52 protein-coding genes (2 of these 52 running past the window's edge) are annotated in these 55995 nt (G+C 74.0%); 27 read left to right on the top strand and 25 right to left on the bottom strand.

Annotated elements, in window-relative coordinates:
* Positions 1-2700, bottom strand: partial view of a S8 family serine peptidase gene (locus AC3RJ9_RS01065; RefSeq protein WP_440314672.1) — the 5' portion only. 285 nt of this gene lie to the left of the window's left edge; only the first 2700 of its 2985 coding nucleotides appear in the window; the start codon lies at positions 2698-2700; its stop codon lies beyond the left edge, outside the window.
* 268 nt (positions 2701-2968) lie between these two features.
* On the opposite strand from AC3RJ9_RS01065, the gene AC3RJ9_RS01060 reads away from it, so the two are divergent.
* The 3 genes from AC3RJ9_RS01060 (at position 2969) to AC3RJ9_RS01050 (ending at position 7209) form a co-directional block, all read left to right on the top strand.
* The gene (locus tag AC3RJ9_RS01060) at positions 2969-4048 is read left to right on the top strand and encodes a 3-methyladenine DNA glycosylase (protein WP_206495865.1); all 1080 of its coding nucleotides are present in this window, start codon (positions 2969-2971) and stop codon (positions 4046-4048) included.
* A gap of 94 nt (positions 4049-4142) precedes the next feature.
* Entirely contained in the window at positions 4143-6014 is a 1872-nt protein-coding gene (locus tag AC3RJ9_RS01055) for an alpha/beta fold hydrolase (protein WP_206495866.1), read from the top strand.
* 202 nt (positions 6015-6216) lie between these two features.
* Positions 6217-7209, top strand: a complete 993-nt coding sequence (locus AC3RJ9_RS01050; protein ID WP_159833660.1) for a GNAT family N-acetyltransferase — start codon at positions 6217-6219, stop codon at positions 7207-7209.
* 221 nt (positions 7210-7430) lie between these two features.
* Here AC3RJ9_RS01050 and AC3RJ9_RS01045 read toward each other — a convergent pair whose 3' ends face one another.
* The gene (locus AC3RJ9_RS01045; protein WP_020621445.1) at positions 7431-7793 is read right to left on the bottom strand and encodes a VOC family protein; all 363 of its coding nucleotides are present in this window, start codon (positions 7791-7793) and stop codon (positions 7431-7433) included.
* A 615-nt stretch (positions 7794-8408) separates the two neighbouring features.
* Here AC3RJ9_RS01045 and AC3RJ9_RS01040 point away from each other — a divergent pair.
* The 3 genes from AC3RJ9_RS01040 (at position 8409) to AC3RJ9_RS01030 (ending at position 9364) form a co-directional block, all read left to right on the top strand.
* On the top strand, positions 8409-8915 hold the full coding sequence (locus tag AC3RJ9_RS01040; RefSeq protein WP_233569922.1) for a hypothetical protein: 507 nt from the start codon (positions 8409-8411) through the stop codon (positions 8913-8915).
* A 3-nt stretch (positions 8916-8918) separates the two neighbouring features.
* On the top strand, positions 8919-9122 hold the full coding sequence (locus tag AC3RJ9_RS01035; RefSeq protein ID WP_002856639.1) for a helix-turn-helix transcriptional regulator: 204 nt from the start codon (positions 8919-8921) through the stop codon (positions 9120-9122).
* An 86-nt stretch (positions 9123-9208) separates the two neighbouring features.
* The gene (locus tag AC3RJ9_RS01030; RefSeq protein ID WP_002856637.1) at positions 9209-9364 is read left to right on the top strand and encodes a hypothetical protein; all 156 of its coding nucleotides are present in this window, start codon (positions 9209-9211) and stop codon (positions 9362-9364) included.
* A 40-nt stretch (positions 9365-9404) separates the two neighbouring features.
* Here the strand turns inward: AC3RJ9_RS01030 and AC3RJ9_RS01025 are convergent, their stop codons facing one another.
* Together AC3RJ9_RS01025 and AC3RJ9_RS01020 are read right to left on the bottom strand one after the other, a co-directional pair.
* Positions 9405-9851, bottom strand: a complete 447-nt coding sequence (locus AC3RJ9_RS01025) for a YchJ family protein (protein ID WP_002856636.1) — start codon at positions 9849-9851, stop codon at positions 9405-9407.
* A complete protein-coding gene (locus tag AC3RJ9_RS01020) occupies positions 9848-10012 on the bottom strand; it encodes a hypothetical protein (protein WP_155116188.1) in 165 nt (54 codons plus the stop codon). The genes AC3RJ9_RS01025 and AC3RJ9_RS01020 overlap by 4 nt, the downstream gene beginning before the upstream one ends.
* Positions 10013-10187: 175 nt before the next feature.
* Here AC3RJ9_RS01020 and purS point away from each other — a divergent pair, with 175 nt between their 5' ends.
* Genes purS through purL form a run of 3 tightly spaced genes read left to right on the top strand, consistent with a single transcriptional unit; the run spans position 10188 to position 13548 of the window.
* Entirely contained in the window at positions 10188-10454 is a 267-nt protein-coding gene (purS, locus tag AC3RJ9_RS01015) for a phosphoribosylformylglycinamidine synthase subunit PurS (protein WP_002856633.1), read from the top strand.
* Complete coding sequence (gene purQ / locus AC3RJ9_RS01010) at positions 10451-11245, top strand: phosphoribosylformylglycinamidine synthase subunit PurQ (protein WP_002856628.1); 795 nt, start codon at positions 10451-10453, stop codon at positions 11243-11245. Before purS ends, purQ begins: the two co-directional genes overlap by 4 nt.
* The gene (purL, locus tag AC3RJ9_RS01005; RefSeq protein WP_123244063.1) at positions 11242-13548 is read left to right on the top strand and encodes a phosphoribosylformylglycinamidine synthase subunit PurL; all 2307 of its coding nucleotides are present in this window, start codon (positions 11242-11244) and stop codon (positions 13546-13548) included. Before purQ ends, purL begins: the two co-directional genes overlap by 4 nt.
* Positions 13549-13639: 91 nt before the next feature.
* Here the strand turns inward: purL and AC3RJ9_RS01000 are convergent, their stop codons facing one another.
* The 5 genes from AC3RJ9_RS01000 to AC3RJ9_RS00980 form a co-directional block, all read right to left on the bottom strand.
* Complete coding sequence (locus tag AC3RJ9_RS01000) at positions 13640-14551, bottom strand: anti-sigma factor domain-containing protein (protein WP_123244062.1); 912 nt, start codon at positions 14549-14551, stop codon at positions 13640-13642.
* Entirely contained in the window at positions 14538-14936 is a 399-nt protein-coding gene (locus AC3RJ9_RS00995; protein WP_225348885.1) for an RNA polymerase sigma factor, read from the bottom strand. The genes AC3RJ9_RS01000 and AC3RJ9_RS00995 overlap by 14 nt, the downstream gene beginning before the upstream one ends.
* 24 nt (positions 14937-14960) lie before the next feature.
* Positions 14961-15086 carry a hypothetical protein gene (locus tag AC3RJ9_RS00990; protein WP_255419541.1) on the bottom strand — a complete coding sequence of 42 codons (126 nt, stop codon included), beginning with the start codon at positions 15084-15086 and terminating at the stop codon, positions 14961-14963.
* A gap of 76 nt (positions 15087-15162) precedes the next feature.
* Positions 15163-15597 carry a class F sortase gene (locus AC3RJ9_RS00985; protein ID WP_158604212.1) on the bottom strand — a complete coding sequence of 145 codons (435 nt, stop codon included), beginning with the start codon at positions 15595-15597 and terminating at the stop codon, positions 15163-15165.
* 307 nt (positions 15598-15904) lie between these two features.
* Entirely contained in the window at positions 15905-16723 is an 819-nt protein-coding gene (locus AC3RJ9_RS00980) for a DUF4397 domain-containing protein (RefSeq protein ID WP_049148008.1), read from the bottom strand.
* A gap of 191 nt (positions 16724-16914) precedes the next feature.
* Here AC3RJ9_RS00980 and AC3RJ9_RS00975 point away from each other — a divergent pair, with 191 nt between their 5' ends.
* Together AC3RJ9_RS00975 and AC3RJ9_RS00970 are read left to right on the top strand one after the other, a co-directional pair.
* Positions 16915-17391, top strand: a complete 477-nt coding sequence (locus AC3RJ9_RS00975) for a P-type ATPase actuator domain-containing protein (protein WP_233569921.1) — start codon at positions 16915-16917, stop codon at positions 17389-17391.
* A 106-nt stretch (positions 17392-17497) separates the two neighbouring features.
* Complete coding sequence (locus AC3RJ9_RS00970; protein WP_044658681.1) at positions 17498-17878, top strand: YtxH domain-containing protein; 381 nt, start codon at positions 17498-17500, stop codon at positions 17876-17878.
* Positions 17879-17941: 63 nt separating this feature from the next.
* Here AC3RJ9_RS00970 and AC3RJ9_RS00965 read toward each other — a convergent pair whose 3' ends face one another.
* The 3 genes from AC3RJ9_RS00965 to AC3RJ9_RS00955 are packed head-to-tail and all read right to left on the bottom strand — an operon-like array spanning position 17942 to position 20875.
* Positions 17942-18688, bottom strand: coding sequence for a hypothetical protein (locus tag AC3RJ9_RS00965; protein ID WP_060973610.1), 747 nt, complete (start codon positions 18686-18688; stop codon positions 17942-17944).
* Positions 18685-19395 (bottom strand): Tat (twin-arginine translocation) pathway signal sequence, encoded by a 711-nt coding sequence (locus AC3RJ9_RS00960; protein WP_225348884.1) that lies wholly within the window; start codon positions 19393-19395, stop codon positions 18685-18687. Before AC3RJ9_RS00960 ends, AC3RJ9_RS00965 begins: the two co-directional genes overlap by 4 nt.
* A gap of 58 nt (positions 19396-19453) precedes the next feature.
* Positions 19454-20875: an LLM class flavin-dependent oxidoreductase gene (locus AC3RJ9_RS00955; protein WP_020621436.1), complete on the bottom strand. Its 1422-nt coding sequence runs from the start codon at positions 20873-20875 to the stop codon at positions 19454-19456.
* A gap of 468 nt (positions 20876-21343) precedes the next feature.
* Here AC3RJ9_RS00955 and AC3RJ9_RS00950 point away from each other — a divergent pair, with 468 nt between their 5' ends.
* The 3 genes from AC3RJ9_RS00950 to AC3RJ9_RS00940 are packed head-to-tail and all read left to right on the top strand — an operon-like array spanning position 21344 to position 24071.
* Positions 21344-22192: an ABC transporter ATP-binding protein gene (locus tag AC3RJ9_RS00950; RefSeq protein WP_049147882.1), complete on the top strand. Its 849-nt coding sequence runs from the start codon at positions 21344-21346 to the stop codon at positions 22190-22192.
* A complete protein-coding gene (locus tag AC3RJ9_RS00945) occupies positions 22189-23208 on the top strand; it encodes an aliphatic sulfonate ABC transporter substrate-binding protein (protein WP_060973609.1) in 1020 nt (339 codons plus the stop codon). The genes AC3RJ9_RS00950 and AC3RJ9_RS00945 overlap by 4 nt, the downstream gene beginning before the upstream one ends.
* Positions 23205-24071 carry an ABC transporter permease gene (locus tag AC3RJ9_RS00940; protein ID WP_060973608.1) on the top strand — a complete coding sequence of 289 codons (867 nt, stop codon included), beginning with the start codon at positions 23205-23207 and terminating at the stop codon, positions 24069-24071. The genes AC3RJ9_RS00945 and AC3RJ9_RS00940 overlap by 4 nt, the downstream gene beginning before the upstream one ends.
* Positions 24072-24102: 31 nt before the next feature.
* On the opposite strand, the gene AC3RJ9_RS00935 is transcribed toward AC3RJ9_RS00940, so the two are convergent.
* The gene (locus AC3RJ9_RS00935; protein WP_060973607.1) at positions 24103-25359 is read right to left on the bottom strand and encodes an acyl-CoA dehydrogenase family protein; all 1257 of its coding nucleotides are present in this window, start codon (positions 25357-25359) and stop codon (positions 24103-24105) included.
* 211 nt (positions 25360-25570) lie between these two features.
* Between AC3RJ9_RS00935 and acs the strand changes: the two genes are divergently transcribed.
* Positions 25571-27775, top strand: a complete 2205-nt coding sequence (acs, locus tag AC3RJ9_RS00930; RefSeq protein ID WP_095353582.1) for an acetate--CoA ligase — start codon at positions 25571-25573, stop codon at positions 27773-27775.
* Here the strand turns inward: acs and AC3RJ9_RS00925 are convergent.
* Together AC3RJ9_RS00925 and AC3RJ9_RS00920 are read right to left on the bottom strand one after the other, a co-directional pair.
* Positions 27724-29013 carry a M20 metallopeptidase family protein gene (locus AC3RJ9_RS00925; protein WP_095353583.1) on the bottom strand — a complete coding sequence of 430 codons (1290 nt, stop codon included), beginning with the start codon at positions 29011-29013 and terminating at the stop codon, positions 27724-27726. The two genes, acs and AC3RJ9_RS00925, sit on opposite strands and share 52 nt — an antisense overlap.
* 197 nt (positions 29014-29210) lie before the next feature.
* On the bottom strand, positions 29211-30089 hold the full coding sequence (locus AC3RJ9_RS00920; RefSeq protein WP_119217587.1) for a siderophore-interacting protein: 879 nt from the start codon (positions 30087-30089) through the stop codon (positions 29211-29213).
* A gap of 202 nt (positions 30090-30291) precedes the next feature.
* On the opposite strand from AC3RJ9_RS00920, the gene AC3RJ9_RS00915 reads away from it, so the two are divergent.
* The 7 genes from AC3RJ9_RS00915 to hutG all read left to right on the top strand — a co-directional run bounded on the left by AC3RJ9_RS00915 (position 30292) and on the right by hutG (position 36913).
* On the top strand, positions 30292-31176 hold the full coding sequence (locus AC3RJ9_RS00915; RefSeq protein WP_119217588.1) for an EamA family transporter: 885 nt from the start codon (positions 30292-30294) through the stop codon (positions 31174-31176).
* Between the two features lie 9 nt (positions 31177-31185).
* A complete protein-coding gene (locus AC3RJ9_RS00910) occupies positions 31186-31992 on the top strand; it encodes a DUF1648 domain-containing protein (protein ID WP_119217589.1) in 807 nt (268 codons plus the stop codon).
* 8 nt (positions 31993-32000) lie between these two features.
* Positions 32001-32537 carry a metallophosphoesterase family protein gene (locus AC3RJ9_RS00905; RefSeq protein ID WP_095695243.1) on the top strand — a complete coding sequence of 179 codons (537 nt, stop codon included), beginning with the start codon at positions 32001-32003 and terminating at the stop codon, positions 32535-32537.
* Positions 32538-32746: 209 nt separating this feature from the next.
* Positions 32747-33679, top strand: a complete 933-nt coding sequence (locus AC3RJ9_RS00900) for a hypothetical protein (RefSeq protein ID WP_159833642.1) — start codon at positions 32747-32749, stop codon at positions 33677-33679.
* 223 nt (positions 33680-33902) lie between these two features.
* A complete protein-coding gene (locus AC3RJ9_RS00895; RefSeq protein ID WP_489727669.1) occupies positions 33903-35273 on the top strand; it encodes an O-acetylhomoserine aminocarboxypropyltransferase/cysteine synthase family protein in 1371 nt (456 codons plus the stop codon).
* Between the two features lie 3 nt (positions 35274-35276).
* Positions 35277-35792, top strand: coding sequence for a CoA-binding protein (locus AC3RJ9_RS00890; protein WP_041104443.1), 516 nt, complete (start codon positions 35277-35279; stop codon positions 35790-35792).
* A gap of 74 nt (positions 35793-35866) precedes the next feature.
* A complete protein-coding gene (hutG, locus tag AC3RJ9_RS00885; RefSeq protein WP_144861871.1) occupies positions 35867-36913 on the top strand; it encodes a formimidoylglutamase in 1047 nt (348 codons plus the stop codon).
* Between the two features lie 40 nt (positions 36914-36953).
* Here hutG and AC3RJ9_RS00880 read toward each other — a convergent pair whose 3' ends face one another.
* Positions 36954-37631: a GntR family transcriptional regulator gene (locus AC3RJ9_RS00880; protein ID WP_041104439.1), complete on the bottom strand. Its 678-nt coding sequence runs from the start codon at positions 37629-37631 to the stop codon at positions 36954-36956.
* A gap of 104 nt (positions 37632-37735) precedes the next feature.
* On the opposite strand from AC3RJ9_RS00880, the gene AC3RJ9_RS00875 reads away from it, so the two are divergent.
* Entirely contained in the window at positions 37736-38398 is a 663-nt protein-coding gene (locus tag AC3RJ9_RS00875; RefSeq protein ID WP_144861869.1) for a flavin reductase family protein, read from the top strand.
* Positions 38395-39705, top strand: a complete 1311-nt coding sequence (locus AC3RJ9_RS00870; protein WP_041104434.1) for an MFS transporter — start codon at positions 38395-38397, stop codon at positions 39703-39705. Before AC3RJ9_RS00875 ends, AC3RJ9_RS00870 begins: the two co-directional genes overlap by 4 nt.
* Positions 39706-39830: 125 nt before the next feature.
* Here AC3RJ9_RS00870 and hutH read toward each other — a convergent pair whose 3' ends face one another.
* The 4 genes from hutH to hutU form a co-directional block, all read right to left on the bottom strand.
* Positions 39831-41444: a histidine ammonia-lyase gene (hutH, locus tag AC3RJ9_RS00865; protein ID WP_041104432.1), complete on the bottom strand. Its 1614-nt coding sequence runs from the start codon at positions 41442-41444 to the stop codon at positions 39831-39833.
* A gap of 29 nt (positions 41445-41473) precedes the next feature.
* Positions 41474-42679 (bottom strand): imidazolonepropionase, encoded by a 1206-nt coding sequence (hutI, locus tag AC3RJ9_RS00860; RefSeq protein ID WP_036384398.1) that lies wholly within the window; start codon positions 42677-42679, stop codon positions 41474-41476.
* A 47-nt stretch (positions 42680-42726) separates the two neighbouring features.
* Positions 42727-44103, bottom strand: a complete 1377-nt coding sequence (locus AC3RJ9_RS00855) for a YjiH family protein (protein ID WP_119217593.1) — start codon at positions 44101-44103, stop codon at positions 42727-42729.
* Between the two features lie 117 nt (positions 44104-44220).
* Positions 44221-45918, bottom strand: a complete 1698-nt coding sequence (gene hutU / locus AC3RJ9_RS00850; protein ID WP_041104428.1) for a urocanate hydratase — start codon at positions 45916-45918, stop codon at positions 44221-44223.
* A gap of 150 nt (positions 45919-46068) precedes the next feature.
* Between hutU and AC3RJ9_RS00845 the strand changes: the two genes are divergently transcribed.
* Positions 46069-46782, top strand: coding sequence for an IclR family transcriptional regulator (locus AC3RJ9_RS00845; RefSeq protein ID WP_041104426.1), 714 nt, complete (start codon positions 46069-46071; stop codon positions 46780-46782).
* Between the two features lie 114 nt (positions 46783-46896).
* Here AC3RJ9_RS00845 and AC3RJ9_RS00840 read toward each other — a convergent pair whose 3' ends face one another.
* Entirely contained in the window at positions 46897-47436 is a 540-nt protein-coding gene (locus AC3RJ9_RS00840; RefSeq protein WP_036315779.1) for a hypothetical protein, read from the bottom strand.
* A gap of 137 nt (positions 47437-47573) precedes the next feature.
* The gene (locus AC3RJ9_RS00835; RefSeq protein WP_036315777.1) at positions 47574-48359 is read right to left on the bottom strand and encodes a carbon-nitrogen hydrolase family protein; all 786 of its coding nucleotides are present in this window, start codon (positions 48357-48359) and stop codon (positions 47574-47576) included.
* A 170-nt stretch (positions 48360-48529) separates the two neighbouring features.
* Between AC3RJ9_RS00835 and AC3RJ9_RS00830 the strand changes: the two genes are divergently transcribed.
* The gene (locus AC3RJ9_RS00830) at positions 48530-50749 is read left to right on the top strand and encodes a catalase (RefSeq protein WP_020624966.1); all 2220 of its coding nucleotides are present in this window, start codon (positions 48530-48532) and stop codon (positions 50747-50749) included.
* A gap of 126 nt (positions 50750-50875) precedes the next feature.
* Here the strand turns inward: AC3RJ9_RS00830 and AC3RJ9_RS00825 are convergent, their stop codons facing one another.
* Positions 50876-52165 (bottom strand): adenylosuccinate synthase, encoded by a 1290-nt coding sequence (locus AC3RJ9_RS00825; RefSeq protein ID WP_206495682.1) that lies wholly within the window; start codon positions 52163-52165, stop codon positions 50876-50878.
* A gap of 136 nt (positions 52166-52301) precedes the next feature.
* Here AC3RJ9_RS00825 and AC3RJ9_RS00820 point away from each other — a divergent pair, with 136 nt between their 5' ends.
* Entirely contained in the window at positions 52302-52853 is a 552-nt protein-coding gene (locus AC3RJ9_RS00820; RefSeq protein WP_127435374.1) for a hypothetical protein, read from the top strand.
* Between the two features lie 21 nt (positions 52854-52874).
* On the opposite strand, the gene bioD is transcribed toward AC3RJ9_RS00820, so the two are convergent.
* Positions 52875-53582, bottom strand: a complete 708-nt coding sequence (bioD, locus tag AC3RJ9_RS00815) for an ATP-dependent dethiobiotin synthetase BioD (protein WP_098093797.1) — start codon at positions 53580-53582, stop codon at positions 52875-52877.
* On the bottom strand, positions 53564-55995 hold the 3' portion of the coding sequence (locus AC3RJ9_RS00810; RefSeq protein ID WP_241252370.1) for an aminotransferase class I/II-fold pyridoxal phosphate-dependent enzyme. It continues 40 nt past the right edge of the window; 2432 of the gene's 2472 nt are visible here — the last part of the coding sequence; its start codon lies off the right edge, out of view; the stop codon is at positions 53564-53566. Before AC3RJ9_RS00810 ends, bioD begins: the two co-directional genes overlap by 19 nt.

Genomic DNA, 55995 nt, shown 5'->3' with positions numbered 1-55995 from the left:
CGCGGTCGCCCGGGAGAGCTGCTTGCCCTCGGGGGTGATCACGTACAGGTCCCAGTCGGCGCCGGCGGCGCCCGCGTTGATCGAGGCCACCAGGGACTTGGTGCCCTCCTCCACGGTCACCGTGGACACGGCCAGTGCGCTGGACTCGAGCGAGTTGCTCGCGATGGCGGCGGCCACGGTGGAGTCCACCTTGCCCAGGCCCAGGACCTGCGGGGTCAGCTCACCGGTCACGCCGGGGGTGATCTCCACGTCGGCGGAGCCGGTGGCGCCGGAGCCCTCGCCGGCGGAGGTGACGGTCGCGGACTTCGCCTTGACGGTGACCGGGGAGGTCACCTCCGGGACGGCCTTGCCCTTGGCGGTGGTCCAGGACATGGAGCCGTGGGTCCAGGTGTTCACCGCGGCGTCGGTGCGGGTGACGGTCAGCTCGACGTCGGCGGACTGGCCGGCCTTCAGGTCCAGCACGGCCGGGGAGGCGGTCACCTCGAAGCCGGGCACGTTCGCGGAGAACTGCCAGCGGCCGTTCTCCAGGGCGGTCACGGTGCGGGTCACGGTGGCCGAGCCGACGACGTCGGGGATCGCCAGGGACGGGACGTTCACGTCACGGCCGGCGATGTCGCCGCGCAGCAGCGCGTCCCACTGCTCCTTGCCGGAGTCGTAGACCAGGCCCGGACGGGCGGCGGCGGCCGGATCGGCGGAGCCGGCGCCCGTGGCGAAGTTGTCCGTGTTCACGGTGCCGTCGGCGTTGTACACGTCGCCGGCGGTGGTCATGAGGGCGGACTTCACGGCCATCGGGGACCAGGCCGGGTACTTGCCGATCAGCAGCGTGGCCATGCCGGCCAGGTTCGGCGAGGCCATGGACGTGCCGGACATCAGGCCGAACGTGTTGCCGTGGTAGTCGGGGTCCAGCGGGGAGACGCCGGCGATCACGTTCACACCGGGGGCGGCGAGGTCGGGCTTCAGGAGCTCCTGGTTCACGGCGTTGGCCGGGCCGCGGGAGGAGAAGCCGGCGATCTGGGGCAGCGGGTCCTCCGGCAGGCCGGTGGTGTCGCCCGGGACGATCGTGGCGGTGAGGTCGGAGGACTTCACCTTCTCGATCACGCCGTTGTCGTTCATGTGCACGGTCGGCACCGCGTGGATGTCCGCGTCCAGCGAGCCGGACGGGGTGTTCACGAGGATCATGCCGACGCCGCCGGCCTCCTCCACCACCTGCGACTTCTCGGTGCGGGCGTTCCCGCCGCGCTCGCAGAGCACGATCTTGCCGGCGGCCTCCTCGGTGAGCCCGCCGGGCAGGCAGAGACGCGCGGCCTCGGCGTCGCCGGCGGCGACCTCGGACGCGTGGATGACCTCGGCCGGGCCCACGCCGGTGCGGGCCGAGGAGGCGCCCCGGAGCTGCGTGCCGTCGGAGAACTGCACGGTGGCGGTGAGCTCGTTGGAGAACGTCTCCGCGGCCACGGTGGTCAGCCACGGGGAGCCGTGGTTCACGGTGTTCGGGCCGGGGCCGGAGTTGCCGCCGGAGGCGGCCACGAAGATGCCGGCCTCGGCGGCGGACTTGAAGGCCATGGCCACCGGGTCCACGATCGAGGTGTTGGAGCCGGAGATCGAGTAGTTCAGCACGTCCACGTTGTTCTCGATGGCCTGCTCGATGGCGGCCACGGAGGCGGAGGTGTAGCAGCCGCCGGTGTTCGGGTCGGTGTCCTCCCAGCAGATCTTGTAGGAGATCAGGTGGGCGGCCGGGGCCACGCCCGCGCCCTCGCCGAAGGAGTCGTCGTCGATGGTCTGCTCCACCCCGGTGTTGCCGAGGATGGTGGTGGCCACGTGGGTGCCGTGGGAGAACACGCCCAGCGGGGAGATGCGCTCCTCCGGGGCCCGCTCGTCCACCGGGACGAAGCGCTCGAAGTCGTCGGAGAAGGCGTAGGCGCCGATCAGCTTGGAGTCGCACGACGACGCCGGGAAGTCCGGGCCGGTCTCGCACTCGGCCGTGGCGGTGGTGCCGTCCGCCTTGAGCACGGCGATCTGGCCGTCCGCGGTGCGGTACGGCACGCCGACCTTGGCCTTGCCCTTGAGCGGCTGGACGGGCTGACCGTCGATGAACGGGTTGTCCGGGTGGATGCCGGAGTCGATGACGCCGACCACCACGCCCTTGCCCGCGTTCTCGGCCTTGCCGTACACGGACTTCCAGGTGCCCTTCTTGCCGGGCAGGCCGAGGAATTCGGTGGAGCTGTAGTCCGGGGCCACCTGCTCGTCCGGCGCGACGCCGAGCACGGCCGGGTCCTTCGCGATCGACTGGGCCTCCTCGGCGGTCAGCTCGGCGACGAACGCGTTCACGGCGCGCTGGAAGGAGATCTCGGCCTTGGCGCCGTGGGCCTTCGCGACCTTCTCCTGCTGGCGCTGGAGCTTGGCCTCGTAGTTCTTCACGCGCGGGTGCGAGGGGTCGAACTTCGCCTTCGGAGCGGCGCCCGGAACGGCGCCGGCCTCGGGGGCGGTCACCGACGGCTGGTCCTTCAGGACCACGAAGTAGCGGCCGTCCTCGAACTGCTGCTGGACCTGCACCTCGCCCTGCGGGCTGGAGACGGTGCTGCCGTCGGGCAGTTCGACGGCGGTGGCCGACACCGCGAGCGCGGGAGCGGCCACGAGGCTCGCGCCGGCGACGGCCGCGGCCAGGGCCCGACGGCGCCGGGCAGGGGTGGGGTTCTGAGGCATTGCCTCCGCCTTTCTCATCAAGGTCCGCCCAGCTCTCACCCGTGGCACGCCGGCGGGGATGACGCCGGGGGACGGGGAGATCGGCGCCCATGTGATGGGCACCACAGCGAGACATGTGCAATCTACCGTCCGGTAGGGCGTTTGACCAGATCTTTGCCAGGCAACGTCCAGGACCGTCGAATTGGGGCCGCCGGAGTGCGCTCCCCGCGTCGGCATCACGTGGGCCCGCTCGCTCATGAGGGGCGCCACGGGGGAGGATGGTGGGGTCATGCCCGAGCCACACACCGCCCCCGCGCCCTCCGAGACCCTGCCGCCCGCCGTCGTCGCCCTGCCCGCCGACGTGTGGCGGGCCCACGCGCTGGCGCACCGCGAGCGCATCGCCCGACGCACGGACCCGCTGGTGGCCCTGCGGATGCGGGGCGAGAAGCACCCGGTGCAGGACTTCCTCTTCGGCTACTACACGCACTCCCCCGCCGCGCTGCAGCGCTGGCACCCCGGGCCGGGGGTCCTCCTCGCGGACGACGACGGCGCCGCGGCCCGCGCCGAGGCGGCCGAGCTGGGCACGACCCCGCGGGGCGAGTGGAAGCACTACCGGCGCGTCGAGGCCGGCGAGGTGGCAGGCGCCGTCGTCGACGGCCGCCCGGTGGGCGGCTGGCTGGTGGACGTGGCGGCGGTGCTGGCCGACCGCGCGTCGGGGGTGGCGTTCACGCGGGAACTGCTCGCGCGCACGGCGGGGCGGGCGCCACGCCTGGGCTGCTTCGGGCTGCACGAGTGGGCGATGGCGTACCGCTCGGACGTGCACGGGGTGCGGCACTCCCAGCTGCCGCTGCGGCTCGGGGCCGGGGGGACGGACGCGGTGGTGGAGGGCTCGCGGATACGGTGCACGCACTTCGACGCGTTCCGGTTCTTCGCACCCGAGGCCCGCGACCGCAACGAGGGCGACGACGGCGTCCTGCCCACGCGCGCCGGGATGCGGGAGATGGAGCAGCCCGGCTGCCTGCACGCGGGGATGGACCTGTACAAGTGGGCGTACAAGCTGGTGCCGGTGGTCGACTCGGACCTGCTCGCGGACTGCTTCGACCTCGCGTGGGACATCCGCAGGCTGGACATGGAGGCCTCGCCGTACGACCTGACCGGGGTGGACGACCTCTCCGACGGGCGCGGCGGCTACGCGGCCGTGCGGATCGAGGAGCCGGCAGGGCGTGCCGAGTACGCGCGGCGACAGCGCGAGTTCGCCGCGCGGGGCCAGGCGCTGCGGGCGCGGCTGCTGGCGGTGCTGGACGCGGCCGCGGGGGCGGCCCCCGGGACCGGGCCGGACGCCGAGTGGACTTCCAGCGCACGTCCATGATTAGGATGGCCGCTCTACAGGCTGTGAGGCGCATCACTCGCGTCATCCGGTGACCGCCCGGCCCTCTCCGCACCGAACGACTCGAGGACCTGACGTGACCAGAACCGTTCCAGCTCGCCGCCGCACCACGCTCGCCGCCGCCGTCGCGGCCGTCTCGCTCGCCGTCACGGCCGCCGCCCCCGCGCTCTCCGCGCCCGGCAACGGCAACGGCAACGGCAACGGGTCCGCATCGCAGGGTCAGGCCCGCTCCAACGACCTCTCCGCCACGCGCGGCAACAAGGTCAACGACGCCGCCGCGCTCGCGCCGCACCTCGTGGGCCAGACGCTGGACTGGGAGGCCTGCGACTTCGGCAGCGAGCGCCTCAACGCCCGGTTCAACGCGATCCCCGGCACCGCGTGCGCCGACGTCACGGTGCCGCGGGACTGGAAGAACCCCGAGGACGGCCACACCATCACCCTGCGCGTGGCCAAGACCGAGACCTCGAAGGGCAACCCGGAGCGCCAGGGCATCGCACTGGTGAACCCCGGCGGCCCGGGCGGCTCCGGCCTGCCCTGGGGCCCCGCCATGGCCGAGCGCGCCCCGGAGCTCGCCGAGCAGTACGACTTCATCGGCTTCGACCCCCGCGGCGTGGGCCAGTCCACCGCCCTGGAGTGCACCTACACGCCGAACCCCGAGCACGACGTGTGGCAGGACACGAAGGCCCAGGTCGACGCGTGCCTCGAGAACGAGCTCACCCCGTACATCACCACCGAGCAGACCGTGTACGACATGGACTTCATCCGCGCCGTCCTGGGCGAGGAGAAGACCTCCTACATCGGCTACTCGTACGGCACCTGGCTGGGCAGCTGGTACCAGCGCATCTTCCCCCAGCACACGCACCGGTTCCTGCTGGACTCCGCCGTGGACATCTCCCGCGACGGGCTCCAGACCACCTGGGACCTGCAGCCGCGCTCCCGCGACCGCCAGTTCCAGGACGCGATGCTCCCCTACGTGGCCCGGCACGACGAGATCTTCGACCTCGGGGACGACCCGATGCAGATCCGGGAGCGCTGGGAGGACGTGGGCGGCACCCGCACCCAGCTCGGCATGATCGTCGCCGGCTCGTTCCTGCTGCCGGCCATGTACGACACGTCCCAGTACCTCGACGCCGGGTCCGTCATCGCCGCCTACATCCGCATCATGGAGTCCGAGGCCGCGGCCACGGATCCCGCGGGGCAGCGCACCCAGATCGAGCGCATCCTGGCCGAGGCCCGTGCGTCGCTGCCGGCCGAGGAGCGTGACTCCTTCGACCGCTTCGCCGCCCGCGGCCTGGAGACCGTGGGCGAGCGCGAGCAGCTCGTCGCCGCCACCCAGGCCGGAGACGCCGTCACCTTCGAGGGCGCGTTCTCGGCGATCCGGTGCCAGGACGGCCAGTGGAACACCTCGCAGGGCTACTGGACCTCGTGGGTGGACGACCTCGGCCGCAAGGCCCCGTGGATCGGTGTGCTGATGGGCCCGTCGGAGTGCATGTACTGGCCCGCCCAGACCTCCATGCCCTCCCAGCCCGGCGGCAAGGGCGCCCCGAACACCGTGATCGTGCAGTCCGAGCTGGACGCGGCGACCCCGTACGAGGGCGGCCACCGCGCCGCCGGCGTGCTGCGCAACACGTCCCTCATCTCCGTGGACAACGAGGGCACCCACGGCCTGTTCCCGTACGGCACCGAGTGCGTGGACACGCCCATCCGTGACTACTTCCTGACCGGCGCCCAGCCGGCCGAGAAGTCACTGTGCGACGCCGTCCCGCTGCCGCTCGAGACCCAGCCGGTCCAGGTGGCCGGGGCCCCGACGCACAAGGGCGACATCAAGATCTCGATGCGCACCGATGCCGTGCGCGAGGCCAACCGCATCACCCACGACGCGATCGAGCGTCAGCTGATCGACTCCCGCGCGGTGACCCCGGACATCGAGGCCTTCCTGGAGGACTGACGGCCCGGGCACCCGGAACCCGGTCCGCCCCCGACGGCCCGGCGACTCCCCCGCGGAGACGCCGGGCCGTCGTCGCGCCCGGGGAGGGCCTGCAACGCGGGTTGAGTTGTCGCGGGTCCGGGCGCCCAGCACCCCCGATAACTCAACCCGCGATGGGCAGCCGGAGGGGTGGCGTCGACGCCGGGGCCGATAGCCTCGCGCCGTGATCCTGCACATCACCCTCCCGGAGGACTGGGCCGCCGCGCGGCGCATCGGCCGCTACACGGCGTCGACGCGCGGCGCCTCGATCGACGACGTCGGCTTCCTCCACGCCTCCGACGACGCCGCCCAGGTGGGCGTGGTCGGCGCGGCGATCTACCCGGACCGGCCAGACGCGTTCGTCGTCGGCCTGGACGAGGACGAACTGGCGGGGGCCGGCCTGCGGGTGCGGCGCGAGCCGGGAGACCCCTCCGATCCCCACTCGGCCGAGTTCCCGCACGTCTATCCGGGCGAGGCCGTCTCCGGGCACATCCCGTGGTCGATGCTCACCCCCGTGACCGACCCACGGGCGGAAGCCCGCGTGCACCGCGAAGACTCGGCCGAGGCCGCCGCGCTGCTCGATGCCGGGTGGAGCATACGCTCCCGCTCCTGGGGCGCGCGCCTCCACCTCGACGACGACGCCGACCTGGCGTCCTACCGTGGCCACGTCGCGGCGGCCGAAGCGCGGGGAATCGAGGTGCGGAGACTGACCGCCGTCGACCTGCCTGCCCTGCGCGCCCTCGACGAGGAAGCGGCTCCCCGATTCCCGCACACCGACGGCTCCCGTCACGAGCCGCTGCCGGACGACCTCGAGGCCCGACTGTCCACCCCAGAGGGGCTCGCCGTGGGGGCCTTCGAGGGAGGCGTGCTCATCGGATTCACCCTGACGTTCCGCTCCCCTGCCCGGTGGGAGGTCGACCGCACCGCGGTCGCGGCCGAGCACGAGAACCGTGGCGTGGCGAAGGCCGTCAAGGCGGCGACCGTCCTGGCGACCCATGCCCGCGGTGGGCGCGAGTGGGGAACCGGCGGCGCCGAGTCCAACGCGGCGTCCCTGCGGATGAACGCGGCCCTCGGGTTCCGTCTCGAGCCTGCCTGGCTCGGGCTGACCCCGCCCACGACGTGGGAGGAGTTCGCGCGGGCCCCGGCGTCAAGCTCCCTTGACGACAAGGTCACTTGACTGTCAAGCTTGCTTCACAACGTCCGGTCGGACGGCCCCCACAGAGCCTCCGAGGCGGGCCGGGCCACCGGCCCAGGGCATCGACCACAGGAGGGCCCCATGACCACGAACCACTCCCGCCACACCACCGCCGCCGCGGACGGCCCGGGCACCCGGTACCCGGTCCGCCCCGACGGCCCGGCGACTCCCCCGCGGAGACGCCGGGCCGTCGTGGGGTCGGCTCAGCCGTCGAGGATGCAGAACTCGTTGCCCTCGGGGTCGGCGAGGACGGCCCAGCCGAGGTCGACGCGGCGGTCGTCGACCATCGCGGCGCCGAGGGCGAGCGCCCGCTCGATCTCGGCGTCGCGCGTCGAGCCGGCGGCCGCGCGCAGGTCCATGTGGGCGCGGTTCTTCACGCGCTTGGCGTCCGGGACGCGGAAGAAGAGGACGACCTGCCCGTCAGGGCCGACGAGTGAGCACTCGTCCGACCCCGGGCGGTAGAGGTGAGGCTCGTCGACCTCCCAGCCGAGCAGCGCGCGCCAGAACTCGGCGATGGCGTGGGGGTCCAGCGCGTCCCACGTGGTGTGAGAGAGACGGAGGGACATGGCGGCTCCTCAGGAACGGGCCGGGGCGGGCGGGGACGACTCCACGCGAGCCAAGGGCGCGGCACCCCGGGCAAGGCGGGTTGACTTGTCACGGGTATTCACCGCCCAGACCCGCGACAAGTCAACCCGCGTTGGCCGGACGGGCGGACGGACGGCGGAGGGCCGGGTCACCCGCGGATGTGTCGCATCACGAGCCGCGGGATCGCGCTGCGCGGGCTGATGCTGCACCACGCGACGGGCTCGCCGTCCGAGTACCGACGACGCCGGGCGCAGGCTCCCCCGCAGCGAGCGCCCGCATGGTGTCCTCGCGGGGGTCGCCGGGCGCGTGCCTCTGCGGCGCTGAGAGCCGGGGGGACAGGCACCAGCAGTGCGTGGCGCGGCGGTTCGGGTTGACGACGTGCGCGAAGTCGTCGAAGCGGTCGGCGGTGAGCGGGTGCACCTCGAAGGCCATGCGGCCAGCATCGTGGGCGGCGGTGGAGGCGTCCACGGCGAGGCCCAGCTCCGCCGCCGCCCTGTCGGGCCACCGTCAAGCAGACTTGACGTCAAACTCTCTTTACTGTCAAGCTTGCTTCACACGACGGGGACAAACCCCGGCCCCGCCCCGGAGGGACCGCCATGGCCACCACGCCGCACACCACCACCGACCTCGCCCGCGACCGCCGCCCCCGCTGGGGCCGCTCCGCCCGTCTGGGCGGCGGGTCCGGGCGACTGATCCTCGTCAGCCTCGTGGCCGGCGTCGTCATCGCCCTGCTGATCGGGGCCGCGTCCTACGGTCTGGCCTCGAGCCAGGGCGACGCCGGTCCCCGCTTCCCGGCGGTCACGGGCGCGGTCATGGCGGCGTCGGCGCTCCCGGTCGGCGCAGCCCTCGCCTGGCTGTTCCTCGTGGACCGCACCACCCTGCGCGGCGCCGTCCGGGACACCGAGGAGACCATCGAAGGCCGGTGGCTCGAGAAGGCGCAGTCCGGCGCGTTTGGCGACCTGCTCGTGGTGCTGGGCCTGGGCACGTTCGTCGTCGCCCTGGCGGGGTGGCAGCCCAGCCTCCCCCTCGTGGGCGCCGGGCTGCTCCTCTTCGCGGGCGCCTCGGTGGCCGTCCGCTACGAGCTCCAGAAGCGCCGGGGCTGAGCCGTGGAGAACACCATCCCCGACGAGCGTGCCCGCCTCGGCTGGTCGCAGCAGCGGCTCGCCGACGAGCTCGGCGTCTCCCGGCAGACCGTCATCTCCCTCGAGAAGGGCCGCTACGACCCCTCGCTCCCGCTCGCCTTCCGCCTCGCGGCCGTGTTCGGGCGGCGGATCGAGGACCTGTTCACCCCGGACGGCAACGCGGGTTGAGTTCTCGCGGGTCCAGGCGCCCAGCACCCGTGACAAGTCAACCCGCGTTGGGCCCGGGGCGGCGTGGGGCGTGAGAGGCTGGGGCCATGGATCGAGAGCTGCGCACCCCTCCGGAGCTGGAGGGCGTGGACTGGTACGACGACGCCCCGCGTCGCCCCCGTCCGATCGTCACCCTGGTGGCGTGGATCGCCATCCTGGGCCTGGTCCTCAGCGTGGGTGCCGGGATCTTCTCGGCCTTCTGACGCGTCACCGCCGGCCGCCGGCCAACGCGCCACCCCGGCCTCAGCGCACGTCGCCGTCCACGTAGCGCCAGATCCCGTCCTCACGGCGGAACCGGCTGACCTCATGGAGTCGGAACCGCCCCCCGGCCCCCGTGCCGACGGCCACGAACTCCACGGTCCCGGCGTCCTGGAACGGCCCGCCGTCCCGCACCTCCAGCACCGCCAGGCGGGTGAACCGCGGCGCCTGTTCCCCCGCGACCGGCAGCAGCTCGGCCGCGGTGGGCCGATGCTCGGGGGCCCAGGTCGCGGCGAGGTAGTCGGCCATCGCCCGGGCCTCCGCCGGCCCGGCCTCGCCCAGCCGCGCGAACGCCGTGTACCGGGAGCGCATGAGCGCCTCGGCGGTGGGCGCGATCAGGGCGCCGTCCCGGGCGAAACGTTCGTGCAGGCGACCGCAGCACGCCGCGAGCCCGGCTCCGGACCCGCAGGGGCAGGGGTCAGGACGGGTCACCGGCGCGGACGTCCGGCCGCGCGACGCCGGGCGGACCGGGCCTTGATGCGGCGCACTCCCGTCAGCACGACGCCGGCCGCCGCGGCGAGCAGCGCAGGGCCGAGCGGGCTGATCGGCCGACGGCGGCCGAGCGGGGACACACGGGTCTGCTGAGGTCTCATGCCGCCAGGCTACGCCGGGCCGGCTGCCGCGTGCCGCCCCCGTCACACCCCCGATTCCGCGTCCGGGCGGCCGAGTAGACTGGGCGGGCAAGCACGCGGAGCGCCCCGGGCCGGGCGTGAGACGGCATCACACCGTCCTGCTCCGCGGCATCGTCCCGCACCCAGGAGCGTGTTCATGCCCATCATCGTCGTCGACGTCATGCCCAAGCCCGAGATCCTCGATCCGCAGGGCAAGGCGATCAACGGGGCCCTGCCCCGCCTCGGCTTCACCGAGTTCAGCCAGGTCCGCCAGGGCAAGCGGTTCGAGCTCACCGTGGAGGGCGAGGTCACCGACGAGATCCTCGCCCAGGCCCGCACGGCCGCCGAGGAGATGCTGTCCAACCCCGTCATCGAGGACGTCGTGAACGTGGCCGTCCTGGACGAGGCCGAGGGCGCCCGATGACCGAGCTCCCCCTCATCGGCGACTACTCGACGCCGGCGACGCCGCTCAGCGGCGCGCGCATCGGCGTCATCACCTTCCCCGGCACCCTGGACGACGTGGACGCGCTGCGCGCCGTCCGCCTCGCCGGCGCCGAGCCCGTCTCCCTGTGGCACGCCGACGCGGACCCGCAGCGGACGCTCGCCGGGGTGGACGCCGTCGTGATCCCGGGCGGCTTCTCCTACGGCGACTACCTGCGCGCCGGCGCGATCGCGCGCTTCGCCCCCATGATGGACGCGGTGGCGACGGCGGCCGGCGGCCCCGAGGGCGACGCGGACGGCCTGCCGGTGCTCGGCATCTGCAACGGCTTCCAGATCCTCACGGAGTCGCACCTGCTGCCGGGCTCGATGATCAAGAACGACCACCTGCACTTCATCTGCCGCGACCAGGAGCTGGTCGTGGAGGGCACGGACACTGTGTGGACCCGCGACTTCGAGGAGGGCCAGACCATCACCGTGCCCCTGAAGAACCAGGACGGCCAGTACGTGGCGGATGAGAAGACCCTCGACGCCCTCGAGGCCGAGGGCCGCGTGGTGTTCCGCTACCGGGGCTGGAACCCGAACGGCTCGCGCCGGGACATCGCGGGCATCGCGAACCCGGCCGGCAACGTCGTCGGCCTGATGCCGCACCCGGAGCACGCCGTGGAGACGGGCTTCGGCCCGGACACCGCCGCCGGCCCCCGCTCCGGCGTGGACGGCCTCGGCTTCTTCACCTCCGTCCTGACCACCCTCGCCAGCCGTGGAGGCCATGCATGAGCCAGCAGTTCAACATCGAGACGGTCGCGGACGCGCAGGCGACGCCGGACGTCGAGCAGCCCTGGGCCGAGCTGGGCCTGAAGGAGAACGAGTACGCCGAGATCAAGAAGATCCTCGGCCGCCGCCCCACCGCGGCCGAGCTGGCCATGTACTCGGTCATGTGGTCCGAGCACTGCTCGTACAAGTCCTCGAAGGTGCACCTGCGCCAGTTCGGCGAGAAGCTCACCGACGAGATGAAGCAGCACATGATGGTGGGCATCGGCGAGAACGCCGGTGTGACCGACCTCGGTGACGGCTGGGCCGTGACGTTCAAGGTCGAGTCCCACAACTCGCCCTCCTACGTGGAGCCCTACCAGGGCGCGGCCACGGGCATCGGCGGCATCGTGCGCGACATCATCTCCATGGGCGCCCGCCCGGTGGCCGTGATGGACCCGCTGCGCTTCGGCGCGATCGACCACCCGGACACCGCCCGCGTGTTCCACGGCGTGGTGGCCGGCATCGGCGGCTACGGCAACTCCCTGGGCCTGCCGAACATCGGCGGCGAGACCCGCTTCGACCCGGTCTACCAGGGCAACCCGCTCGTCAACGCCCTCGCCGTGGGCGTGCTCAAGCACGAGGACCTGCGCCTGGCCAACGCCTCCGGCGTGGGCAACAAGGTGGTCCTGTTCGGTGCCCGCACCGGCGGTGACGGCATCGGCGGCGCCTCCGTGCTGGCCTCCGAGTCCTTCGACGGCGACGGCAAGCCCGCCAAGCGCCCCTCGGTGCAGGTCGGCGACCCCTTCTCCGAGAAGGTGCTCATCGAGTGTTGCCTCGAGCTGTTCCGCGACTCCCTCGTGGAGGGCATCCAGGACCTCGGCGCCGCCGGCATCTCCTGCGCCACCTCCGAGCTCGCCTCCAACGGCGAGGGCGGCATGAGCGTGGAGCTGACGGACGTGCTGCTGCGCGACTCCACGCTGACCCCGGGCGAGATCCTCATGTCCGAGTCGCAGGAGCGCATGATGGCCGTGGTGACGCCGGAGAACGTCGCCGCGTTCGAGGCCGTCATGGCCAAGTGGGACGTCGAGTACTCCTGGCTGGGCGAGGTCACCGGCGACGGCCGCCTGATCATCACCTGGGACGGCGAGGTCATCGTCGACGTGGACCCGCGCACCGTGGCCCACGACGGCCCGGTCTACGAGCGCCCGTACGCGCGTCCGGCCTGGCAGGACGAGCTCCAGGCGGACACGTTCCGCTCCTCCGAGGCCGGTCAGGACCTGCCCGCCACGGGCGAGGAGCTGCGCGCCGCCGTCGTGGAGCTGATGAGCTCTCCGAACCTGGCGGACACCTCCTGGATCACCCGCCAGTACGACCGCTACGTCCGCGGCAACACCGCCCTGGCGGCCCCGGACGACGCGGGCGTGGTGCGCGTGGACGAGGAGACCGGCATGGGCGTGGCCCTGGCCACGGACTGCAACGACCGGTTCACCTACCTGGACCCGTACACGGGCGCGCAGGCCTCCCTGGCCGAGGCGTACCGCAACGTCACCACCGCCGGGGCCGTGCCCCTGGCCGTCTCCGACTGCCTGAACTTCGGCTCCCCCGAGGACCCGGACGTGATGTGGCAGTTCGCGGAGGCCGTGCGCGGCCTGGCGGACGGCTGCCAGACCCTCGGCATCCCGGTGACCGGCGGCAACGTGTCCCTGTACAACCAGACGGGCAGCACCCCGATCCACCCCACCCCCACGGTGGCGGTGCTCGGCCAGCTCGACGACGTCCTGCGCCGCACCCCGTCCGGCTTCGCCCCGGACGCCGACGGCCAGGCGATCTACCTGCTCGGCGAGACCGCGGACGAGCTGGACGGCTCCGAGTTCGCGCGCCTGCGCGGCCACCTCGGCGGCCTGCCCCCGAAGGTCGACCTGAAGAAGGAGCGCCTGCTCGGCGAGCTGCTGGTCAACATGTCCCGGGACGGCATGATCGACGCCGCCCACGACCTCTCCGGCGGCGGCCTCGCGGCCACCCTGTCCGAGATGGTGCTGCGCTTCGGCGTGGGCGCCCGCGTGGTGCTGGACGAGGTGCTGCGCCGCGACGGCGTGGACCTGTTCACCGCACTGTTCTCCGAGACGCAGGCGCGCGCCGTCGTGGCCGTGCCCCGCACCGAGGAGGTCCGGTTCACGGACATGACCACGGCCCGCGGCTACGCGGCCGTGCGCATCGGCGTGGTGGACGCCGACTCCGCGGCCCTCGAGGTCCAGGACGCCTTCACCCTGCCGATCGCGGAGTTGCGCGAGGCCTGGGAGGCCACCCTGCCGAAGCACTTCGGCTGAGCCTGGGACAGAAGCGACGAGCCCTGCGCAGTGGTGCCTATCCAGTACCGATAGGCCCCACTGCGCAGGGCTCGTCGTATTTCAGGGCTCGTCAGGTGGTCCGGTGCATCTCACCGACCCACAGGGAGAGCGTCGAATGGGACGGGTCGCCGTCGAAGTGCTCATGCGAGACGTCCAGCACGGGGTAGGACGCCAGGTCGACGCCCTCCGGGACGGTCAGCGTCGTGTCCTGGCGGGTCACCGTGCCCAGCGAGATCATGCGGCTGGCGGCATCGTCGCGGATCCAGACCTCCAGGTAGCCGTCCTCGGGGGCGGGCACCTGGGGCACATGCACGGCCAGGTGCATCTCCCCGTCGGCGGCACGCGTCATCTCCGCGCGGGCCGGCGATCCGTCGGTGGTCACGGACGCCATGACGGCGGTGCCGATGAGGTCGTCGCCGCCGCCCGGCTCATCCCCCTGGCCGGGAGCGTCCGTCCCGCGCGTCGGCGGCGCGGGCGACGTCGTCGCGGGCTTCCCGGCCTCCGGGACCCCGCCCTGCCAGGGGCCGCCGCCCAGGGCGACACCCACGGCCCCGCCGCCGATGACGAGCCCGGCGGCCGCCGCCGCGGCGACCGGCCACCAGCGGCCGCGGGCGGCGGACGGACCCGAGCCGATCGGACGGACGGTCGCGACGCCGTCGGGCGCGACATCCTCGCCCGTGGCCTCCCCCTGCAATAGCCCGTCGTGAGCCACGGCCTCCGTCTCGGGTCCCAGCTCAGCGGCGATCCGCCCCCACAGGTGCGGCGGTGGGTCGGCCAGGTCCGGGGCGGGGCCGTCGAGGGCGGCCAGCACACGCAGGATGGCCTCCAGCTCGGCCGCGTCCTCCGGATGGAGCGACGCCGCGACGTCGGCGGGCACGGCGAGCGGGCCGCCGTCGCCGCGCACGCGCTCGTGCAGCCGGACGGCGAGGTCGGAGATCTCCTCCGCGGGCTGTCGGCCGCGGGGATGCTCACGCTCGGGCATCGGCGGCCTCCAGACGGCTTCTCAGTGCGGCCAGGCCGCGGTGGATGTGGGAACGGACAGTGCCGAGCGGCATGTCGAGGCGCTCGGCGATCTGCTGGTGCGCCAGGTCCTCCAGGAAGGCGAGGCGCAGCACCTCGTCCTGGGGCGGACCCAACAGAGCGAGGGCGTCATGCACGACGACGGCGGCCACCACGGTGTCGCTGACCGCGTCCTCCGCGCCCTCGGCGCGGGGGAGGTGGACGACCTCCGCCTCCATCTTCCGCGCCTCACGAGCACGGCCGGCGAACATGTCGGCGATGACGCGACGGGTGATGCCCGTCAGCCACCCGCCGAGCGGCCGGGCGGGATCGTAGGTGTCCCGCGAGCGCCACGCCCGCGTGAACACCTGCTGGGCGGCGTCCTCGGCGTCCTACCGGCTGCGCAGCGCGGCGAGACACAGGGAGAAGACCAGGCGACCGTGGCGCTCGTACGCCTCGCGCACGGCGACGGCCTCCCCCGCGGCGAAGCGGCGGTCGAGCCCGTCGTCCTCAAACATGGGACTCCTCTCCCGCGGTGTGCTGCGTCGGCGCGGCGCGGCCCGATTCAGGCCAGACCTTCCGACAGGCTACCGGTCAGCCCTCGACGGGAGTGGCGATGGTCACGATGTTCTCCGTGTAGTCCCGCTCGTCCGGCAGCCATTCGCCGCCGCAGGTGATGAGGACGAGCTCGGCGGCGCCGTCCCGGCGGAAGTACGGGGACAGGTCCAGCTCGCCCTTCCCCAGACTCTGGGTGGAGGCCACCCGATAGCGCCGGGCGGTCCCCGCCGCATCCGTGACGGTGACCTCGTCGCCGACCGCGGCCTGCCGCAGCCCGTAGAGGGCCCCCACGGGATTGCGCGGTGAACCCGAATGGGAGGCGATCACCGCCGTCCCCTCAGGATCCCCGGGGGCCGAGCCGTGGCGGTACCAGCCGCCGACGGAGCTGTCGTCGGGCAGCTCCATCGCCCCGTCTTCCGTGACCCCGACCGAGACCACGCTCAGCGTGGCCCCGATGGCCGGATAGTCCACGCGCACGGGGATCCTGGCGTCGTCCGATGGGCTCTGGGTGGCGCGCCGGACGGCGATCCCCGACGGCGGCGTCCGCCCGGGGGCGGCCGGAGCCGCGGAGGGGGTTGCGGCCGGTGGGGTTCCCGTCCCCGCCGCGGGGCCCGGCGTCATCGCGACGACGGAGCCCCGCCCCTGCTCGGACGGGAGGGAGGAGACCGCCGCCGACGGCGCGCAGCCGGTGAGGACGACGGCGGCGAGGGCGAGGACCGCCGGCACACGGCCGACGGTCCCCATCTCCGGGCGGGACGGACCCCGCCCGCAGGACTCATCACGCACGGGCCGCCCGGCGGCGGGCCATGAGGACGGCGCCGGCGACCAGGGCGGCCGCACCGGCGCCGACGGCGGCCAGCATCCCGGTGGAGTCCTGGGCGGGGGCGACGTCGATGCCCGCGGGGACGGAGCCCGGCGCGCTGTGGTCGGCGGCGACCTCCTGGGTGGCCAGCGCGAGGGTGCCGTCGGCGGCGGAGCCCCAGGCGTAGGCGATCGTGGTGACGCCGTCCTTGACCTCGACGTCGGCGGGGCCGATCACGGGGTCGGTGGTGCCGGCCACGGACACGGCGGCGGAGACGGTGCCGGCGGGCACCTCGAGGGAGGCCTCGTCCGGGTTCTCCAGGCCGGGCACGACGACGTCCTCGCCGGCCCAGACGTCCACGGCCGGGGCGGCGGCGATGTGACGCACGGTGAGGCGGCCCTCGCCGGCGGCGACGGCGCTCGTGTCGTTCTCGAACGCGGTCACCGTGGGCGTGCCGGCGGCGTCGAGGTGGGCGGCGGCGGTGTAGTCGCCGCCGTCGGCGAGGGTGAGGGTGACGGGACCGAGGATCGGGGCGGAGTCATCCATGGCGTCCGCGGCGGTGATGGCGACCTCGTAGTCGCCGGCGGCGAGCTCCAGGGGACCGGCGAGGTCGCCGGGCTCGAAGTCGTCCAGGGTGAGGGCACCGTTGACGTAGACGTCCACGGGGGTCGCGGGCACGGCGTGCAGCACGGAGAGCTCGGCGCCGGACGGGGCGTCCATGGCGGCGGCGGACAGGGGGGCGAGGACGGCGATGCCGAGGGCGGTGGTGACGGCGGCCGGGAGAGACTTGCGCATGGTGTCGTTCCTGTTCGTCGAGGGTCCTGCGGGGCGAGGCGCCGAATGCGCTCACACCAGGACTACCGACGCCGCGACCGATCCGTTGCAGAGGATTTTCCTCCCCCTCCGATCACGCGCCCTGCGCAGTGGGGCTCGTCGTGTTTCGGGGGCTCGTCGGAATTGAAGAAGGTCCGCCCCGTGGATTCATCGTGTACACACCCCTCCCGCGAGCCTCCCCGCCCCGCGGCCTGGGCGCCGTCGAGGTCGCCGAGCGGACGGCCGCCGGCCTGACGAGCGTCCAGCCGCGGGACACCGTGCGCAGCCTCGCGGCGGTGGCCAACGTCGTCATCGGCGTCGTCCAGGGGTACTCGGCCAAGCGCACACTGGACTGCATCGCCCTCCTTCACCAGGACGACGCGATCGTGCCCCGCGACGGCGATCGCGTCCCGGTGCGCGGGGCCGACATCGTGCAGGACGACGTCGTGGTGCTGCGCGGCGGCGACCAGGTGCCGGTCGACGGCGAGGCCCTCACCGCCGAGGGGCTCGACCGGGAAGAGGCCCTCCTCACCGGCGAGAACGACCCCGTCCCGACGCACGCGGGAGACGCCGTGCTCTCGGGCTCGGCCGTCGTCGCGGGCACGGGAGTGGTGCTCGCCATCGTCGTGGCCGTGCGCCTCAGTCGTTGACGCGGCGGGCTCCGATGACCAGAGTGATCCCAGGACAGCGCGCCAGCGCGCCGCCCGGCCCGTCCAAGAGGGTCGGCGCGGTCCCGACACATGAAGGAGACCACCCATGCGCCTCATCACCCTGGGCCTCGGCGCCGCACTCGGCTACCTGCTCGGCTCCGCCGAGGGCCGCAAGAACCTCGAGAAGATGACCCAGAACGCCCAGAAGCTCTGGAACGACCCCAAGACCCAGGAGAAGGTCGGCCAGGTCCAGGAGACCGCCCAGCAGAAGTTCGCTGAGGTGAAGAAGTCCGATCCGGTGCAGAAGGCCACGACGAAGGTGGAGGATGCCATGCAGGGCAACGACAAGAAGAACGACGTCCGCGAAGATCGCGTGACCGAGTCCAACAACGACAACATCACCTCGGCGGCCCGCCACGGTGCCGAGCCGGACACCATCTCGGACCCGTCCACCCCGCTGGGTGACGAGGGTCCGCTGACGCGCTGACCCGCGCAGACACGGCGGCCCGCCTCCCCGAGGGGAGGCGGGCCGCCGCCGCCGTGGGCCGGGTCAGCCGTCCTGCTTCAGGACCTCGTCGGCCGGCGGGGCCTGCACCGGATCCACCCCGCCCATCTCGGAGAGGGTCACCACGGCCTTCGTGCCGGCGGACTCGGTCTCCACGGTGAGCAGGCGGCCGTCCTCCTTGGACACCGTGAACGCGGTCAGCTCCACGCCCTCCTGCGGGCCCGAGACGGGCTCGTCCAGCACGTAGCGGATCGCATCCTGACCGCTGCGGCGGATGCCGTCCGCGTCCGCCTCGACGTCGTCCAGGCCGCCCGACTCCGGCAGGGAGCCCAGCAGGGAGCTCACCATCGCGCCCATGCCGGTGGCGCTGGGATCGCCCTCGTACGGGGTGGCGGTCCAGCGCTCCGCATAGGCGGGATGGTCCTCACCGCTCGCGCCGACGCGCTCCACCGTGAACCGGGAGTACGCGGTGCCGTCCACGATCCGGGACTCGTCCCGGGTGATCAGACCGTCGTCCTTGTACACGGACACGTACCGCATGGACGAGCCGTCCACGGGACCGGAGATGTCCACCGCGTCCGGGACCGCGCGGCCGTTGCTCGGGGCCTCGGACCGCAGCTCGGTGACCATGCGGACGGAGTCGGCCTCCTCGAGCTGGGTGCGGGCGCGGTCCCAGGCGCCGGGGGCGTCGTCGCCCGAGGCGCAGCCGGTCAGCAGCAGGGCGGCCGCCCCGAGGGCGGCGAGGGACAGGCCGCGGCGGGTGCGGCGGGTCTGGGTCTGGCGCTGCCTCACTCGGCCACCTCCTCCGGCGCCTCGGCCGGCTCGATCTGGTTCCAGTCGCTCAGGGCGTACTGCTGGGTGGCCCGGCCGTCGTCGACGGTGAGCGCGACCAGCTCGCCGTCGTCGTCCACCGTGAAGGAGTGCACCCGGGTGGCGTCGCCCTCGACCATTGCGGCGTCGGCGACCTCCTCGGGCACGGCGTAGCGGTAGGCCGTGCCGTCGTCCCAGTCGACCTCCTCGGCGCGCACCTCGGCGCCGTCGAGGGCGTCCGCCGCGGGGAAGCCCACCTGGTCGAGGAGGGCCTTCAGGGGCGGCTCCTGCCCCTCACCGGCCGGGACACGGCGCCACTGCGGGTCGGAGTACATCACCTGGACGTCGTCCGGGACGTCGGAGCCGTCCACGTCGACCCGGACGAACACATCCTCGCCGACCTGGCGGGACTCCATGGTGATGTGTGAGTCCCGGCCGACCTGCATGACGCCCTTCGACTCGGCGTCGCCGCCGTCGAGCCGGCCGGCGATGTCCCAGCGGACCGAGTGCGGGCCCTGACGGCCGGTGGTGTAGGCGGTCTCGAGTCGGACGGTCTCGGCCTCGTCCAACTGGGTGCGGGCCTGATGCCAGGCCTCCCCCGCCGACTGCGGCTCGGATGCGCACCCGGCCAAGGCCAGGGCGCCCACGACGCCGAGCCCGGCCGCGCGGACGGCACGTCTGCGCTGCATGTTCTCCTCCTGGGGCTGCTGCCGGCCGAGGCAGGGCGCCGCGGCCATTGGCGTCACCCTACCGGCGGCGCAGGGCGAAGGATGCGCCGTGGTGGTTCTGCGGCAGGTGGTCGCCGCGGCCGAAGAGCTTGTGGCGCAGCGTGCCGTCCGTGTACGCGGTCTTGTAGCGGCCGAGCTTCTGCAGCGCCGGCACCACGAACTCCACGACGTCCTCGAAGGCGCCCGGGGTGATGTGGTAGGCGAGGTTGAAGCCGTCCACGTCGGTCTCGTCGGCCCACTCGACGAGCTGACGGGCCGCGGACTCGCCGCCGCCCACGATCACGGGGCCGAAGCCGCCGATGCCCACCCATTCGGCGAGCTTGCGCACGGTCCACTCCTCATCCGTGCCGGAGGCCTTCTGGAAGGTCTCCACGGCGGACTGGATGGCGTTCGACTTCACGTCCCCGATCGGCTCGTCCAGGTCGTACTGGGACAGGTCGATGCCCATCCAGCCGGACATGAGCACGAGGCCGCCCAGCGGGTCCACGTACTGCGCCAGGTCGTCGTACTTGGCCCGCGCGTCCTCGTCGGTGGCCCCGGTGACGATCGTCTGCATCGCGAAGATCTTCACGTCGTACGGGTCACGGCCGGCGTCCACCAGGGCCTGGCGGATCTTCTTCACGGTGGCGGCCGCCAGCTCCTTCGTGGGGGAGTTGATGAACACGGCCTCGGCGTGCTTGCCGGCGAAGGCGCGGCCGCGCGTCGAGGCGCCGGCCTGGTAGATCACGGGGGTGCGCTGCACGGACGGCTCGGTGACGGCGTGGCCGGGCACGGTGAAGTACCGGCCCTCGTGGGCGATGTCGTGGACCTTGGCCGGGTCCGCGAACACGCCGGACTCCTTGTCGTAGACGACGGCGTCGTCCTCCCACGAGCCCTCGAGGAGCTTGTAGACGACGTCGAGGTACTCGTCGGCGTGCTCGTAGCGCTCGTCGTGCTCCATCTGGTCGTCCTGGCCCATGTTCTGGGCGGCGGAGGGCAGGTAACCGGTGACCACGTTCCAGCCCACGCGGCCGCCCGTGAGGTGGTCGAGCGTGGCGAGGCGGCGGGCGAACGGGTAGGGGTGCTCGTAGGCGGTGCCGGCGGTGACGCCGAAGCCGAGGTGCTCGGTGACCGCGGCCATCGCGGAGACGAGCAGGAACGGGTCGTTCACGGGGGTCTGCGCGCCGGTCCTGATGGCGGCCTCGGAGGTGCCGCCGTACACGGAGTACGGGCCGAGGACGTCGGCGATGAACAGGCCGTCGAACAGACCCTTCTCCAGCGTCTGCGCCAGGTGCGTCCAGTAGCCCAGGGTGTTGTAGTCGCGGGCGTGGTCGTCGGGGTGACGCCAGAGACCCGGGGACTGGTGGGCGACGCAGTTCATGTCGAATGCGTTGAAGAGGATCGCGCGGTGCTCGTCCGGGCGGGTGGGTGCTCCGGCCCCGGCGTTCTCGGCGGTGCTCATGGGTCTCCTTTCCAGGGCCGCCCGGTCGCAGGGGCGCGGCCGGGCGGGCGACGGTTCCGCATCATGCAACGCCGACGCGGCCGGCGGTGGAAGTCGGTCCGGCCCAGGGGTTCATGACGGCCCCGCCGGGCCCGGCCACGCGTCCGGCGCCCGGTTCGTGACATGCCCCGACCATGACGGAGGACACGTCCGCGGGCGGCGGCCCTGTTGCGGCCCAGTGGCACCCCAGCGCTGAGCCAGAGAAATCTGCTGCCTCCACCCTGCGGAGACGACCGAAACGTCTGGCTCGGCGCTGGGCTCGGGCCGTGACGGCCGGCCGGGCCAGGACCGGCGGCGCCCCCGGTGTGACGCCCGTGTGACCCTCCGGCGCCGGCGGCCGGGCGCACGCGCGGCCGACCGGGCCCGCGGTGGTCTACTGGCATCCGTATCCGTCCGACACCGACGACGAAGCGACGATGGGAGCCCTCCATGAGCGTGCACGCGCCTTCCCGTGCCACCGCCTCCACCCCGGCCCGGGACGAGGACCGTCACAGCCTCGACGTCGTCTTCCGCGGCGTCGGGCGCACGTTCCCCACCGCGGACGGACCACGCGTCGTCCTGCGCGACGTGGACCTGACCGTGGCGCCCGGCGAGGTGCTCGCCGTGATCGGCGCCTCCGGCTGCGGCAAGTCCACGCTGCTGCGCGCCGTGGCCGGCCTGGACCCGGACTTCGACGGAGAGCTGCTGATCGACGGCTCGCCCGTGCGCCCCTACGACGAGCGCACCGCCGTCGGCTTCCAGGAGCCGCGCCTGCTGCCCTGGCGCACCCTGCGCCGCAACGTGGAACTCGGCCTGCCCCGGGGGCTGGACCGCGCCGCGGGCCGGGCCCGCGTGCAGGAGCTGCTCGAGCTCGTGGGCCTCGCGCCCTTCGCGGAGCACCGCCCCCGGGAGGTCTCCGGCGGGATGGCCCAGCGGGCCTCGCTCGCCCGTGCCCTGGCGCGCCGCCCCGGCGTGCTGCTGCTCGACGAGCCCTTCGGCGCCCTCGACGCCCTGACCCGCCTGAAGATGCAGGACCTGCTGCTGGACGTGCACGCCGCCACCGGCACCACCGTCCTGCTCATCACCCATGACGTGGAGGAGGCCCTGCAGCTCGCCGACCGCGTGCTGCTGCTCGCCCGTGACGTCCCCGCGCCCGACGGCGCGGCCCGCCCCGGAGCGACCGTGGGGCGGATCGTGGACGTGCCGGGGGCCCGTCCCCGCGACCGCGCGGACGTCCGCCTGGCCCGGCTGCGCGCCGAGCTCCTCGAGGGCCTCGGCGTCGAGAGCCACGCCCGATGAGCGGCGCCGGCTCCGCACGCCTGACCCGTCGCACGGCGCTCGGCCTGCTGGCCGCGTCCCTGCCCCTGGGCCTGAGCGGATGCGTCCTGCAAGGTGAGGCGGGGGCCGGCCCGGTGAATGACCGGGACACGCTGAGCATCGACTACGCCACCTACAACCCGCTCTCCCTCGTGATCCGCCACCAGGGATGGCTGGAGGAGACGCTCGCGCCCCGCGGCGTCCGGGTGAACTGGGTGTTCTCCGCCGGTTCCAACAAGGCCAACGAACTCCTGCGCTCGAACTCCGTGGACATCGGGTCGACGGCCGGCTCCGCCGCGCTGCTGAACCGGGCCAACGGAGCGCCCACGCGCATCGTGGGCATCGCCTCGCGACCGGAGTGGTCCGCGCTCATGGTCCCGCCCGGCTCGGACATCACGGACGTCGCCCAGCTCGCGGGCCGCACGGTGGCCGCCACGCGCGGGACGGACCCGTACTTCTTCGCCGTGCAGGCGCTCGAGGCCGCCGGGGTGGACCCGGCCGACGTCGAGATCCAGAACCTGCAGCACGCCGACGGCCGCGCCGCCCTCGCCGGCGGATCGGTGGCCGCGTGGTCCGGGCTCGACCCGATCATGGCCAAGGCCGAGGCCGAGGGCGCCCGCTTCCTGTACCGGGACCTCGCCCTGAACACGTTCTCCGTCCTCAACGCCACGGAGTCCTTCCTCGAGGAGGACCCGGAGACGGCCCAGACCGTCCTGGACACGTACGAACGCGCCCGCGCCTGGGCGCTCGAGCACCCGGACGAGACCGTCGGGATCCTGGCCGAGGCCGCGAAGATCTCTCCCGACGTCGCCCGCACCGTGATCCTCGAACGCACCAACGCGGACGTCAGCCTCGTGCCGGGCCAGGAGCTGCTCGACGCCCTGACGGGGGTCGGACGGATCCTGGTCGACACCGGGTCCGTCGACTACCAGCACCAGGTGGACGCCGCGCTGGCGAGCATCCTGGACACCCGTTTCGCCGAGGAGGCCATCCGATGAGCACCGCCCTGACCACCCCCGCCGCGACGACGGGCCCCGAGGCGCGCGAGCGGTCGGGTCACGACGACGGCGACACAGGGGCGCGCCGACGGCAGCGGCCCCGGGTGCTGGACCGGCCCGGCGCGCGGGCAGTGGTGGGCCTGGCCGCGCCCGCTGTCCTCCTGCTGCTGTGGTGGGCGGTGACGGCCGCCGGGCTGCTCTCCGCGGTGCAGCTGCCCTCCCCCGGCGCGGTGCTGAGCGCCGGCGTCAACCTGCTGGAGCGGGGCGACCTGTGGCTGCACGTGGGGATCTCCACCCAGCGCGTGCTGCTGGGCTTCCTGCTCGGCGCCGCACTCGGGCTGGCCGTGGGGTCCGCGCTCGGGCTGTCCCGGTGGGCGGACGCGCTGTTCGCCCCGCTGATCGGGGCGCTGCGCGCGGTGCCCTCGCTGGCCTGGGTGCCGCTGCTGATCCTCTGGATGCAGATCGGCGAGGAGTCCAAGGTCACCCTCATCGCGATCGGCGCGTTCTTCCCGGTGTTCACCACCGTCTACGCCGCCCTGCGCCACGTGGACCCGCACCTGGTGGAGGCCGGTCGGGCCTTCGGCTACCACGGGCTGTCCCTGCTGCGGACGGTGCAGCTGCCCGCCGTGGTGCCGGCCGTGTTCTCCGGCCTGCGGCTGGCCCTGGCCCAGGCCTGGCTGTTCCTGGTGGCCGCGGAGCTGATCGCGTCCTCGATGGGCCTGGGCTTCCTGCTCACCGACTCGCAGAACAACGGACGCACGGACCGCCTGATCCTGGCGATCATCCTGCTCGCCGTGCTCGGCAAGCTCACCGACTGGCTGCTCGGCCTGTTGGAGCGCCGGGCCCTGCGCCGCTGGGCCTGAGCCCGGCACGTCCGGCCGCCCGGTCGTCGGGTCAGTCCCCCTCGGGGGCCTCGCCGGCCGACGTGTAGGCGGTCGGCGGGGTGCCGTTCACGAGCCAGTCGCCGGCCATGCGCACCTTGAACGCCGCCGGGTCGTGGGTGGCGAGGGTGCGGGCGTTGCGCCAGTGCCGGTCGAGCCGCAGCGTGGCCGACGTCGCCGACGCGCCGAGCGTGTCGAAGATGCGGGTGCACACCTCGAGGACGGCCTCCGGCACCACGGCCTGGGCCCGGTACGCGGCCGCCATCGCCTCGGCGGACGCCGCCGCGACGTCGGCCTGAGCCGGGCCGGCCCCGTCGGCGCCGTCCTGCCCCTCGTCGAGCAGCCGCCCGATCTCGCGCACCATCAGCTCGGCCGCGGCCTGCCGCCCGGCCAGCTGCCCCATGATCTCGAGGAGCTGGGGGTCGTCCTTGGGCAGCGCGGCCGTGCCGGTGTTGAAGGTGCGGCGCCGCTTCCGCAGCAGCTGCGTGCCCTCCGTGAGCGCCGCACGGCCGATCCCGGCCTGCAGCGCCAGCAGGGTCGCCTCCATGAGCACGGGCACGGGCCCGTCCTGCCGCGGCACCTCGAGCAGCTCCTCGGCCGCGGCGTCATCGAGCACCACGGACCCGGTGGCGGTCAGGCGCTGACCGAAGCCGTCCCAGTCGTCCTTGATGCCCACGCGCGGCTGACGCACGCGCACGATGGCGACGGCCCGGTCCGGCTCGCGGACCGCGCCCCCGGCCCGCTTGGAATTCCGGCGGGAGACGAGGTCCGCCCCCTCGATGCCCACGGTCGCGGCGGTCCACGTCGCGAAGGCCGAGCCGGTTGCGTAGTACTTCTGCCCCCGCACGACCCAGGTGCCGCCCTCGTCCCGGCTGGCCAGGGTGGCGGCGCGGCCCGGCGCGGCCCCGCCGGCGCGTTCGGCCAGGGCGGAGCCGGCCCAGTCCCCCGCAACGATGTGCCGCAGCCACCGGTCCCGGCGGGCGGGCGCCTGGTCCATGGCCGTGGCGATGAACACGAGGTGGGAGCGCCAGACGTGCGCGGTGTTCACATCCCGGGCGGCCAGGTCCATGAGCAGGCGCAGCACGGTCTCGCTGCCGCCGCCCTCGCCGCCCGCGTCCACGGGGACGCCGACCTTGCCGAACCCGGCGGCCTGCAGCTCCCCGAGGGCGGCGAACGGCAGGTGCCGGCCCGCCTCGCGGGCCCGCTCGCCGTGGGCGACGGAGTCGAAGGCGTCGGCGTACCGGGCGGCGAGGGTGGCGTAGGTGGTCATGGACCTACTCTGACACGCGCGGGCGGCCCGGCGGCCGGGGCGCCCCGGCCGTGGGACGGGATCCACACCGGCCGCCGTCGCCCTGGCCCGCGCCGGACGCCCGCGGGGGCCCGGCGGGCCGAGCATGACCACCGATGACGACGGCGGGCGCGGCGCCGTCGTCGGCGTCCCTAGCCTGGTCGGACCCGCCGACCAGGAGGAACCGCCGCCCATGACGCCCACCGAGGACCCCGCCCGCACCGACCCGGCCGAGGAGGGCGCCTCCGGGGCCGTCCGCGGACCGAACGACGGCGTGCCCGCCGCGGCCCTCGCGACGCTGCCCGGCCCCCTCCCGCAGGCGCTCGTCGGCGCCGCCGACCCGGACGTCCACCCCGGCCGCCCGGCGGACCGGCTGCACGGCGGGCGCGGCGACGGCCGTCCGGTGGCCGAGGCGGACCGGCTCGCGTTCTGGGAGGCGGCCGGCCGACGTCTGAGCTGGGAGCGGCCCTTCACCCGGACGCGCTCCCTCACCGCCCCGGACCCGGCCGCCGAGCGCGGCCCGGAGATCCGCTGGTACGAGGACGGCACCCTGAACGTGGCCGTGAACTGCGTGGACCGGCACGTGGCGGCGGGGCGCGGGGAGAAGGTCGCCCTGTACTTCGAGGGCGAGCCCGGCGACCGCCGCGCCGTCACCTACGCACAGCTGCAGCGCGAGGTCGCCCAGGCCGCGAACGCCCTCGAGGAGCTGGGCATCGAGGCGGGCGACCGCGTCGTCGTGTACCTGCCCGTGCTCGTCGAGACGATCGTCATCACGCTGGCGTGCGCGCGGATCGGCGCCGTGCACTCGCTCGTGTTCGGTGGGTTCTCGGCGGAGGCGCTGCGGTTCCGCGTCGAGGACACGGGCGCCAAGCTGCTCGTCACCACCGACGGCCAGTTCCGCCGCGGCGCCGCCGTCCCCGTGAAGGCCAACGCGGACGAGGCCGTGTCCGGGGACAACGCGATCGAGCACGTCCTCGTCCTGGACCGCACGGGCCACCGGGACATCCCGTGGACCGAGGGCCGGGACCTGTGGTGGCACGACGTCGTGGACCGCCAGCCGGACACCCACACCCCGCGCGCCTTCGACGCGGAGCACCCGCTGTTCATCATGTACACCTCCGGCACCACGGGACAGCCCAAGGGGCTCGTGCACACCTCCGGCGGGTACCTCGCCGCGGCCTCGTGGACGCACGACTTCCTGTTCTCCCACCCGGACCCGGCACGGCGCGACGACGACGTCCACTGGTGCACCGCGGACCTGGCCTGGGTCACCGCGCACACCTACGAGATCTACGGTCCGCTCTCGAACGGGGTCACGCAGGTGATCTACGAGGGCGTGCCGAACGCCCCGCACCCGGGCCGGCACTTCGAGGTGATCGAGCGCTACCGGGTGACGAGCTACTACACGGCGCCCACCCTGATCCGCTCGCTCAAGGGCTGGCATCCGGAGGGGATCCCGGCGCACGCGGACGGCGGCCCGGACCTGTCCTCGATCCGCCTGATCGGCACCGTGGGCGAGTCCGTGAACCCGGAGGCCTGGACATGGGCGCGGACCCAGATCGGCCGGGACACCCCGGACCTGCCGATGGTGGACACGTGGTGGCAGTCCGAGACGGGCGCCACCGTGCTCTCCCCGCGCCCCACGGACACGGCCTTCAAGCCGGGCTGCGGCTCCCGGCCCCTGCCGGGGGTGGACGTGGCCGTGGTCGACGACGACGGCGCCCCCACGCCCGAGGGCCTGCAGGGCCGGATCGTGGTCACCCGCACCTCGCCGTCGATGGCGCGGACCGTGTGGCGGAACCCGGCCCGCTACTTCCACTCGTACTGGGAGGACTACGCGGACCAGGGCGAGGCGGGCTGGTTCCTCGCCGGTGACGGCGCCAAGCGGGACGAGGACGGCGACGTCTGGATCCTCGGGCGCGTGGACGACGTCATCAACATCTCCGGGCACCGGCTGAGCACCATCGAGATCGAGTCCGCCCTCGTGGCGCACCCGGAGGTGATCGAGGCGGGGGTGTGCCCCGTGCCGCACGAGACCACCGGGCACGCCGCCGTCGCCTTCGTGGTGGCGCACGAGGGCTGGCTGGCCGGCGACGACGGCCCCGGCGCCTCCGCCGCCGACCGCGCCGAGGAGCTGCGGCGGCACGTGGGACGGGTGATCGGGCCCGTGGCCAAGCCCGCCGAGGTGGTCTTCGTCCCCGACGTGCCCAAGACCCGCTCAGGCAAGATCATGCGGCGGCTGCTGACGCAGCTGCACCAGGGCACCGCGCTCGGGGACACCACGAGCCTCCAGAACGAGCCGTGCGTCGCACAGATCGCCGAGGTGCTCCGGGCCGGCCGTCGCGCTCAGGACGCCGGCGCCGGCGGCGTCCGCAGTGCCAGCTCGGCCAGCACCTGAGCGGCCCGCGGCACCACGGCGTCGTCGAACACGGCCTGCGGGGAGTGGTTGACCGGGGCCTCGTCCGGGTCCACCCCCTCCGGGACCGCCCCGAGCAGGACGTAGGCGCCGGGCACCCGCTGGAGGACCTCGGAGAAGTCCTCGCTGCCGGGTTCGGGGGCGGGCAGCTCCCGGTACGCCTCGACCCCGTACAGGTCCTCCACGGCCGCGCGGGCGAAGGCCACCGCGTCCGGGTCGTTGGCCGTCACCGGGAACGCGCAGTCCGTCCGGACCTGTGCGCTCATGCCGTGCGCCGCGGCGATCCCGTGCACCATGCGCTCCACGGCCGAGAGCAGCCGGGCGCGGGCGGGCGCGGAGAAGGTCCGCAGGGTGAGGGCGAGGGTGGCGCTGTCCGGGATGATGTTGGCCGCCGTGCCCGCGCTCAGGCGTCCGACGGTCGCGACCACCGGGTCGAAGGCGTCGAACTGCCGGGTGACCACGGACTGCAATGCCAGCACCATCTCGGCGGCCACGGGCACGGGATCCTGGGCCAGGTGCGGCACGGAGCCGTGCCCGCCCCGGCCGTGCACCGTCACCACCAGGTCGTCGCAGCCGGCCTGGATCGCCCCCGGGCGGCTGAGCAGGACGCCGCGCGGGTACGTGCCCGAGGAGACATGGATCGCGTAGGCGGCGTCCACCGGTCGCCCGGCCGCCTCCAGCAGCCCCTCCTGGATCATGTGCAGGGCCCCGCCGCCGGTCTCCTCCCCGGGCTGGAACATGGCCACCACGTCGGCGGTGAGCTCCCCGCGACGGCGCACCAGCCAGGCCAGCGCGCCGTAGAGGCCGGCGGTGTGCAGGTCGTGGCCGCAGGCGTGCATGGTGCCCGGCACGGCGGGGGCGTACTCCAGCCCGGTCTCCTCCGTGACGGGCAGGGCGTCCATGTCCCCCCGCAGCAGCACGACCGGCCGCCGGGCCCCCTCCGGCAGCGGGGCCCCGCCGCGCAGCACCACGACGACGGAACTCAGCGCCCGGCCCACGCCCGTCTCCAGCGCGGGGCGGCCGGTGGCGGCATCCTCCCCCGCCTCAGCACGCAGGGCCTCGAGCCGCTCGAGGACGGCGGCCTGGGTGCGGGGCAGGTGCAGGTCCAGCTCCGGATGCCCGTGGAGGAGGCGGCGGAAGGCGATCGCCTCCCGGGCGATGTCCTCCGGCAGGTCCGGGGCGAGGGCGTTCACGGGCGGGGTGGGGGCGGCGCGGTCCATGAGGACATCATGCCGTGGCGCCCCGCCGGCCCACCTGGATCGCGCAGCGGGTCAGCCGGCCAGCTCCTGCAGCTCGGCCAGGTCGAGGACGTCCTCCGAGGCGGGGGCCTCGTGCGCCTCGACCGCGTTCCACTCGGTGAAGGTGGCGTCCGCGGCGGGCCGGAGGCGCAGCCGCGGATGTGCCGTCCCTGTGCGGGTCAGCCGCCGGTGGCGCCGTCCTCGAAGATCTGCCCCACCGGGCTCTGCTTCTCCGCCTGGAACACGTCCTCGGCACGGCCGTAGGCCCAGTACGCGCTCACCGACAGCTGTCGCCGGTCCACGCCGCGCACGTCCGTGAGGTACGCCCGGACGCGCTTGACCTGCTCCCGCTCGCCGTGCACGAACGCGTGCACCCGCCCCTCCCGCCACGCCGCGTCCTCGACGGCGGCGGCGAACCGCGTCGTCTCCGGGGTGAAGGGGCCGCCGCGGTGCAGCCAGCGCACCTCGACGCCGGCCGGCGCGGTCAGGGGCACCTCGTCCCGGGCGTCGGTCACCTCGATCAGCGCGAGACCGGCCGCCGCGGCGTCCGTGGCGGCGAGGTCTTCGAGGGCGGCGGCGATCGCCGGCAGCGCGGCCTCGTCGCCGGCGAGCAGGTGCCAGTCGGCGGTGGGGTCGGGTCGGTAGGCGCCGCCGGGGCCCAGGAACGCGACCTGCTGCCCCACGGGCTCAGAGGCCGCCCACGCCCCGGCCAGGCCGCCGTCGTGCCCGAGGGCGGCGCCGTCGTCGTCCGCGCCGTGGACCACGAAGTCGACGTCCATGGTGCGGGCGGCCGCGTCCATGCGGCGCACCGTGTAGGTGCGGCGGACCGGCAGCTGCTCCGGGGCGAGGCGCTCGCGGAGGGCGTCCAGGTCGTACGGGGGCTCGAGGCCGAGCGCGGGGTCGGCGAAGAGCAGCTTCACGTACTGGTCCGTGGCGCCCTTCTCCACCCAGCGGGCGTGGACGGCGTCGAACTGCTCGCCGCCGAGGGTCAGGCGCACGAGGTGCGGGGTGAGCCGGCGGGCGGCCACCACGGTGAGGACGGTCTGGGGCCGGGCCATGCGGGCCTCCTGGGGTCGGGGGCGGGGTCTGCGCAGGCACGCGTCGCCCACTCTCCCACGACGAGGCGGATTAGCGCACGTCAGCGTGATGTTTTCCGCGGCGTCGGGGTCAACGGAACCGGGCTCCCCGGTGGCCCTCCGGCAGCAGCGGTCCCGCGCCGGCCGGGGCCGGAATGGCGCGGCGCGCCCCTAGGCTGAGCCCGTGCGTCTCGTCCTGCTCGTCCTGCTCTCGCTGCTGAGCCAGCAGCTCGGCGCGTCCGTGGCGGGCCTGCTGTTCGACGACGTCGGCGCGTCCGCCATGGTCGCCCTGCGCGTGGTGTTCTCCGCGGCCGTGCTGCTGCTCGTCACCCGGCCGAGCCGCGCCGCCCTCGCCGGCCTGGGCCCCCGGGGGTGGGCCGCCGTCGTCGGGCTGGGCGCGGCCATGACCGGCATGAACCTGGCCATCTACGAGGCGTTCGCGCGGATCCCGCAGGGCGTGGCCGTGACGTTCGAGGTGCTCGGGCCGCTGGCGCTGTCCGTGGCGGCGAGGCCGTCGTGGCGGTCGGCGGCGTGGGCGGCCCTCGCGCTCGCCGGGATCGGGGTGCTCGGCCGGGAGGGGTTCAGCGCGGGCGGCGGGATCGGCGGGGCGGGACTGGACCCGGTGGGGGTGGCGCTCGCGCTGGCCGCGGCGGCGTGCTGGGCGGGGTACATCCTGCTCTCCCGGCGCGCGGGGACCCATCTGCCGGGGGTGCAGGGGCTGGCCCTGGCGACGGCGGCCGGGTCCCTCGTGGCGCTGCCGGTCGGCGTCGCGACGGCGGGGGCGGCCCTGCTCTCTCCCGTGGTGCTGGGCGTGGGGCTGGCCGTGGCGCTGCTGTCCACGGCGGTGCCGTACGGGATCGACCTGCAGGTGCTGCGCCGCATGCCGACCGCGCTGTTCTCCCTGCTGACGTGCCTGTCGCCGATCGCGGCGGCGCTGACCGCGTGGGCCGTGCGCGGGCAGGAGCTCACCCCGCTGGACCTGGCGGGGATGCTGCTGGTGATCGCGGCGTGCGCGGCCGCCGTCTGGACGAGCCGGTCACCGGGTGTGGCGGGCGGGGGCCGAGGCTAGCCTGGGTCGATGCCCCACCCGTCCCGTCCCACCCCCGACGACGTCCCCGCCGCCGAGCGCGCCGCCCTGCGCCGTGGCCGGCTGCGTCCGTGGCTGCCGTTCCTGCTCGCGGCCGTGCTGTGCCTGGCGCTGCTGGGGTGGGCCCTCGTCGCCCTGCCGGGCCTGCCGGAGCGCGTGCCCACGCACTGGGGCGTCGACGGGCGGCCGGATGCGTGGGAGGACACCTCGTTCGGCACGGTGGCGGCGGGGCCGCTGATCGGCCTCGGCATGACGGGTTTCCTGGCGCTGGTCTCCGCTATGGTCACCGCCCTCACCCCCACGGATCCGGGACTGTCCCCGTGGCGGCGCGTGCGCCAGGCGGGAGTGCACCGCGGGGTCCAGGAGTGCCTCGGGTGGTCGTGCGTGCTCATCGTGCTGGTGCTGGCCCCGACAACGGCCGAGGTGCTCGCCGCCGGGGCGTGGACGATGCCGTGGTGGATCCTGCCCCTCACGCTGACCGTGCTCATGGTGGGCGTCTTCCCGGCGATGCGGGCCAGCATGCGGCGGTGGACGCGCTGGTCGGACCGCGTCGCCGCGGCCCTCGGGCACCGGCCCACGGCCGCGGAACGCGCCGAGGACGAGGTGTGGACGCCCCTGGGGCTCAAGCGCGACCCCGAGGACCCGGCCGTCTTCCCCGCCAAACGCCCCGGCTACGGCGTGGGCGTGACGATCAACCTCGCCACGCCGGTGGGCCGGTGGCTGGTGCGCGGATTCGTGGCGGTGTTCATCATCGGCCTGCCGCTGGCGCTCTGGCTCGGCGCGTTCGCCGCGCGGTGAGGCGGACCGTGTCCGACGACGTCGCCGTCCGCCTGCTCCTGATCGCCGACACCCACATCCCGCGGCGTGCCCGCGCCCTGCCCGCGCAGGTGTGGGCCGGGGTGGCGCGGGCCGACGTCGTGCTCCACGCCGGCGACTGGGTGACCGAGGACGTGCTCGACGACCTCGACGCACGGGCCGCCCGGCTGGTGGGCGTGTGGGGCAACAACGACGGGCCGGGGCTGCGGGCGCGGCTGCCCGAGGTGGCGCGCGTGGAGATCGGCGGGGTGCGGATCGCGATGGTCCACGAGACGGGCCCGGCGGCCGGCCGCGAGCGCCGCATGGCCGCGGCGTTCCCGGACGCGGACGTGCTGGTGTTCGGGCACAGCCACATCCCGTGGGACACCGTGGCCGGGCCGGAGACCGCGAACCCGGGCCTGCGGCTGCTGAACCCCGGCTCCTGCACGGACCGGCGACGGCAGCCGGTGTGCACGCTCATGCGCGCGGTGGTGCGGGGCGGGCGGCTCGAGGACGTGGAGCTGGTGCCCGTGGACCGCACGCCGTGACCGACGGGCCGGCCGCTCCCCCCTGCAACGCTGGTTGAGTTATCACGGGTCCAGGCGGCTTGCACCCGTGATAACTCAACCCGCGTCGCGCCGGTGCCACCATGACCGGCGGGTCGGCCGCTCCTGCACAGCCACCACGACGACGGCGGCCCTCCCCAGGGCGCGTCGGTCCGGTCCGTCGCAGGGCCCGGGGGCGGCAGGCTCACCCCATGACCGCGCGCACGCCCCTGCCGTCCACCCTCGCCGCGGGCGCCTTCACGACGGCCGAGCTGCACGCCGCCGGCCTGCCGTGGCGCCGCACCCTCGCGGCAGACCTCGCCCGGATCTGCCGCGGCGTGCACACCGCGGGCATCCCCGACCCGTGCGCCCCGGACGGCGCGGCCGCGCTGGTCCGCCTCACGGGCGGGGTGGTCTCCCACGTCTCTGCCGCCCTCTGGCACGGACTGCCGCTGCCGCCCCGCCTCGCGCGGCCCGCCGGACTGCACCTGACCTTCGACCGCTCCGCGCGCACGCACCGGACCGACCTGGACGGCGTCGTCAGCCACCGGGTGCGGCTGCCCTCCGACCACGTGCTCGAGCTTCCCGACGGCCAGCGCGTCACGACGGCGGCGCGCACCTGGTTCGACCTCGCCGGGATGCTCCGCCCCCACGAGGTGGACTGGCTCATCGCGGCCGGCGACCACCTGGTGCGTCCGCCGTGGACGCCGACGGGCCGGGCGCACCCCGTGGCCACCGTGCCCGGGCTGTCGGAGGTGCTCGCCCGCTGCCGTGGCCGGCCGGGTGTCCGTCTCGCACGTGCCGCGCTGGCGGAGGTGCGCGTCGGGGCCGACTCCCCGCCCGAGACCTTCCTCCGGCTCGCGCTGATCCGGGCCGGGCTGCCGGAGCCGGAGCTGCAGGTCGCCGTCGACCCGGCCGACCCGGCCTCGCCCGTCGTGGACCTCGGGTACCGGGGGGCGCGCCTGGCCCTCCAGTACGACGGCGCCGGCCACCGCGCGGCTCAGCAGCAGGCGAGGGACGCCCGTCGGGACGCGTACTGCCTCGAGCGGGAATGGACGACCCTGCGCTGCACCTGGGAGGACCAGCGCGCTGGGTTCGGGCGGATCGTGGGGCTGGTCCGGCGTCGGCTCGCCCGCACGCGCTGATCCGCCCCGCCCGGCCAACGCGGGTTGAGTTGTCACGGGTCCCGTCCAACGCGGGTTGAGTTGTCACGGGTCCAGGCCCGCGTAACCGGTGATAACTCAACCCGCGTTGCACGGCACCGGCCGGCGCCGCGTGACGCTCTGCGACGTGCCCACCCTGCCCCCGGCGCGCCTCGCCCGGGACAATGGGGCGGACTGTCCCGAAGCCTCCATCGAAAGGACCCCCGTGGCTGACCACGAGTTCGGCTTCCGCACCCAGGCGCTGCACGCGGGCGCCGTCCCGGACGCCGTCCACGGCTCCCGCGCGGTGCCGATCCACCAGACCAGCTCCTTCGTGTTCGAGTCCGCCGAAGACGCCGCCAACCTCTTCGCGCTGCAGAAGTACGGCAACATCTACTCGCGGATCGGCAACCCCACGGTCGCCGCGTTCGAGGAGCGGGTCGCCACGATCGAGGGCGGGATCGGGGCCGTCGCGACGGCGTCCGGCATGGCCGCCGAGTTCGTCACCTTCGCGGCCCTCGCCGGGGCCGGCGACCACATCGTGGCGTCCTCGAAGCTCTACGGCGGCACGATCACCCAGCTGGACGTCTCCCTGCGCCGGTTCGGCGTCGAGACCACGTTCGTGGACTCCGCCGAGGCCGCGGACTTCGAGGCCGCCCTCCAGCCCAACACCAAGGCGGTCTACACGGAGATCGTCGCCAACCCCTCCGGTGACGTCGTGGACCTGCCGGGCCTGGCCGACGTCGCCCACCGGCACGGCGTGCCGCTCGTCGTGGACGCGACCCTCACCCCGCCCTACCTGATCCGGCCGATCGAGCACGGCGCGGACATCGTCATCCACTCGGCCACGAAGTTCCTCGGCGGGCAGGGCACCACGCTCGGCGGCGTCGTGGTGGAGTCCGGCCGCTTCCCATGGGACAACGGCAAGTTCCCGTCCATGACCGAGCCCGTGCCCTCGTACGGCGGCGTCTCCTGGTGGGGCAACTTCGGCGAGTACGGTTTCCTCACCAAGCTCCGCTCGGAGCAGCTGCGCGACTTCGGCCCGTCGCTGGCCCCGCAGTCGGCGTTCCAGCTGCTGCTCGGCGTCGAGACGCTGGCCCCGCGCATGGACGCCCACCTGGCGAATGCGCAGGCCGTGGCGCAGTGGCTGGACGAGGACCCGCGCGTCTCCTGGGTCCGCTACGCCGGCCTGCCCGACCACCCGCACCACGCCCGCGCGCAGCAGCTGCTGCCCCGGGGCGTCGGCTCGGTGTTCAGCTTCGGCGTGGCCCCGGCAGCCACGGACACCGACGACGGCGCCTCCGGCCCGGAGGCCGGGCGCGCGACGGCGTCGCGCTTCATCTCCGCGCTGCAGCTGGCCTCCCACCTGGCCAACATCGGCGACGCGAAGACGCTGGTGCTGCACCCCGCCACGACGACCCATCAGCAGCTCACCGCCGAGCAGCTCGTGGCCGCGGGCATCCCGGCGGACCTCATCCGCATCTCGGTGGGCATCGAGGACCTCGAGGACATCCTCTGGGACCTGGACCAGGCCCTGACCGAGGCCACCGGCCGCGCCCGCGACGGCGCCGTCGTCCCCGCAGAGCAGGAGGCCTGAGCCATGAGCACCACCCACCCCGAGCGCACCTGGACCGGCCCCGGCGCCCCCGAGCGCCTGGCGATCCTGCGGCGCACCCGGTCGATCGCGATCGTCGGCGCCTCGGACAAGCCGGCCCGTGCGTCGTACTTCGTGGCCACGTACCTGCTGAGCTCGACCACGTACGACGTCTACTTCGTGAATCCCGTGCTCGCCGCGGCCGGCAAGGAGATCCTCGGCCACCGCGTGTACGCCTCGCTCGACGACCTGCCCGTCACCCCGGACCTCGTGGAGGTGTTCCGCAAGTCCTCCGACGCCCCCGAGGTGGTGGCGGACGCCGCCCGCGTGGGCGCCCGGACCGTGTGGCTGCAGCTGGGCATCTGGAACGAGGACGCCGCGCGTCAGGCCGAGGCCGCGGGCCTGGAGGTCGTGATGGACCGCTGTGTGAAGATCGAGCACGCCCGCTTCCACGGCGGGCTCAACCTCGCCGGCTTCGTCACCGGCGTGATCAGCTCGCGGCGCCAGGAACTGGACCGCTAGGCGGACGACGCCCCGTGTCGGGCGTCGTCCGGCCCTCGTTGCGCACCCGCCCGTCGATGGCGTGAGATGGGCCCATGACCTCCGAGCTCCCCTCCTCGTCCCTCTCCCCCGCCTGGACCGGCCGCACCGACGGCGACACCCCCGAGCACCTGCGCTGGCACCAGGTCGTCCGCCCCGCCGACGGCCGCGGCGAGCCCACGACGACGCAGCGCCACCCCGGTGCCGGCGCTCCGACGTCGGGCGCGCGGTCCACGGCGCTCGTCGGCTTCGCCTCGGACGAGGGCGTGCGCCGGAACCACGGCCGCGTGGGCGCCGAGGACGGCCCGGAGGCGCTGCGCGGTGCGCTCGCCTCGCTCGCGTACCTCGAGGGCACGGGCGCGCTCGTGGACGCGGGCGACGTGTCCGTGGACCGCGGCGACGACGACGCCCCGGGCGAGCTCGAGGCGGGCCAGGCCGAGCTGGGCACGGTGGTCAGCGGGCTGCTGAACGCCCACGACCTGGCCGTGGTGCTCGGCGGCGGACACGAGACCGCCTACGCCTCGATCACGGGCCTGATCGGCTCCACGCGCGTGGGCGCGGGCACGCGCGTGGGCATCCTCAACCTGGACGCGCACTTCGACCTGCGCGAGGCGCCGCGGCCCAGCTCCGGCACCCCGTTCCTGCAGGCGCTGCGGGACGCCGAGGGGGCGGAGCATCAGCTCTCCTACGCGGTGGTGGGCATCAGCGAGGCCAACAACACCCGGGCCCTGTTCGACACCGCGCGCGAACGCGGGGTCACGTGGGTGACCGACGAGCAGGCCCAGACCGCCGACGTCACCGGCGTCCGCCGCTGGGTGCGCTCGTTCATCAACGCGGTGGACGTGCTCTACCTGACGATCGACCTGGATGTGCTGCCGGCCGCCGTCGCCCCGGGGGTGAGCGCACCGGCCGGCTTCGGCGTGCCGTACGAGGTGATCCACGCGTGCGCGCTGGAGGCCACCCAGTCCGGGAAGCTGGCCCTGGCCGACGTCGTGGAGCTCAACCCCGCCCTGGACGTGGACGGCCGCACGGCGAAGGCCGCGGCCCGGCTGATCCACACGGTCGTCAGCCGTCACCGGACGGACGCGTCGCTGCTGGCCTGAGCGGGCCGGGGGTCCCTTCCGGCGCGGGGGGCCGCGGGCGTCAGCGTCCCTCCGCCCACGGGGCCGGGGGCTCGGCGCTGCCGTGGGCCGCGCGTCGGGCGGCGTAGTCCAGTGCCGAGCGTGCCAGGAAGTCGTGCAGGGCCAGCACCCCGGCCCGGGCTCCTGCCGAGTCCCTCCGGGTCACCGCCTCCAGCGCCGGGACGTAGAACGCCCGGCCGCGTTCGACCTCGTCGGGCAGGCCCTTCGTGGTGGCGAGCCAGAACCGGCGGCACAGCCCCTGGAGCGGGACCAGAGAATCGGCGAGATAGCGGTTGTTCGCGATCGTGCGCAGGAGTTCGTGCGAGCGCCCGACGGCGGCGACGTACGCCGGCAGGTCCTCCACCGTGCGCAGGTGCCGCACGTGGGCCGCGACGGCGGCCAGCTGCTCCTCGTCCGCCCGTGCGCAGGCCAGTCCCACGGCCAGCGCCTCGAGCGACCGCCGCACCTCCAGCCTCTCCAGCTGGTCGTCCACGGAGATCGGGGGCACCTGCAGGCCACGTCCCCCACCGGCCAGGAGCCAGTGGTCTCGGATGAGGCGTTGCACGGCCTCGCGCAGGGGCGTGCGCCCCGTCTCGGCGGCGTCGATGAGGGCCGCCTCGCTGAGGATGGCGCCCGGTGGCAGCTCCCCGGTCTCGATCTTCTGCGTCAGGCGGGCGTAGGCCTCCTCCGACTTGTTCATGGGCCCAGCCTAGGCAGTCATCTTCCCCCCCCTCCGCTTGATATATCCGGAATATGCGGCGTAGCGTGGCCCACATCCTGTTACCGGCATCACATGGAGGACCCGTGAAGTACCGCCCGCAGCACGAGGCCAACCCCCTGCCCTTCTCCCCCTTCAAGAGCTCCACCGTGCCGCGGCCCATCGGCTGGCTGTCCTCCGTGAGCACGGACGGCCGGGAGAACATCGCCCCCTACAGCCAGTGGCAGAACCTCACCTTCGACCCGCCCATGGTGATGTTCTCCGCGAACCAGTACCCGGACGGACGCCGCAAGGACACCGTCCTCAACGCGGAGCAGACCGGCTGGTTCGTGTGGAACATGGCCACCTACGACCTGCGCGAGGCCGTCAACGTCTCCGCCATGGCCCTGGAGCCGGGCGAGAGCGAGTGGGACCGCATCGCGGAGCACGGCGTCACCAAGGTCTACGCGGACGCCCACCCCATCCCGATGGTCGCCGAGTCCCCCGTGCGCTTCGAGTGCCGCTACCACTCGACGCACCGCATCAAGGGCGACTCGAACGTCGGCACCATCGACGTGGTCTTCGCCCACGTGGACACCATCCACATCGACGACGACGTCATCACCTCCGACGGCCGCCTCGACATCCCGCGCATCCAGCCGATCGCCCGCCTGGGCTACTTCGACTACACCGTGGTGCGGGAGACCTTCGAGATGCGGGTGCCCGGCGCCGACGGCGATGCCCAGGCCGGCCTCGAGGGGCGGTCATGAGCACCGCGGCCACCGGTGCGGCCCGGCCCGCTCCCGTGCCCGGGGCCCGCCCCCGGAGCCTGAAGGACATGCTGGCCGTGAACTTCGGCAACGCGCTGGAGTGGTACGACTGGAACGTCTACACGATCTTCGCCCCGGTCTTCGCGGCGCAGATCTTCCACGCGGACAACCCCACCTCCGAGCTGCTCGCCACCCTGGCCGTCTTCGCGGTGGGCTTCGTCGCCCGCCCCATCGGCGGCTACGTGTTCGGCGCCTACGCGGACCGGGTGGGCCGCAAGCGCAGCCTCTTCGCGGCGATGATGATCACCGCGCTCGGCAGCCTGATCATCGCCTTCACCCCCACCTACGGCACGGTGGGCGTCCTCGCCTCGGTGATCCTCGTCATCGCCCGTCTGCTGCAGGGCCTGGCGCACGGCGGCGAGATGGGCACCTCCGTGACCTACCTCGTGGAGCGGGCGCCGCAGGGCCGGCGCGGGCTGTTCGGGGCGACGTCGTGGGTGTCCGTGGTGGTGGGCACGATCCTGGCGACACTCGTGGGCCTGGCCGTCAACACGCTGCTCTCCCACGAGCAGGTGGCGTCCTGGGGCTGGCGCGTGGCGTTCGGCATCGGCGGCGTCCTCGGCCTCTACGCGCTGTACCTGCGCCGGAGCCTGACGGAGTCGGAGCACTTCACGGCGGCGCAGCAGGTGGTGCCCACCGCCGACGACGCTCCCCGCCGGGAGCCGGGTGCGGTGTGGCGCGGCCTGCTGACGATCTTCCTGGTCTCCGCGGGCGGCTCCCTGATGTTCTACACGTGGCTGATCTACCTGCCCACGCACGCGCAGGTGGCCCATCAGATGGACAAGTCCACCACCCTCTCGGCCTCGCTCGTGGCCCAGGTGATCTTCCTGGTCGCCATCCTCGGGGCGGGCCTGCTGGGCGACCGGGTCGGCCGCCGCCCGCTGGTCATCGCCTTCGGCCTGCTCTTCGTGGTGCTGCCGTTCCCGCTGTTCGGCATGCTGGACGGCACCTTCGCCTCGTTCCTGCTCGTGCAGACCATCGCCCTGCTGGCCGTGGCGCTGCTGTTCGGCGTCAACGGCGCCGTCTGGTCCGAGGCGCTGCCCACGGCGGTGCGCGCCAAGGGCGTGGCCACCATGCTCTCACTGGCCACCGCGATCTTCGGCGGCACGGCGCCGTACCTGATCACGTGGCTGACGGCGCAGGGGTGGACCAGCGCGTTCCCGATCTACCTCATGGTGGTCGGCGGCCTCACCGGCCTGACCGGCCTGTTCATGAAGGAGACGAAGGACGTGGACCTGGCGGCCTGAGCCGGGGCCAACCGACCCGACCCGCAGGCCGCCCCTCCACACACAGAGTGGTCACGACACGCCGTCTCGCGCAGACGCACGCGGCGTGTCGTGACCACTCTGCGGCGTCGGATGACGCTGTGGCGTCAGTGCCCCTCGGCCTCGGCGCCCTCGGACTCCTCGGCCAGGTCCTGCGGCTCGGCGTCGGCGGACACGCCCGCGAGCGCCTCCGCCACGGCGGCCAGCACGGACCCGTCGCGCAGGGCCTGCTCGGCGGCGGCCAGCTGCGGGGCCATGTACTGGTCCGGGCCGGGGCCGGGGACACCGGCCTCGCGGATCACGCGGACGGCGGCACCGGTCGCGGCGGAGGGCTGCAGCGGGGCGCGCAGCTCGATCGCGCGGGCGGCGGCCACGAGCTCGACGGCGAGCACCCGGCGGAAGTTCTCCACGGCCGAGCGCAGCTTGCGGGCGGCGTGCCAGCCCATGGAGACGTGGTCCTCCTGCATCGCGGAGGACGGGATGGAGTCCACGGACGCGGGCACGGCCAGGCGCTTCATGTCCGAGACGAGCCCGGCCTGCGTGTACTGGGCGATCATCATGCCGGAGTCCACGCCCGGGTCGTCCACGAGGAACGCGGGCAGCCCGTGCGAGCGGGCCGGGTCCAGCATGCGGTCGGTGCGGCGCTCGGACATGCTGGCGACGTCGGCCACCGGGATGGCCAGGAAGTCCAGCACGTACGCCACGGGCGCCCCGTGGAAGTTGCCGTTCGAGCTCACCCGGCCGTCGTCGAGCACCACCGGGTTGTCCACGGTCGCGGCGAGCTCGCGCTCGGCCACGGTGCGCACGTACGCGAGGGTGTCGCGGAGGCCGCCGGCCACCTGCGGGGCGCAGCGCAGCGAGTAGGCGTCCTGCACGCGGGAGTCGCCCTCCTTGTGGCTGGCCACGATCGGCGAGCCCGCCAGGATCTTCAGCATCCGGTCGGCGGAGGTCGCCTGGCCCGGGTGGGGGCGCAGCGGCAGGTGCAGCTCCGGCACGAACACGCGGTCGGTGCCGAGCAGCGCCTCCACGGACATCGCGGCGGTGAGGTCCACGGTGTCGGCGAGCTCCTCGAGGTCGGCCAGCGCCATGATCAGCATGCCGAGCATGCCCTCGGTGCCGTTGACGAGGGCCAGGCCCTCCTTCTCCCGCAGCTCGACCGGCTCGATCCCGGCCTCGGCGAGCGCCTCGCCGGCCGGACGCAGCGCGCCGTCCGTCCCGACGACGTCGCCCTCGCCCATCAGCGCCAGGGCCACGTGGGAGAGGGGGGCGAGGTCACCGGAGCAGCCCAGGGAGCCGAACTCGCGCACGGCGGGGGTGATGCCCGCGTTGAGCATGGCCACGAAGGTCTCGACCACCACGGGGCGCACGCCCGTGCGGCCGGAGGCCAGCGTGGTGGCCCGCAGGAACATCAGCGCGCGGACGACCTCGCGCTCCACCACGGGGCCCATGCCGGCGGCGTGGGAGCGGATCAGGGACTTCTGCAGCTGCGCGCGGGACTCGAGCGGGATGTGCTTGTCCGCGAGCGCGCCGAAGCCGGTGGACACGCCGTAGGTGGGCGTCTCGGCCTCGGCCAGCGCCTCGACGTGGCGGCGCACCGCGCCGACGGTCTCGAGCACGTCGTCGGCGAGCACCACGCGGGCGTCGTGGCGGGCCACGGCGACGACGTCGTCCAGGGTGGCCCCGGACGTGCCGAGCGTGACGGTGACGGGAGGGGTGGTCATGGTGATGCGTTCTCCTTGCTGTCGGTCGATCAGACGGCCCGGCGGCCCGCGCGCCAGACCGCGTGGGTCAGCGGCATGCCGGGGCGGTAGGCCAGGTGGATGGCGGCGGGGGCGTCGAGCACGTGCAGGTCGGCGCGCTTGCCGACCTCGAGGCTGCCGACGCGGTCCTGCGCGCGCAGGCCGAGGGCCCCGCCGAGGGTGGCGGCGCGCACGGCCTCGGCGAGGGTCAGGTGCATCTGCAGCACGGCGGTGCCCACGTTGAAGTTCATGGACGTGGTGTAGCTGGTGCCCGGGTTGCAGTTCGAGGCCAGGGAGACCTCGATGCCGGCGTCGAGCAGACGACGCGCGGGCGCCAGCGGGGCGCGGGTGGACAGGTCGCACGCGGGCAGGCAGCCGGCCACGGTGCCGGGCGTCCCGGTGGCGGAGGCGCGGTCCCAGTCGGCCCAGGTGCCGGCCAGGGCCTCGACGTCCGCGTCGGAGAGGTGGTTGACGTGGTCCACGGAGGCGGCGCCGAACTCCACGGCCACGCCCACCCCCGGGCCCTGCTCGATCTGGTTGCCGTGCAGGCGCACGCCCAGGCCCGCCGCCACACCCGCGGCGAGCACGCGGCGGGTCTGCTCGGCGTCGAAGGCGCCGGTGTCGCAGAACACGTCCACCCAGCCCACGTGCTCCCGCACGGCCGCGAGCATCGGCCCGACGACGTCGTCCAGGTAGTCCTCCGCATCCCGGCCCGGGGGCACGAGGTGGGCGCCGAGGAAGGTCACCTCGTCCACGAGGCCCTCCTCGCGCAGCCCGGCCAGCAGGCGCGCGTGGCGCGCCTCCTCCTCCACGGTGAGCCCGTAGCCGGTCTTGGTCTCGAGGTAGGTGGTGCCGCCGGCCACCGCGTCGGCCACCCGGCCGCGGACCAGCTCGGCCAGGCGAGCGTCCGAGGCGGCGCGGGTGGCGGAGGTGGTCACGCCGATGCCGCCGGCCGCGTAGGACTCGCCGGCCATGCGGGCCTCGAACTCGGCGGAGCGGTCCCCGTCGAACACGAGATGCGTGTGGGAGTCCACCCAGCCGGGCAGCACGGCGCGGCCCTCGACGGACACCCGGTCGTCCGCCTCCGGGGCGTCCGCGGCGGGGCCGATCCAGGCGATGCGCTCGTCCTCGACGACGACGGCCGCGTCCGTGAGCACCCGCCCTTCGGGGTCGACGGTGGTCAGCTCGGCGATGTCGGTGATGAGCGTGGAGCGCATGGGGGCCTCTCTGCGGGACGGACGGGGGTGGGCCGGTGGGGCGGGCCTCAGGTGAGCGCGGCCACCAGGTGGGCCAGCGGCGTGGCCAGCACGATGGTGAGCGCCACGCGCTCGACCCAGATCACCAGGAGGTGCCACATCTTCACGGGGATGTCCGTGGCCAGGATGGCAGGAACCACCGCGGAGAAGAAGATGATCGCGGAGACGCAGACGACGCCGATCACGAACCGGGCGACGAGGTCCTCGTGACCGGCCGCCATCGTGGCCGGGATGAACATCTCGGCGATCGAGGTGGCGGAGGCCGAGGCCAGCAGGCCGGGGTCGGAGTAGCCGAGCGCCCAGAACAGCGGGTAGAAGATCACGCCGATCCACTCGAACACGGGCGTGTACGTGGCCAGGACCAGGGCGATCAGGCCCACGGACATGATGGACGGCAGGATCTGGAGCACCATCACGAGTCCATCCCGGAAGTTGACCCAGATGTTCTTCGGCAGGGACGGGGCCTCGGCGAGGGTCTGCTCGGCGGCGCGACGGGCCACGCGGAAGCGGTCCCGGGTGACGGCCTGCTCGGGCGAGTGGGTGACGCCCGGGTAGCACTCGTCCGGGATGCGGCTCAGCGGCGGGATGCGCACCGTGATGGCGGTGACCGCGAACGTCACCGCGAGGGTGCCGAAGAAGTACCAGAGCCAGATGTCCATCAGGCCCAGCGTCTTGGCCACGATCACCATGAAGGTCGCGGACACCGTGGAGAAGCCGACGGCGATGATCGCCGCCTCGCGGGCCGTGTAGCGGCCGCCGGTGTACATGCGGTTCGTCAGCAGCAGGCCCAGGGCGTAGGAGCCCACGAAGGAGGCGACGGCGTCGACGGCGGCGCGGCCGGGCACGCGCCAGATCGGCCGCATGGCCGGGTGCAGGTAGACGCCCACGAACTCCATGAGGCCGTAGCCGATCACGAGGGCCAGGAAGACGCCGCCGATGGGGACGATCAGGCCCACGGGCACCACGAGCTTGTCCATCAGGAACGGGCCGATGCTCTCGTCCAGGATCCAGCTCGGGCCCACGCCGAACACGACCATCGCCGAGGCGACCAGGCCGAGCACGGCGAGGAAGGCGAAGACCGTCCGGGTGGTGCTGGTGCGCCAGCGGCCCGAGGCGAACGGGTACACGGCGCCGGCGGCGATGATGGCCATGCCCACCCAGCGGTCGGCCGGGCCGAGCAGCCCGCGCACCCAGGTCACCAGGTGGTCCAGCGGGATGGAGCTCGCCCCGTTGATCGTGACGGGCACGAAGAACATGACGATGCCGATCGCCGAGTAGACGATCATGCGCCAGCGCGCCGGCGGGCGGGGCGCGTCGGCCTCGATCGCGGCCATCGCGGTGGTGTCGGTGTGCAGCTCGTGGTCTGCGGGGCGGGACGAGTCCATCGTGGTGTCCTTTCGATCGCGAGCCGGACGGGCGTCCGCCCGTCCGGCTCGCGGCGGTGAAGCCGTCGGACGGCGACGGCGCGGCGGCACCGTCGCCGTCCGACGACGTGACCGGGGTCAGTCCCGGATCGTGGCCTCCATGGGCACACGGACGCCGCGCTCGGCGGCGACCTCGACGGCGCGGGAGTAGCCGGCGTCGACGTGGCGGATGACGCCCATGCCGGGGTCGTTGGTGAGCAGCGCCTCGAGCTTGGCCGCGGCCAGCTCGGTGCCGTCGGCAACGCCCACCTGGCCGGCGTGGATGGACCGGCCGATGCCGACGCCGCCGCCGTGGTGGATCGACACCCAGGTGGCGCCGGAGGAGGTGGCGGTCAGGGCGTTCAGCAGCGGCCAGTCGGCGATCGCGTCGGAGCCGTCCAGCATGGACTCGGTCTCGCGGTACGGGGAGGCCACGGAGCCGGAGTCGAGGTGGTCGCGGCCGATCACGATCGGCGCCTTGACCTTGCCCTCGGCCACGAGCTGGTTGAAGAGCAGGCCGGCCTTGTGGCGCTCGCCGTAGCCCAGCCAGCAGATGCGGGCCGGCAGGCCCTCGAACTCCACGAACTCGGCGGCGCCGTCGAGCCAGCGGTGCAGGTGCTCGTTCTCGGGGAACAGCTCCTTCAGGGCCTCGTCGGTCACGCGGATGTCCTCCGGGTCGCCGGAGAGCGCGGCCCAGCGGAACGGGCCGAGGCCCTCGCAGAACAGCGGGCGGATGTAGGCCGGGACGAAGCCCGGGAACTCGAACGCGCGGGAGTAGCCGGCCTTGCGGGCCTCGTCGCGGATGGAGTTGCCGTAGTCGAACACCTCGGCGCCGATGTCCTGGAAGCCGACCATGGCCTCGACCTGGCGGGCCATGGACTCCTGGGCCTTCTTGGTGAAGGTGTCCGGGTCGGCCTCGGCCTCGGCGTGCCAGTCCTTCTCGTCGATCTCGATCGGCAGGTAGGACAGCGGGTCGTGCGCGGAGGTCTGGTCGGTGACGATGTCGATCTCGACGGTGCCGGCCTTCTGGCGCTCGAGCAGCTCGGGGAACACCTCGGCGGCGTTGCCCACGAGGCCCACGGAGACGGCCTCGCCGTCGCGCTTGGCCTGCATGACGCGCTCGACGGCCTTGTCGATGTCCGTCTCCACCTCGTCCAGGTAGCGCTTGCCCATGCGACGGCGCAGGCGGTCCTCCGAGACGTCCACGATCAGGCAGACGCCGCCGTTGAGGGTGACGGCCAGGGGCTGGGCGCCGCCCATGCCGCCGCAGCCGCCGGTGAGGGTGAGGGTGCCCTGGAGGGAGCCGTCGTAGCGCTTGCGGCCGATCGCGGCGAAGGTCTCGTAGGTGCCCTGCAGGATGCCCTGGGTGGCGATGTAGATCCACGAGCCGGCGGTCATCTGGCCGTACATCATCAGGCCCTCGGCCTCGAGCTTGCGGAACTCCGGCCACGTGGCCCAGTCGCCCACGAGGTTGGAGTTGGCGATCAGCACGCGCGGGGCCCACTTGTTGGTGCGGAACACGCCCACCGGCTTGCCGGACTGCACCAGGAGGGTCTCGTCCTCCTCGAGGTCCTTGAGGGTGGCGACGATGGCGTCGTAGGCCTCCCAGGAGCGGGCCGCGCGGCCGGTGCCGCCGTAGACGACGAGGTCCTCGGGACGCTCGGCGACCTCGGGGTCCAGGTTGTTCATGAGCATCCGCAGCGGGGCCTCGGTCTGCCAGGACTTGGCGGAGAGCTCGGTGCCGCGCGGGGCGCGGATGGTGCGGGACGGGTCGTGCTGGGTGAAGCCCTCGGCCATGGCAGTTCCTCTCGACGGGGTGCGTGCGCCGCCGGGACGGGTAGCCCCGGTGATTTCACGGCTCGGCATGCACTTTCCGAACATTGAAACAGTGACTCGGCTCACGCGCAAGCCCGATCCGCGTGTCCCGCACCCGTTACGCTCCCTCTCATGACCACCACCCCCACCGCCTCGACGCGCACCGTGGACCGGGCCCTGGACCTGCTCGCCGCCGTCACCGAGCAGCCCCGGCTGAGCCTGACCGAGGCCGCCCGCGCCACGGAGCTGCCGGCGTCCACGGCGCTGCGCCTGCTGCGCAGCCTCGAGGGATCCGGCTTCGTGGCCCGCGACGACGACGGCGCCTACCGCCCCGGCGTGCGCCTCATCCAGCTCGGGGCGCGGGCCTTCTCCCGAGACTCGCTCGTGCAGCTGGCCCGCGGGCCGATGGACCACGTCGTGGCCGCCACGGGCGAATCCGTCTACCTCTCGGTGACGACCCCTCCGGACTCCGCCGTCTACCTGGCGATCGTGGAGGGCACGCACTCCGTCCGCCACACGAACTGGGTCGGACGCACCGTCCCCCTGGCGGGCACGGCCGTGGGCGACGCCCTGCGCGGCAGCGTGGCCGCGGGGGACTACACGCTGCGCACCCGTTCCGTGGAGAAGGACGTCACCTCGCTGTCCGCCCCCATCAGCGTGGCGGGCACGGTGGTCGGTGCGCTCAGCACGCTCGTGCCGGCCTACCGCTGCACGGACGAGCTGGCGGACCGGTGCGGGGCGGCCCTCGTCGCCGCCACCGGCGAGCTCGCGCACCTGCTCGGGGCGGCCGACACTCCCAGGGAACGCCCAGCCGACTCCCCTGGAAAGCCCAAGGCGAGTTCGTAGGCTGAAGCCACCTCATCGAAGGTGCGAGTGATGACGGAGAAGGCCCCGGGCCCGGCGAGAGCCGGAACCGGGGCCTTTCTCTGCGGCCGGCGCCCGAGGCGCCGGTTGCGGGGATCAGCGGCGGGAGGAGACGACGCCCGCCCAGAGGCCGCCGAGCAGGCCCGCCACCGGCAGCATCCAGAACAGGTGCAGGCCCGCCCCGTAGAGGACGGTGTTGGAGAACACCGCGAACAGGCCCACGGCACCGAGGAAGCCGCCGACCACGCCACCGACCACGTAGCGCACGACGGAGCGGGCAGCCCCGCCCATCAGCAGCACGACCAGGTAGCCGGCCGCGCCCGCCAGGGCGCCGCCCACCAGGCCGAACATGAACGACTGCACCAGCACGACCCAGCCGTGGCCGGTCTCGCCCAGCGCCACGGAGCCGTTCGGATCACCCAGGTCGCCGGTGAGCACGCGCACGACGTTGCCGATGATCACGACGAGCACCGAGACGAGGATGACGCGGTTGGTGAAGCCCCAGCCCTCCACCGGGCCCAGCGGCTCGAGCACCTCCTCCTCCACCACGGCGTGGCGCACGGGGCGGGCCGGGGCGGTGTGGGCGTTCGCGGCGTGGGGCTGGACGGCGTGGCTGCCGTCGGCGTTGATGGTCATCTCTGATCTCCCGTCCCGCCCCGGGCGGGGCGCGTTCCGAGCGCCGGGGCGCCCGTCTGGTTGCACGTCTGACGTGATTTTAGGCTTTTCCCAGCCCGAGGGGGTAATGGTGACCCGTCCGCCGGGCGGGGGGCGGCTCAGAGGACGTCGGTGCGGCGGTTGGCGAGCGAGGGGAGGAACTCCCGGACCTCGTCGATCCGCTCGCGGGTGACCTCCGCGGTCACCACGGCCTCCCGCTCGTCGGCGAGCTCGGCGACGGGCAGCGCCAGCGGGTCCACGATCATCGAGTGGCCCACGGTGCCGTCCGAGCACGTGTCGGCCGCGGCCACCCACACCGTGTTCTCCACCGCGCGGGCCTTGAGCAGGGTGCGCCAGTGGTCCACCTTGTGCTCGCCGGAGAACCACGCCGCGGGGATCACGAGCACGTCCGCGCCCTCCACCGCCAGACGCCGGGACAGCTCGGGGAAGCGCAGGTCGTAGCAGGTGAGCAGGCCCAGGCGGAGCCCGCCGAGCTCAATCGCCGCGACGCCGCCGTCGCCGGGGGTGATCCGGTCCGACTCGCGGTGCGCGAACGCGTCGTAGAGGTGGAGCTTGCGGTACGCGCCCAGCCGGGCGCCGTCCGCGCCCACCGCCAGCAGCGTGTTGTAGGGACGCCGGTCCGGTCCCGGCTCGTAGCCGCCCGCGACGACGGCGATCCCGTGCTCCCGCGCCAGCGCCGCCAGGCCCGCGGCGAACGGCTCCCAGGCCGCGGCGACGGCGTCGGGGAACTCCTCCCCCACCTCGCGGGCCCCGAGCATGGCCTCCTCGGGCAGCACCAGGAGGTCCGCCCCCTCGCCCGCGGCGCGGGCGGCGAGGCGGGCCATCACGGCCAGGTTCTCCTCGACGTCGCCCACGGGCCCGAACTGTCCGACGCTGATCCTCATGCCCCCAGGGTAGCCAGGCCCCTGCCGGTGGCCGTCAGCCCTGGTCAGCGCTGGGGCCAGCCGCCACGCTGGGGACCGGGCACGACGTCGGCCCGCATCGGCCGCCGTCGTCCTCCGCCCCCGATCCGCGCGGCACCGCGCGGCACGTCGACACCACAGGAGCAGACGCGATGACCACCCAGCAGCCCGACATCCCCGGCACGCCGGGGCCGATCACCCCCGACCTCGAGGAGCACACCGCCCTCACCCACCCGGACCAGCCCGTGGCCGTCCCGGCCCCGGACCAGCGCGGTCCGGCACAGGTCTCCCCCACCGGCCAGGACACCGGCGCCGACCCCGCGACCGCCGCGCAGGGCTGCCCGTACCTGACCACCGCGCACGGCGTGCGCCTGCAGGACTCGGACCACTCGCTCAAGGCCGGCCGCCGCGGCCCCACCCTCCTGCAGGACCACCACCTGCGGGAGAAGCTCAGCCACTTCGACCACGAGCGCATCCCCGAGCGCGTGGTCCACGCCCGCGGCGCCGGCGCCCACGGCGTGTTCCGCGGCTACGGCACCGCCGCGAAGATCAGCCGGGCCGGACTCTTCGCCAAGGACAAGGAGACGGAGGTGTTCGTCCGCTTCTCCACCGTGGCCGGCTCCCGCGGCTCCATGGACCTGGCCCGCGACACCCGCGGCTTCGCCACCAAGTTCTACACGGACGAGGGCACGTGGGACCTGGTGGGCAACAACATCCCCGTGTTCTTCGTGCAGGACGCCATCAAGTTCCCGGACGTGGTGCACTCGGTGAAGCCGCACCCGGACCGCGAGATCCCGCAGGCGCAGTCGGCGCACGACACGTTCTGGGACTTCGTGTCCCTGCACACCGAGGCCCAGCACCACACCCTGTGGAACATGTCCGACCGCGGCATCCCGCGCTCCTACCGCATGATGGAGGGCTTCGGCGTCCACACCTACCGCCTGATCGCGGCGGACGGCTCCACCGTGCTGGTCAAGTTCCACTGGAAGCCGATGCTCGGCGTGCACTCCGTGACCTGGGAGGAGGCGCTGCTCACCAACGGCATGGACCCGGACTTCCACCGGCGTGACCTCGCCGACGCGATCGAGGCCGGCGCCTTCCCCGAGTGGGAGCTCGGCGTGCAGGTGTTCGAGGACAACGAGGAGCAGATGTTCGAGGGCATCGACCTGCTCGACCCCACGAAGCTGGTCCCGGAGGAGCTCGCCCCCGTGCAGCCCCTCGGCCGCATGACGCTGAACGCCAACCCGTCCAACTACTTCGCGGAGACGGAGCAGGTGGCCTTCAACCCGGCCAACCTCGTGCCCGGCATCGACGTCACCAACGACCCGCTCCTGCAGGGCCGCCTCTTCTCCTACCTGGACACGCAGCTCACCCGCCTCGGCGGGCCGAACTGGAACCAGCTGCCCATCAACCGCCCGCACGCCCCGGTCAACGACATGCTGCGTGACGGCTTCCACCAGAGCGCCGTGCATCGCGGCGTGGCGCCGTACCGGCCCAACTCGCTCGACGGCGGCCTGCCGTACGAGACCCCCGCGGACGACCACGCGTTCATCGAGCACCCGGAGCCGCTGCCGGCCTCGGTGAAGGAGCGCGCGCACGCCGCGTCCTTCGACGACCACTTCTCGCAGGCGCGCCTGTTCTTCCTCTCCCTCTCCGAGGTGGAGCGCGAGCACGTGGCGCAGGCGTACACGTTCGAGCTCGGCAAGTGCTACGAGCAGACCATCCGCGAGCGCCAGCTGGCCCACCTCGCCGCGATCGACACGCGACTGGCCCAGCAGGTCGCGGACGGCCTGGGCATCCCCGTCCCCGCGCCGACCGAGACCCCGGCCGACGTGCAGCCCTCCCCCGTGCTGTCCCAGATCGGCGGCGCGTGGCCGCTCGACGGCCGTCAGGTCGGCGTCGTGGTGGGCGAGTCCGTGGACGAGAAGGAGCTGGACGCCCTCGTGCAGGGCATCCACGGTGCGGGCATGGTCCCGCTGGTCATCGCACCGAAGGGCGGCCCCGTGGCCGGGGAGATCGTGGCCCAGCGGACCTACCTGACCGCCGCGTCCATCGAGCTGGATGCCGTGGTCGTGGCCTCGCCGGCGGCCCCCGCCGCAGACGCCGCCCCCAGCCTGGACCAGAAGGCCGGCGCCGCCGACTCCGAGGCGGTGGACCCGCGCGTCGTCAAAGTGCTGCAGGAGATGTGGCGCCACTCGAAGGCGATCCTCGCCCTCGAGCCGGCGGAGGCCGTCCTCGCGGCCGCCCAGGTGTCCGGCAAGGGCGTCGAGTCCGCGGCGGACGGCGCGGCCGCCGTGGCGGCGCTGAAGCAGCTCCTGCCCGCGCACCGCGTGTGGGACCGCTTCCCGACGACGGGCCGCCTGGCCGACTGACCGGCGGACCCCCGGGCGCTTTCGAACGTGAGATAGGGCCTATCTCACGTTCGAAAGCGCCCATTCGCCCTCTTTCACGTTCGAAAGTGCAGGCCAGGGCGGGCCGGGCCGGGGCGGCGGGCCGGGTCAGTCCTCGATGAGGTCCCGGACCTGGACCACCTGGTCGCGGCCCGGGCCCACGCCGATCGCGGAGATCCGGCACCCGGAGAGCTTCTCGAGGGCCTCCACGTAGCGCTGGGCGTTCAGCGGCAGATCCGTGAACGCGCGGGCGCCCGAGATGTCCTCGGTCCACCCGTCGAAGTGCTCGTACACCGGCTTCGCGTGATGGAACTCGGTCTGGGTCATGGGCATGCGGTCGTGGCGCACGCCGTCCACCTCGTAGGCCACGCACACCGGGATCTTCTCGATGCCGGTGAGCACGTCCAGCTTGGTGAGGAAGTAGTCCGTGAAGCCGTTGATCCGCGCGGCGTAGTGGGCCATGACGGCGTCGTACCAGCCGGTGCGCCGCGGGCGGCCGGTGTTCACGCCGAACTCGCCGCCGGTGGTGCGCAGCTGCTCGCCCATCTCGTCGAAGAGCTCCGTGGGGAACGGGCCGGCGCCGACGCGCGTGGTGTAGGCCTTCACGATGCCGATGGTCCGGGAGAAGCGGGTGGGGCCGATGCCCGCGCCCACGGCCGCGCCGCCGGCGGTCGGGTTGGACGAGGTCACGAACGGGTAGGTGCCGTGGTCCACGTCCAGGTAGGTGGCCTGGCCGCCCTCCATGAGCACCACCTTGCCCTCGTCCAGGGCGTCGTTGAGCAGGTTCACGGAGTCCACGACCATGGGGCGCAGGCGGTCCGCGTAGCCCAGGAAGTACTCGGCGATCTCGTCCACGGTGACGGCGCGGCGGTTGTAGAGCTTCACCAGCAGCTCGTTCTTCTGCCGCAGGGCGCCCTCGATCTTCTGCCGCAGGATCGACTCGTCGAAGATGTCCTGCACGCGGATGCCCAGGCGGGCCACCTTGTCCATGTAGGCGGGCCCGATGCCGCGGCCGGTGGTGCCGATCGCGCGCTGGCCCAGGAACCGCTCGGTCACCTTGTCCATGGTCTGGTGGTACGGCGCCACGAGGTGGGCGTTGGCGGAGATCTTCAGGTGCTCGCACGAGTGGCCGCGGGACTCGAGCCCGTCGATCTCCTCGAACAGCGCCTCCAGGTTCACCACCACGCCGTTGCCGATCACGGGCGTCGCGTTGGGCGAGAGGATGCCGGCGGGCAGCAGCTTGAGCTCGAACTTCTCCCCGTTGACGACGACGGTGTGCCCGGCGTTGTTGCCGCCGTTCGGCTTGACGACGTAGTCCACTCGCCCGCCCAGCAGGTCGGTGGCCTTGCCCTTGCCCTCGTCGCCCCACTGGGCTCCGACGATCGCGATCGCTGGCATCTGCATCTCTCCTCAGGGCCGCGGGTCGCCCCGGACCGGCCCGTACATGGAAAACGCCCCCTTACGGTGCACGCGGAGGCCGTACCCCCGAATCCTACCAGCGTGACGGATGCCACCCTCTGGCTACGCTGATTCCATGAGCACCGCAGCGCCCCACGCCCAGCACTCGGAGTTCGCCTCCCCGGCCCCCGCCCGCAAGGGTCCGAGCGTGGGCACGTGGCGCCCCTGGGCCGTGCTGCCGTGGGCGCTGGTCCTCCTCGCCCTGCCCCTGATCGCGCTCGCCCTGCGCTCCAACTTCGGCGCGAACGGCTGGATGACGGTCATCTACATGGTCTTCGGGGCCCTGCCCCACGAGCTCTTCCTCATGGTCATGGTGGGGAGCCTGTTCCTCCTGCCCCGCGTGAACCCGCAGGACGAGCAGCGGGGCGGCATCCGGCTGGGGCGCTTGCTGCACACGCTGCTGGGCGTGTCCTGGGGGTCCTTCGCGCTGGCCGCGATCATCTTCCCCGACGGCGGCGACCACCCGGACTCCGGCGCCACGACCCCGGTGCTCATGGACCTGCTCGGCACGAGCACCGCGATGGACGTCGGCCTCGTGGGCGGCCTCGCCCTCGTGGCCGTCAGTGCGCTCACCGGTCTCGCGGTGATCGTGGTGTGCGTGGTGCGGCGGATCCGCGCCGTTCGCTGAGCACGCTCCCGACGACGGCGGTCAGCGCGCCGACATGACGCGCGGCGGGGTGCCCCGCGGCACCGTCTCCAGCACCGCCCCGTGGGCGCCGGCCAGGCGGGCCAGGAACACGAGGTTGGCCCGCTCGACGGGGTCTGGGTCCGCGGCCACGCCGCTGACGAGGATCCGCTCCGGCGCCACGCCACGGGCGGCGGCGTGCTCCACCGTGAGGCGCGCGTGGTTCTGCGTGCCCAGCCCGGGGCGCGCCACGACCGTCAACCCCGCGTCGAGCCCGGCCGCCCGCAGCGCGCGCACGGCGTCCACAGGCCCCTCGTCGGCCTCGGTCCACGCCACGGTGATCCCGCCGGCGCCCTCGATGAGCAGGTGGTCGACGCCCGCGGCGAGGCCACGCCACCGGCCCAGCTGCTCACCCAGAGGCGGCAGAGGGGGCGTCCCCTCCCCCGCGTGGGCGACCGCGTCCACGGGGGCCATCGCGGGGCCGACCCGCGCCCCCTCGGACACGGTCAGGCGGGCCGGAGCGGCGGCGTCGAGCGCGCCGGATGCGGCGGCCGCGGCCACCAGGTCCCGGACGGTCTCGACGTCGCCGGCCTCCCCCGGTGCGACGCCCGTCTGCACCGGCTTGTCCACGTGCACGCGGAGCCCGGCCACCAGGGCACGGGCCGCGAGCGCGGCGGTGCCCCACGTCTTGCCGACGTCCGTGTCCGTGCCGGTCACGACCTCGATGCGCATGTGTCCACTCCACTCTGCTCGATTCGGATGTCCTCGCCGCCGTGCCACGGTCCGGGCGTCACGAGCATGTGCTGCGGCGCCTGGAAGGAGAGCAGGCGCAGCCACGTCGCCGGCGGCCCGGTGAGCCGGGCGTCCGGCAGCAGGCGGGCGACCTCGCGGACCACGAGGGCGGTCTCGAGCTCCGCGAGCCCGGCCCCGAGGCAGCGATGCAGGCCGAAGCCGAAGGCGAGCCGGGCGTCGTCGTGCTGTTCGCCGCTGAGGTGCAGCAGGAGCTCGTCGCCGGCGCGGACCTCGTGCTCGCCGACGCGGACGTCCGCCGTGGCGAGGCGCCGCCAGGTGGGCACCGAGGAGCTCGTCCGGAGGCACTCGGCCACGAGCTCGGCCGCGGCCGCCTCCGCCGCATCGGCTCCGGCGCCCCCGTCCGCCCCGGCGCCGAGCGCGGCCCAGCGGGCGGGGTCGGCCAGGGCGCGGGTGAGCGCGGTGGAGATGAGCAGCCGGGTGGTCTCCTGCCCGGCGATCACCAGGAAGTAGCCGAGGGAGACGATCCGCTCGTCGTCGACGCCGGCCTCGTGCAGCGCCGCGAACAGGTTGCCGGGCTGTGCGTCGTCCCCGCGCGCCTCGACGACGGCCCCGCGCAGCCACCGGTGGAAGTCGGCGGCGGAGCGGGCGAGCCGCAGCTGGCGGTCCTCGTCCGGCCAGCCCCAGAACAGTTCGAGGGAGTCGGCGCTCCAGCGGTGCAGCTGCGCCTCGGGCGGGTTGGGCACGCCGGTCAGGGCGGACATCACGCGCGCCGGGACCGCTGCCGCCACGGTGGTCGCCAGGTCCACGGCCCCGCCTGCGCGGCCGGTGTCTGCGAGGGCGGCCGTGAGGGCCGTCCGGGTGGTCGCGAGGATCCGGCCGCGGGCTTCGCGCACCTTCGCCGGGGAGAAGAACGGCGCCACGACGCGACGCACCGCCCGGTGCTCCTCCCCGCCGGCGGAGGCGAGCACGGGCGGCAGCCGGAAGCGGGCGGCGGCGAGGATGCGGCGGGCCGGGCCGCTCAGCGGGACGACCGCCGTGAGGGCGTTGTCCGAGGCGAACGTCCCGGGGTCGGTGAGCACGCGCCGCAGGTCGGCGGGATCGGAGATCCGCAGGTGGTCGCCGCGCACGGCCTCCGGCCGCGGGTCGCCGTGGGCGAACGGGCAGCCCGTGGACGCGCCCCACGCCCGGGCGGCCACGCTCGCCACCGCCTCCAGCGCCGCCCGCAGCCGGGGCTCGGGGACGGCGGTGGTCACGCTCACGCGGAGGCGGGCGATGCCGTCGGGCACGCTGGGCGGGCGGAAGCATCCCACGAGGACGCCGTGCGCGCGCAGCTCCGCGGCCGCGGCGACGGCCTGCTCCGGTCCGGGCATGCGGATCGAGTGGACGGCGCCCGCCCCGACCTCCACGTGCCCGGCCAGCTCGGTCCGGCGGGTGAAGACGTCCACGGCCGTCTCCCGGGCCCGCGCGAGCCGTGCCGCGGGCTCCCCCGTGGCGGCGATCCGGCAGGCGGCCGCCGCGGAGGCGGCGAGCACGGGGGCCAGGGCCGTGTCGAAGACGAAGGTGCGGGCGGTGTTGAGCACGTGGTCGCGCCAGGACCGCGCGGCGGGCCCGCCGAACAGGGCCAGACCGCCCTGGCCGCCGAGGGCCTTCGAGCAGGTGGCGGTGACCACGACGGGCGCCTGCCCCGCCCACAGTCCCAGGGCGCCCGTGCGGCTGCCGCCGGGGACCACGCCGAGCGAGTGGGCCTCGTCCACCACGAGCAGGGCGCCGTGTTCGGCGGCCAGGGCGGCCAGGGCAGGCAGGTCGGCCTCGTCCCCCAGCACGGAGTACAGGGACTCGACCACCAGCACGATCCGTCGCGCCCGCCCTTCGGCGCGCAGCCGGCCGAGGGCGGCCCGGAAGGCGGGCACGCTGTTGTGCTCCACCGTGGTGACCGACGCGCCCGGCAGGGGGGCGAACGCCCCTGAGCGGGCGGTGGCGGCGAGGGCGGTGCCGTCGCGCAGGCTCGCGTGGGCGTGCTCGTCCAGGAGGAAGGCAGTGCCCGGCCCGGCCAGGGCGCCGAGGACGCCGAGGTTCGCGGTGTAGCCGGAGGAGAAGGCGAGGGCGGCATCCGCGCCGGCCAGCGCGGCGGCGGCGGACTCGAGGTCGGCGTGCGCGGGATGCGTCCCCGTGACGACGCGGGAGGCCCGCGCCCCGACCGGTCCCTCGGTGGCGACGCGCGCGGCGGCGGCCCGCACGTCCGGGTGGGCGGCCAGGCCCAGGTAGTCGTTGGCGGCCAGGTCCACGACGTCCGACGACGGCGCGCCCGGCTCCGGCGGTTCGGCGCGGCGCTCCAGGCCGCGGCGCGCGCGGACGGCGGCCCGGGAGCCCAGCCACGAGGACCAGGGGTCGG

It is taken from the genome of Micrococcus sp. 63XJN7_6_ISO-PGPR-S23-444, assembly GCF_058072765.1.
Note: the sequence above shows the minus strand (reverse complement) of the source record. Positions and strands in the feature narration are given on the sequence as shown.

Coding starts and splice junctions, on each gene's coding strand:
- AC3RJ9_RS00845 (WP_041104426.1), top strand. CDS start 46,069: ATGACCACCACCCCCACCGCCTCGACGCGCACCGTGGACCGGGCCCTG.
- purQ (WP_002856628.1), top strand. CDS start 10,451: ATGACCGAGCTCCCCCTCATCGGCGACTACTCGACGCCGGCGACGCCG.
- AC3RJ9_RS00835 (WP_036315777.1), bottom strand. CDS start 48,359: ATGAGGATCAGCGTCGGACAGTTCGGGCCCGTGGGCGACGTCGAGGAG.
- AC3RJ9_RS00970 (WP_044658681.1), top strand. CDS start 17,498: ATGCGCCTCATCACCCTGGGCCTCGGCGCCGCACTCGGCTACCTGCTC.
- AC3RJ9_RS00920 (WP_119217587.1), bottom strand. CDS start 30,089: ATGGCCCGGCCCCAGACCGTCCTCACCGTGGTGGCCGCCCGCCGGCTC.
- purS (WP_002856633.1), top strand. CDS start 10,188: ATGCCCATCATCGTCGTCGACGTCATGCCCAAGCCCGAGATCCTCGAT.
- acs (WP_095353582.1), top strand. CDS start 25,571: ATGACGCCCACCGAGGACCCCGCCCGCACCGACCCGGCCGAGGAGGGC.
- AC3RJ9_RS00820 (WP_127435374.1), top strand. CDS start 52,302: ATGAGCACCGCAGCGCCCCACGCCCAGCACTCGGAGTTCGCCTCCCCG.
- AC3RJ9_RS01040 (WP_233569922.1), top strand. CDS start 8,409: ATGGCCACCACGCCGCACACCACCACCGACCTCGCCCGCGACCGCCGC.
- AC3RJ9_RS00825 (WP_206495682.1), bottom strand. CDS start 52,165: ATGCCAGCGATCGCGATCGTCGGAGCCCAGTGGGGCGACGAGGGCAAG.
- AC3RJ9_RS00960 (WP_225348884.1), bottom strand. CDS start 19,395: ATGCAGCGCAGACGTGCCGTCCGCGCGGCCGGGCTCGGCGTCGTGGGC.
- hutH (WP_041104432.1), bottom strand. CDS start 41,444: ATGACCACCCCTCCCGTCACCGTCACGCTCGGCACGTCCGGGGCCACC.
- AC3RJ9_RS00830 (WP_020624966.1), top strand. CDS start 48,530: ATGACCACCCAGCAGCCCGACATCCCCGGCACGCCGGGGCCGATCACC.
- AC3RJ9_RS00910 (WP_119217589.1), top strand. CDS start 31,186: ATGCCCCACCCGTCCCGTCCCACCCCCGACGACGTCCCCGCCGCCGAG.
- AC3RJ9_RS00940 (WP_060973608.1), top strand. CDS start 23,205: ATGAGCACCGCCCTGACCACCCCCGCCGCGACGACGGGCCCCGAGGCG.
- AC3RJ9_RS00840 (WP_036315779.1), bottom strand. CDS start 47,436: ATGACCATCAACGCCGACGGCAGCCACGCCGTCCAGCCCCACGCCGCG.
- purL (WP_123244063.1), top strand. CDS start 11,242: ATGAGCCAGCAGTTCAACATCGAGACGGTCGCGGACGCGCAGGCGACG.
- AC3RJ9_RS00900 (WP_159833642.1), top strand. CDS start 32,747: ATGACCGCGCGCACGCCCCTGCCGTCCACCCTCGCCGCGGGCGCCTTC.
- bioD (WP_098093797.1), bottom strand. CDS start 53,582: ATGCGCATCGAGGTCGTGACCGGCACGGACACGGACGTCGGCAAGACG.
- AC3RJ9_RS01045 (WP_020621445.1), bottom strand. CDS start 7,793: ATGTCCCTCCGTCTCTCTCACACCACGTGGGACGCGCTGGACCCCCAC.
- AC3RJ9_RS00950 (WP_049147882.1), top strand. CDS start 21,344: ATGAGCGTGCACGCGCCTTCCCGTGCCACCGCCTCCACCCCGGCCCGG.
- AC3RJ9_RS01030 (WP_002856637.1), top strand. CDS start 9,209: ATGGATCGAGAGCTGCGCACCCCTCCGGAGCTGGAGGGCGTGGACTGG.
- AC3RJ9_RS01020 (WP_155116188.1), bottom strand. CDS start 10,012: ATGAGACCTCAGCAGACCCGTGTGTCCCCGCTCGGCCGCCGTCGGCCG.
- AC3RJ9_RS01000 (WP_123244062.1), bottom strand. CDS start 14,551: ATGCCCGAGCGTGAGCATCCCCGCGGCCGACAGCCCGCGGAGGAGATC.
- hutI (WP_036384398.1), bottom strand. CDS start 42,679: ATGCGCTCCACGCTCATCACCGACATCGCCGAGCTGACCACCGTCGAC.
- AC3RJ9_RS00990 (WP_255419541.1), bottom strand. CDS start 15,086: ATGTTTGAGGACGACGGGCTCGACCGCCGCTTCGCCGCGGGGGAGGCC.
- AC3RJ9_RS00935 (WP_060973607.1), bottom strand. CDS start 25,359: ATGACCACCTACGCCACCCTCGCCGCCCGGTACGCCGACGCCTTCGAC.
- AC3RJ9_RS00870 (WP_041104434.1), top strand. CDS start 38,395: ATGAGCACCGCGGCCACCGGTGCGGCCCGGCCCGCTCCCGTGCCCGGG.
- AC3RJ9_RS00880 (WP_041104439.1), bottom strand. CDS start 37,631: ATGAACAAGTCGGAGGAGGCCTACGCCCGCCTGACGCAGAAGATCGAG.
- AC3RJ9_RS00925 (WP_095353583.1), bottom strand. CDS start 29,013: ATGGACCGCGCCGCCCCCACCCCGCCCGTGAACGCCCTCGCCCCGGAC.
- hutG (WP_144861871.1), top strand. CDS start 35,867: ATGACCTCCGAGCTCCCCTCCTCGTCCCTCTCCCCCGCCTGGACCGGC.
- AC3RJ9_RS00945 (WP_060973609.1), top strand. CDS start 22,189: ATGAGCGGCGCCGGCTCCGCACGCCTGACCCGTCGCACGGCGCTCGGC.
- AC3RJ9_RS00855 (WP_119217593.1), bottom strand. CDS start 44,103: ATGGACTCGTCCCGCCCCGCAGACCACGAGCTGCACACCGACACCACC.
- AC3RJ9_RS00890 (WP_041104443.1), top strand. CDS start 35,277: ATGAGCACCACCCACCCCGAGCGCACCTGGACCGGCCCCGGCGCCCCC.
- hutU (WP_041104428.1), bottom strand. CDS start 45,918: ATGGCCGAGGGCTTCACCCAGCACGACCCGTCCCGCACCATCCGCGCC.
- AC3RJ9_RS00980 (WP_049148008.1), bottom strand. CDS start 16,723: ATGCGCAAGTCTCTCCCGGCCGCCGTCACCACCGCCCTCGGCATCGCC.
- AC3RJ9_RS00955 (WP_020621436.1), bottom strand. CDS start 20,875: ATGAGCACCGCCGAGAACGCCGGGGCCGGAGCACCCACCCGCCCGGAC.
- AC3RJ9_RS01060 (WP_206495865.1), top strand. CDS start 2,969: ATGCCCGAGCCACACACCGCCCCCGCGCCCTCCGAGACCCTGCCGCCC.